Source organism: Myxococcota bacterium, assembly GCA_035498015.1.
Lineage (GTDB): Bacteria > Myxococcota_A > UBA9160 > SZUA-336 > SZUA-336 > VGRW01.
Map to the genome: position 1 here is coordinate 1 of DATKAO010000114.1, position 42,270 is coordinate 42,270.

At 72.2% G+C, this 42,270-nt stretch carries 40 protein-coding genes; 17 read left to right on the forward strand and 23 right to left on the reverse strand.

The annotated features are described in order from the left end of the window. From VMR86_10490 to VMR86_10505, 4 genes are all read right to left on the reverse strand, one after another. Nucleotides 1-387, reverse strand: a 387-nt coding sequence (locus VMR86_10490; protein ID HTO07469.1) for a hypothetical protein, incomplete at its 3' end; no start/stop codon positions are given. Nucleotides 388-430: 43 nt separating this feature from the next. Further along, nucleotides 431-1,615 carry an MFS transporter gene (locus VMR86_10495; GenBank protein HTO07470.1) on the reverse strand — a complete coding sequence of 395 codons (1,185 nt, stop codon included), beginning with the start codon at nucleotides 1,613-1,615 and terminating at the stop codon, nucleotides 431-433. Next, nucleotides 1,616-3,433 carry an MFS transporter gene (locus VMR86_10500; GenBank protein HTO07471.1) on the reverse strand — a complete coding sequence of 606 codons (1,818 nt, stop codon included), beginning with the start codon at nucleotides 3,431-3,433 and terminating at the stop codon, nucleotides 1,616-1,618. Then, on the reverse strand, nucleotides 3,430-4,608 hold the full coding sequence (locus VMR86_10505) for an alpha/beta hydrolase (GenBank protein ID HTO07472.1): 1,179 nt from the start codon (nucleotides 4,606-4,608) through the stop codon (nucleotides 3,430-3,432). Before VMR86_10505 ends, VMR86_10500 begins: the two co-directional genes overlap by 4 nt. 77 nt (nucleotides 4,609-4,685) lie before the next feature. Here VMR86_10505 and VMR86_10510 point away from each other — a divergent pair, with 77 nt between their 5' ends. Then, the gene (locus VMR86_10510; protein ID HTO07473.1) at nucleotides 4,686-5,483 is read left to right on the forward strand and encodes a GNAT family N-acetyltransferase; all 798 of its coding nucleotides are present in this window, start codon (nucleotides 4,686-4,688) and stop codon (nucleotides 5,481-5,483) included. 6 nt (nucleotides 5,484-5,489) lie between these two features. Here the strand turns inward: VMR86_10510 and VMR86_10515 are convergent, their stop codons facing one another. Continuing rightward, entirely contained in the window at nucleotides 5,490-6,548 is a 1,059-nt protein-coding gene (locus tag VMR86_10515; protein ID HTO07474.1) for an LLM class flavin-dependent oxidoreductase, read from the reverse strand. A gap of 50 nt (nucleotides 6,549-6,598) precedes the next feature. After that, a complete protein-coding gene (locus tag VMR86_10520) occupies nucleotides 6,599-7,024 on the reverse strand; it encodes a nitroreductase family deazaflavin-dependent oxidoreductase (protein ID HTO07475.1) in 426 nt (141 codons plus the stop codon). A 60-nt stretch (nucleotides 7,025-7,084) separates the two neighbouring features. On the opposite strand from VMR86_10520, the gene VMR86_10525 reads away from it, so the two are divergent. Beyond that, nucleotides 7,085-8,275 (forward strand): thiolase family protein, encoded by a 1,191-nt coding sequence (locus VMR86_10525; GenBank protein ID HTO07476.1) that lies wholly within the window; start codon nucleotides 7,085-7,087, stop codon nucleotides 8,273-8,275. 271 nt (nucleotides 8,276-8,546) lie between these two features. Here VMR86_10525 and VMR86_10530 read toward each other — a convergent pair whose 3' ends face one another. Next, the gene (locus VMR86_10530; GenBank protein ID HTO07477.1) at nucleotides 8,547-9,776 is read right to left on the reverse strand and encodes an ectonucleotide pyrophosphatase/phosphodiesterase; all 1,230 of its coding nucleotides are present in this window, start codon (nucleotides 9,774-9,776) and stop codon (nucleotides 8,547-8,549) included. A gap of 291 nt (nucleotides 9,777-10,067) precedes the next feature. Between VMR86_10530 and VMR86_10535 the strand changes: the two genes are divergently transcribed. After that, on the forward strand, nucleotides 10,068-11,054 hold the full coding sequence (locus VMR86_10535) for a prepilin-type N-terminal cleavage/methylation domain-containing protein (protein HTO07478.1): 987 nt from the start codon (nucleotides 10,068-10,070) through the stop codon (nucleotides 11,052-11,054). Nucleotides 11,055-11,062: 8 nt separating this feature from the next. On the opposite strand, the gene VMR86_10540 is transcribed toward VMR86_10535, so the two are convergent. Continuing rightward, a complete protein-coding gene (locus tag VMR86_10540) occupies nucleotides 11,063-11,977 on the reverse strand; it encodes a lysophospholipid acyltransferase family protein (GenBank protein HTO07479.1) in 915 nt (304 codons plus the stop codon). A 26-nt stretch (nucleotides 11,978-12,003) separates the two neighbouring features. Between VMR86_10540 and VMR86_10545 the strand changes: the two genes are divergently transcribed. Further along, nucleotides 12,004-12,372 carry a PPOX class F420-dependent oxidoreductase gene (locus tag VMR86_10545; protein HTO07480.1) on the forward strand — a complete coding sequence of 123 codons (369 nt, stop codon included), beginning with the start codon at nucleotides 12,004-12,006 and terminating at the stop codon, nucleotides 12,370-12,372. A gap of 59 nt (nucleotides 12,373-12,431) precedes the next feature. On the opposite strand, the gene VMR86_10550 is transcribed toward VMR86_10545, so the two are convergent. From VMR86_10550 to VMR86_10565, 4 genes are all read right to left on the reverse strand, one after another. Beyond that, nucleotides 12,432-13,202, reverse strand: a complete 771-nt coding sequence (locus VMR86_10550) for an enoyl-CoA hydratase-related protein (protein HTO07481.1) — start codon at nucleotides 13,200-13,202, stop codon at nucleotides 12,432-12,434. 21 nt (nucleotides 13,203-13,223) lie between these two features. Further along, nucleotides 13,224-13,559, reverse strand: a complete 336-nt coding sequence (locus tag VMR86_10555; GenBank protein ID HTO07482.1) for a TerB family tellurite resistance protein — start codon at nucleotides 13,557-13,559, stop codon at nucleotides 13,224-13,226. A gap of 50 nt (nucleotides 13,560-13,609) precedes the next feature. Continuing rightward, complete coding sequence (locus VMR86_10560) at nucleotides 13,610-13,804, reverse strand: hypothetical protein (protein HTO07483.1); 195 nt, start codon at nucleotides 13,802-13,804, stop codon at nucleotides 13,610-13,612. A 182-nt stretch (nucleotides 13,805-13,986) separates the two neighbouring features. Then, nucleotides 13,987-16,323, reverse strand: coding sequence for a hypothetical protein (locus VMR86_10565; GenBank protein ID HTO07484.1), 2,337 nt, complete (start codon nucleotides 16,321-16,323; stop codon nucleotides 13,987-13,989). A gap of 149 nt (nucleotides 16,324-16,472) precedes the next feature. On the opposite strand from VMR86_10565, the gene VMR86_10570 reads away from it, so the two are divergent. Further along, nucleotides 16,473-17,021, forward strand: coding sequence for a gamma-glutamylcyclotransferase (locus VMR86_10570; protein ID HTO07485.1), 549 nt, complete (start codon nucleotides 16,473-16,475; stop codon nucleotides 17,019-17,021). On the opposite strand, the gene arfB is transcribed toward VMR86_10570, so the two are convergent. Further along, nucleotides 17,022-17,441: an alternative ribosome rescue aminoacyl-tRNA hydrolase ArfB gene (gene arfB, locus VMR86_10575; GenBank protein HTO07486.1), complete on the reverse strand. Its 420-nt coding sequence runs from the start codon at nucleotides 17,439-17,441 to the stop codon at nucleotides 17,022-17,024. A 51-nt stretch (nucleotides 17,442-17,492) separates the two neighbouring features. On the opposite strand from arfB, the gene VMR86_10580 reads away from it, so the two are divergent. Further along, the gene (locus VMR86_10580) at nucleotides 17,493-17,930 is read left to right on the forward strand and encodes a thioesterase family protein (GenBank protein HTO07487.1); all 438 of its coding nucleotides are present in this window, start codon (nucleotides 17,493-17,495) and stop codon (nucleotides 17,928-17,930) included. Here the strand turns inward: VMR86_10580 and VMR86_10585 are convergent. Both VMR86_10585 and VMR86_10590 read right to left on the reverse strand, forming a co-directional pair. Then, nucleotides 17,917-19,122 (reverse strand): FAD-dependent oxidoreductase, encoded by a 1,206-nt coding sequence (locus VMR86_10585; GenBank protein ID HTO07488.1) that lies wholly within the window; start codon nucleotides 19,120-19,122, stop codon nucleotides 17,917-17,919. The genes VMR86_10580 and VMR86_10585 overlap by 14 nt on opposite strands. A gap of 9 nt (nucleotides 19,123-19,131) precedes the next feature. Further along, nucleotides 19,132-22,410 carry a beta-galactosidase trimerization domain-containing protein gene (locus VMR86_10590; GenBank protein ID HTO07489.1) on the reverse strand — a complete coding sequence of 1,093 codons (3,279 nt, stop codon included), beginning with the start codon at nucleotides 22,408-22,410 and terminating at the stop codon, nucleotides 19,132-19,134. Nucleotides 22,411-22,509: 99 nt separating this feature from the next. Between VMR86_10590 and VMR86_10595 the strand changes: the two genes are divergently transcribed. Further along, the gene (locus VMR86_10595) at nucleotides 22,510-23,355 is read left to right on the forward strand and encodes an outer membrane lipoprotein-sorting protein (protein HTO07490.1); all 846 of its coding nucleotides are present in this window, start codon (nucleotides 22,510-22,512) and stop codon (nucleotides 23,353-23,355) included. Between the two features lie 22 nt (nucleotides 23,356-23,377). On the opposite strand, the gene VMR86_10600 is transcribed toward VMR86_10595, so the two are convergent. Then, nucleotides 23,378-24,385 carry an LLM class flavin-dependent oxidoreductase gene (locus tag VMR86_10600; protein ID HTO07491.1) on the reverse strand — a complete coding sequence of 336 codons (1,008 nt, stop codon included), beginning with the start codon at nucleotides 24,383-24,385 and terminating at the stop codon, nucleotides 23,378-23,380. A 125-nt stretch (nucleotides 24,386-24,510) separates the two neighbouring features. Between VMR86_10600 and VMR86_10605 the strand changes: the two genes are divergently transcribed. Continuing rightward, a complete protein-coding gene (locus tag VMR86_10605; GenBank protein ID HTO07492.1) occupies nucleotides 24,511-25,419 on the forward strand; it encodes an acyl-CoA desaturase in 909 nt (302 codons plus the stop codon). After that, nucleotides 25,416-25,976 carry a hypothetical protein gene (locus VMR86_10610; GenBank protein HTO07493.1) on the forward strand — a complete coding sequence of 187 codons (561 nt, stop codon included), beginning with the start codon at nucleotides 25,416-25,418 and terminating at the stop codon, nucleotides 25,974-25,976. The genes VMR86_10605 and VMR86_10610 overlap by 4 nt, the downstream gene beginning before the upstream one ends. Here VMR86_10610 and VMR86_10615 read toward each other — a convergent pair. Then, a complete protein-coding gene (locus tag VMR86_10615) occupies nucleotides 25,948-26,616 on the reverse strand; it encodes a peptidylprolyl isomerase (GenBank protein HTO07494.1) in 669 nt (222 codons plus the stop codon). The two genes, VMR86_10610 and VMR86_10615, sit on opposite strands and share 29 nt — an antisense overlap. Before the next feature lie 90 nt (nucleotides 26,617-26,706). Next, complete coding sequence (locus tag VMR86_10620; GenBank protein HTO07495.1) at nucleotides 26,707-27,864, reverse strand: acyl-CoA dehydrogenase family protein; 1,158 nt, start codon at nucleotides 27,862-27,864, stop codon at nucleotides 26,707-26,709. A gap of 129 nt (nucleotides 27,865-27,993) precedes the next feature. Between VMR86_10620 and VMR86_10625 the strand changes: the two genes are divergently transcribed. After that, nucleotides 27,994-28,392 carry a c-type cytochrome gene (locus VMR86_10625; protein ID HTO07496.1) on the forward strand — a complete coding sequence of 133 codons (399 nt, stop codon included), beginning with the start codon at nucleotides 27,994-27,996 and terminating at the stop codon, nucleotides 28,390-28,392. Here the strand turns inward: VMR86_10625 and VMR86_10630 are convergent. Next, nucleotides 28,356-29,312 carry a Rieske 2Fe-2S domain-containing protein gene (locus tag VMR86_10630; protein HTO07497.1) on the reverse strand — a complete coding sequence of 319 codons (957 nt, stop codon included), beginning with the start codon at nucleotides 29,310-29,312 and terminating at the stop codon, nucleotides 28,356-28,358. The two genes, VMR86_10625 and VMR86_10630, sit on opposite strands and share 37 nt — an antisense overlap. An 81-nt stretch (nucleotides 29,313-29,393) precedes the next feature. Between VMR86_10630 and VMR86_10635 the strand changes: the two genes are divergently transcribed. Both VMR86_10635 and VMR86_10640 read left to right on the forward strand, forming a co-directional pair. Beyond that, the gene (locus VMR86_10635; GenBank protein HTO07498.1) at nucleotides 29,394-30,086 is read left to right on the forward strand and encodes an EthD domain-containing protein; all 693 of its coding nucleotides are present in this window, start codon (nucleotides 29,394-29,396) and stop codon (nucleotides 30,084-30,086) included. 8 nt (nucleotides 30,087-30,094) lie between these two features. Then, on the forward strand, nucleotides 30,095-30,874 hold the full coding sequence (locus VMR86_10640; protein HTO07499.1) for an SDR family oxidoreductase: 780 nt from the start codon (nucleotides 30,095-30,097) through the stop codon (nucleotides 30,872-30,874). A gap of 1 nt (nucleotide 30,875) precedes the next feature. Here VMR86_10640 and VMR86_10645 read toward each other — a convergent pair whose 3' ends face one another. Both VMR86_10645 and VMR86_10650 read right to left on the reverse strand, forming a co-directional pair. Continuing rightward, nucleotides 30,876-31,982 (reverse strand): hypothetical protein, encoded by a 1,107-nt coding sequence (locus VMR86_10645; GenBank protein ID HTO07500.1) that lies wholly within the window; start codon nucleotides 31,980-31,982, stop codon nucleotides 30,876-30,878. Between the two features lie 31 nt (nucleotides 31,983-32,013). Continuing rightward, a complete protein-coding gene (locus VMR86_10650) occupies nucleotides 32,014-32,868 on the reverse strand; it encodes a DUF455 family protein (protein ID HTO07501.1) in 855 nt (284 codons plus the stop codon). 98 nt (nucleotides 32,869-32,966) lie between these two features. On the opposite strand from VMR86_10650, the gene VMR86_10655 reads away from it, so the two are divergent. After that, nucleotides 32,967-33,845 (forward strand): diadenylate cyclase, encoded by an 879-nt coding sequence (locus VMR86_10655; GenBank protein ID HTO07502.1) that lies wholly within the window; start codon nucleotides 32,967-32,969, stop codon nucleotides 33,843-33,845. On the opposite strand, the gene VMR86_10660 is transcribed toward VMR86_10655, so the two are convergent. Both VMR86_10660 and VMR86_10665 read right to left on the reverse strand, forming a co-directional pair. Further along, a complete protein-coding gene (locus VMR86_10660) occupies nucleotides 33,826-35,667 on the reverse strand; it encodes a tetratricopeptide repeat protein (GenBank protein ID HTO07503.1) in 1,842 nt (613 codons plus the stop codon). The genes VMR86_10655 and VMR86_10660 overlap by 20 nt on opposite strands. A gap of 1 nt (nucleotide 35,668) precedes the next feature. After that, the gene (locus tag VMR86_10665; protein HTO07504.1) at nucleotides 35,669-36,430 is read right to left on the reverse strand and encodes a glycosyltransferase family 2 protein; all 762 of its coding nucleotides are present in this window, start codon (nucleotides 36,428-36,430) and stop codon (nucleotides 35,669-35,671) included. 45 nt (nucleotides 36,431-36,475) lie between these two features. Between VMR86_10665 and VMR86_10670 the strand changes: the two genes are divergently transcribed. The 4 genes from VMR86_10670 to VMR86_10685 all read left to right on the forward strand — a co-directional run. Further along, nucleotides 36,476-36,805, forward strand: coding sequence for a YhbY family RNA-binding protein (locus VMR86_10670; protein HTO07505.1), 330 nt, complete (start codon nucleotides 36,476-36,478; stop codon nucleotides 36,803-36,805). A gap of 13 nt (nucleotides 36,806-36,818) precedes the next feature. Continuing rightward, a complete protein-coding gene (locus VMR86_10675; protein ID HTO07506.1) occupies nucleotides 36,819-38,609 on the forward strand; it encodes a long-chain-acyl-CoA synthetase in 1,791 nt (596 codons plus the stop codon). Nucleotides 38,610-38,670: 61 nt separating this feature from the next. Continuing rightward, on the forward strand, nucleotides 38,671-40,659 hold the full coding sequence (locus VMR86_10680) for a rhomboid family intramembrane serine protease (protein HTO07507.1): 1,989 nt from the start codon (nucleotides 38,671-38,673) through the stop codon (nucleotides 40,657-40,659). Nucleotides 40,660-40,722: 63 nt separating this feature from the next. After that, the coding region (locus tag VMR86_10685; GenBank protein ID HTO07508.1) for a HAMP domain-containing methyl-accepting chemotaxis protein at nucleotides 40,723-42,270 on the forward strand (1,548 nt) is incomplete at its 3' end.

Below are 42,270 nucleotides of genomic sequence, written 5' to 3' on the forward strand. Positions count from 1 at the left end.
CTCCTCGATCGTGGCGAAGCGCTGCTCGGCGAGCGCGCGCTTGGCTTCGGCGAAGGCCTCGGGCTTGAAGCCGGTGTGTGTGCGCGGCCGCAGCCCGACCACGTGGCCGAGGTTCACGTCGGCCGCCGAGACACCGCCGGACTGCGGCGCGACCGGGACAGGTGCGGGCAGCGCGCGGGGCTGGGTCGGCGGCGGCTTCGGTGCTGCCGGCTTGGGCGGCGCGGCCTTGGGCGCCGGCTTCGGGACGGGCTTCGCAGCCTCGAGCTTCTTCTTCGCGGCGGCAGGCTTCTTCGCCGCCGGCTTCTTCTTCGGGGCCGCCTTCTTCGGCGCAGCCTTCCTCGTGGCAGCGGCCTTCTTCTTGCCGGAAGCCTTCTTCTTCACCGCCATGCCGCGATCGTATCGCAGGATTTTCGCGGGTCGAGACACTTGCCTAGCGCGCGGCGGGTGGTACCGCCCGGAACTGCCACAGGAGCAGGAGGTCGTAGAGGATCTTCACCGAGCCGGCGAGCAGCAGCGGCCAGCCGAAGGCCGAGCGTTCGAGCAGAGCGCCGGCGAGCAGCGGCGAGAGCGCCGAGGCCAGCGCCCGCGGAACGTTGGTGACGCTGGCCGCCGCGGCGCGTTCCTCCGGCGGCACCACCGCCATCACGTAGGACTGCCGGGCCGGCACGTCCATCTGCGAGAGCGCGCCCCGCACGAGCAGACACCCGAGCGCGAGCGGAGCGCTGGGCATGAACACCGCCGCGATCAGGAAGCCGTTCGCGGGCAGGTGCGTGAAGACCATGGTCTCGATCAGGCCGATGCGCGCGGCGAGCCACGCCGAGAGGAACTGCGAGAACGCCGAGAGCGTCGACGCGGCGAAGAAGAAGGTGCCGAGCTCGGTCAGTGAGAGACCGAAGCGCTGGTTGAGCCACAGTGCCACGAGCGGCGGCACCGCGAGGCCGCCCCCGAACGAGTCCAGCGAGAACAGCGCGGTGAGTCGCAGGACGATGCTGCGCGAGCGCGCGAGCGGCGCGCGCGGCTCCTGCTTCGCCACGGGCGCGGACGGCAGCCCGAGATACAGGACCACGAGCGGCAGCGCGACGCACGCGTACAGCACGAACACCCCGCGCAGGGCGTCCTGCAACCCGACACCGAGGTGGGTCACCGCCTGGTCCGGCAGGCCGCCGGCGAGCGCGCCCGCGGCGCCGAGCAGCGCGCCCGCCACGTTGTAGCGCGCGAAGGTCGCCGTGCGCGTGCGCAGGTCGCCCGCGGCGCCGAGCACCGCCTGCTCGGTGGGCAGGAAGATCGACACGTCGCCCGAGGTCGGGTTCAAGGTCCCCACGAACGCCACCAGCAAGAGCGGCCAGAACGCGGTGAGTCCGGCGAAGCCGAGCCCGGTGAGCGCCATCAGCCCGGACGCCCCGAGCAGCACCGTGCGCGCCGCGAAGCGCCCGCTCGCGAGCCCCACCCCGAGCGTGAGCAGCGCGCTTCCCAAAAGCGTCGCGGTGGCCACCGCGCCGACCTGGACCGTGCTGAGTCCCAGCCCGAGCAGATAGGCCGAGAGCACCACGTTCACGGCGCCGTCGACGAAGCCGCGCAAGCCGCGCGCGGCGATCAGCCGCCCGGACTCGCTCACTTAGGCGCGGGTCACGGCCGCCGCGGGCGTCGGCTCGACCAGCGCGCCGTTCTCGCCGTTCACGTGCGCGAGGTGCGCGCGGATCATCTCCTGCGACACCGGCGCCCGGCGCAGCTCGAGCGCCGGAGCGATGCGCGACAGATGGAACACGAAGACGGTGATCGCGAAGCCCGCGACCACGATGCCCATCACGGCCAACGGCCCGGGATTCCCGCCCGTGGCGGCCAGCTGCTGCGCCACCCAGAAGCCCAGGCCGATGGCGATCGCCAGTGACAGCGCCGCGACCCGCAGCACGTCGCCGAGCAGCGCCTGCGACCCGCGCGAGAGCACGCGCCGCAGCTCACCCACCGAGAAGTAGTCGAGGAACCAGCTGGTGCGCTCGTCGACCTCGCGCTCCGCCGGCGGCGGCAGCACCTGCTGCGTGAGCGGGTCGACCGCCAGCTCGCCGCGACTGTGCGCGGAGATCGCCTCGAGGATCGCCCGGTGCACGCGCTCGTCGATCGGGAAGCGCCAGGCGATGAAGAACGCCGCGATCGAGAAGGCCGCGGGAGTCAGCGCGAACACCGCGCGGATGGCGAACACCACGTTGGGCGACTGCGGCAGGTTGGGCTGGTAGCCGAGCCACGCCAGCAGCGCGAGCGGCAGCGAGGCGCTCGGAATCACGATGAACTTCGGCACCAGCCCCCACAGTGCGAGATACTGCGCCTCGCGGCGCTTGCCGGTGTGGAGCTCGTCGTAGTCGATCACGTCGGCCTGGATGGCGGGCGGCAGGAACAGCCCGGCGCCGAAGCTCGAGCCGGCCCAGACGATCACCGCCAGGCAGCCGATGTTCTGGCCCTCGCCCAGGAAGAACAGCATCACTCCGCCCGTGACTCCCATGACGAAGCTGGTCAGCCAGGCGTTGAGCTTGCCGATGCGCTTGGCCAGCGCCAGCCAGAGCGGCAGACACAACAGCCCCGACAGGAAGTACGCCGCCAGGAAGATCGTGAGCCAGCCGTCGGCCTGGGGCTGCGGAATGGGCGGCGGGTTCAGCACGTAGCGGTTGAAGTACGGCATCAACAGGCCCGGAATCGCACCGGGGATGTTGGCGACGGCGTAACACACGAACAGCACCAGGAACGGCCGGTTGCGCAGCGAGCGCCGCACGCCCGGCACGAGCGGGTTGGAGGCGCGCTGCACGAACTCGGGCCGCTCGCGCACGCGCACCACCAAGAGCCAGTACAGGCTGACCATCAACACGCCGTAGCCGAGCGCCATGCCTGCGAAGGCGGAGCGCTGCGAGAAGCCGAAGCCCTGGGTCAGCACGCCGGGCACGATCGCGGCCACCAGCGTGCCCACGAGCGCGAAGCCCTCGCGCACCGAGAACAGGGTCGAACGCTCGTGGTAGTCGAGCGTGAGCTCCGGACCGAGCGCCGCGTGCGGCAGCCCGTAGAGCATGTTCAAGATGAAGAACAGCATGAGACACACGCCGAACCAGACCGCCGCGCCGGAGGTCGTGAGCCAGGCCGGGGGCGTGAACAGCGCCACGAACACGAGCGCCGCGATCGGCGTCGCGACCGCGATCCACGGCCGGCGGCGACCCCAGCGCGTGTGCGTGTGGTCGGAGAGCCAGCCGACGAACGGGTCGATGATCGCGTCGAAGATGCGCGCGAGCGCCGCGGCCAGCGCGACCCACGCCAGGGGTACGAGCACCGTGTCCGAGTAGAACGGATTCACGTGGATCGCGACCGGGATCGCCATCGCCGCGCCCGCGACGCTCGGCGCCCCGTAGATGATCTTCAGCCCGAGCGGCACCTTCTCGCGCGCGGGGCTGCTCATGGAAAGCGTGGCCTGAGCCAGCTCGCGCACAGCTCCATGGCTTCGCGGCGGTGGCCTTCGAGATAGTGCGGTGCGCGCTTCAGCTCGTGGTACTCGACGTCGCTCGCGCCGCAGGCGTCGCGGATCGCGCGCGCCTGACTCAGCCGGATCTCGGTGTCGGCGGTCGCGTGCAGGATCAGGGACGGCACCTTCACGCTCGGCATGGTGTCGGCGAGCTTCGCGTGCGACGACAGGCCGGACCACGTGGAGAGCCAGCCGCGCGCGCTCATCACGCGCGCCAGCCCGAAGCGCCCGTAGTTGCCGTCGAGCGGGTCGGGAAAGGCGAAGAGGGACCCCAGGGGCCGGTCGTCCGGATCGATCGAGAGATCGAGATACGCGGGGTCGGCCAGGGTCCGATAGATCACCAGGTACTTCGCGTGCACGGCGCGCTGGCGCCAGTATCTCCACGCGCGGGGATCGGCCTGCTTGTCGGCGCCCTTCGAGAGCTTCGCGGCGAGCTCGGCCTTCGCGATCGAGTCGCGCGCGATCGCGTCGAGCCGCGCCACGCGCGCGAGCTGCGCCTGGCGGTAGCGCGCGAGCCAGGCGCGGTCGTAGTGACAGGGCTCGGGCCACGGGCGCCAGCCGTTGTCGGGGTCGTACATGTCGAGCTCGGGAATCACGGACTCGGGATCGTTCTCGTCGGCGACCGACGGATCGATCACGCTGTTCATGAAGACACCCTCACCCGGGTGCGCCGCGACCGCGATCCAGCCGTCGCCCACGCCGCGCTCCACGTGCGCCAGCGCCATGAGTGACCCGCCGCCGCTGTTGCCCAGCAGCACGACTGCCTCGGCGCCACGGCGGCGCATCTCGAGCACGGCGGTCTCGACGTCGAGTGCGCAGCTCTCGTGCAGGCAATCGATGTCGTTGTTGATGTAGCGGGTCGCGAAGCCCAAGACGGCGTAGCCCGCCGCAGCCAGCAGCGGGCAGGCGTAGTGGATCGAGAAGTCGCCGCGCGGGTGCGAAAGCACGACCGCGGTCTTCCACGGCTGGCCGACGGGCGGCGTCCACAGGGTTCCGCGCACGAGCGCGCCGTCGGCCGACACCAGCCGGACGTCCTCGCGGCGAAGCACCACCTTCGGGTCGTCTTCGGGCAGGGGCCAGTACGCGAGCCCGAAGGGACGCCGGGCACCCATGGCATGCGGCATTTCAGGCGTTCCCTTTCTCGACGCTTCGCAGCATACCCGAATCCGTGCGCTAGCATGGCGCGCCCATGGCCGACCCCGACGACCTGGTCACGCGCGCGTTCGAGACGATCACCGGCTGGCTCGCCTGCGGACACGAGACACGCATGCAGCCGCTCGCGCAGTTCGTGCGCGACCCGCGCATGCCCGTCTGTTACGACGCGAACTTCATGGCCGAGGTGCGCGCGCGCACGCCGGACGAGATCGAGTCGCTGTTCGTGGCGGCGGACTCCATGTACCGGGGCCTCGGTCACCGCATGTTCCTCTGGGACCCGCAGACCCCGCCCGAATTCGAGGCGCGGCTGCAGCTCGACGGCTACGAGAAGGAGGAGCAGGTCGTGCTCGTGCTCGAGGGCGCGCTCGCGGGCCGTGGGCCCGCGCTCGAGCTGCGCCCGGCGCAGAGCGACGCCGACTGGGAGGCGATCGAGTCACTCTGCCGGCTCGATCACGAGGAAGAGGTCGAGAAGGGCTTCCACGAGCCGTGGGACGAGGCAGTCACGCGCCAGCTCGTAGCCGCCAAGCGCGCCAAGGCGCCCGACGTGCAGTTCTATCTGGCGCGCCAGGACGGCGTGGACTGCGCGTTCTTCTCGGCCTACCCGGGCGCGAACGGCGTGGGCCAGGTGGAAGACCTGTTCACGCGCGCCGAGTTCCGCGGCCGCGGCATCGGCACGGCGCTGATCGCGCGCTGCGTCGACGACGCCCGCGCGCGCGGCGCCGGCCCGATCCTGATCGGGGCGCGCACCAACGACACGCCCAAACACATGTACGCCGCGCTCGGCTTCAGGGCGCTCTGCGTCGAGCGGCGCTACGTGAAGACCGGCTCCTGAACCTGGTCAGACCTCGTAGCGGTTGAGCTCCGGCAGCACCGTCTTCGCGAACAAGCGCATGTTGCGCTCGCTCTCGGCCGGCGACATGCCCGCGTAGCTGAAGACGCCCACGAAGCGGTCACTCCCGATGCGCTTCTGGGTGTCGACGATCGTCTGGTAGCAGCGCTCGGGCGTGCCCCACACCTGCAGGCCCAGGAAGAAGTCGATCATGGCGTCGGCGCCGCCGGGCGCGCTCGCGATCTCCTGCATGCGGGCGTACGACTCGTAGCCCTTGGTCTTGGCCAGGTGGTCACCGCGCAGCTCGTAGTGTTTCAGCACGGTGTGCCAGTAGCCGCCGATGTATTTGCGGGCCAGCTCCTCGGCGCGGCCGGCGTCTTGGTCACAGAACACCCAACCGGCGCAGATCGACGGCGGCGCGGGCACACCGTTCACCTGCTGGTAGACGGTGTTGTAGTTGCGCAGCTCCTCGGTCACGGCCTCCCACGGCTTCTGCGGGATGATCAGCATGCCCAGCCCGAGCTTCGCGATCACCGGGCCCGACTCGGGAGAGACTGCGGCCGCGTAGCTCCGGCCCTTGAACGACTTCCAGGGCTTGGGGCGGATGTCGCGGCGCGCCTGCTTCACGATCTTGCCGTCGTATTCGCAGTAGCCGCGCTCGAGTCCGGTGAGGATCATGTCGGCCGACTCGGTGAAGCGCTCGCGGCTCGTGTCCATCGAGACGCCGAAGCCGTCGAACTCGACGCGGCCCAGCCCGCGGCCCAGCCCGAGCACGAAGCGGCCGTTCGACACGTGGTCGAGCACCGAGATCTGCTCCGCCACGCGCATCGGGTTGTGCCAGGGCAGTACGACCACCATCGAGCCGAGCTGCACGCGCTCGGTCGCGCCGGCCAGGAAGGTCAGGTACTGCAGCACGTCGGGACACATGGTGTAGTCGGTGAAGTGGTGCTCGACTCCCCAGAGTGACTGGAAGCCGAGTGACTCCGCCATGAGTGCGAGCCGCAGGTCCTCGCGCCACACCTCGCGGTCGCTGCGCGCCTGCTCCGGGTTCTGGAAGATCGCTGCCATTCCGACGTGCATGTGAAGTTCTCCCTTCCACCTCCCAGCATAGCGGAGCGTCAGGTCGCGAGCAGAACCACTGGGATCTCGCGCGCCGTGCGCTTCTCGTATGCGGCGTACGCGGGGTTCTCGCGCTTCACGCGCGGCCACAGGCGCGCGCGCTCCTCGGCCGAGGCGATCCGCGCGCGCACGCGCCGGCGTTCGCCCGCGAGCTGCACCAGGGCTTCCGGCTGCGCCTGCAGGTTGCGCCACCAGGCGGGGTCGCGCGCGGCGCCGCCCGCCGACGCGATGATCACGAGCCGCTCGCCGTCCTCGAAGTAGGTCAGCGGCACCGTGCGCGGGCGGCCGCTCGCGCGCCCGGTCGTGGTGAGCAACAGGATGCGCTGCGGGCCCATGCGACCGCCGATGCGCCCGTCGGTGAGCCGGAACAACGCCGTGTGGACCCGCACGAATGCGAACACGAGCAAGCGCTGGAGTGGGTTCATCGATCCTCCATGGCCGCGTGGCTGGCGACTGATATGATGACGAAGACGGGAGGAACCCGAATGTCTCGCGAGGCCGTGATCGTCGACAGCGTGCGCACCGGTTTGGCGAAGGCGCACCGTGGCTCGTTCAACATGACACGCCCGGATGACCAGCTGGCACACTGCATCGCGCAGCTGTTCGCGCGCAACCCCAACGTCGACAAGGCCGAGGTCGGCGACGTGATCGCCGGCTGCGGCATCCCCGAAGGCCCGCAGGGCATGAACGTGGCGCGTATCTCGACCGTGCTGGCGGGGCTGCCCACGTCCGTGGCCGCGACCACCGTGAACCGCTTCTGCTCGTCGGGCTCGCAGGCCATCATGATGGCCGCGCAGCAGATCCTCCACGAGGGCGTCGACATCGCGATCGGCTCGGGCGTCGAGACCATCACGATGCTGCAGGACGGCTCGCAGAACACCAAGCGCCTGCTGAACCCGGTGGCCGCCAAGAAGGCGCCGGGGCTCTACATGGCGATGGGCGCCACGGCCGAGGTCGTGGCCGAGAGATACAAGGTGTCTCGCGAAGACCAGGACCAGTACGCGCTGAAGAGTCAGCAGCGCACCGCGCGTGCCCAGGAGCTGGGCTACTTCGACGACGAGATCGTGCCCATGAAGGTGCGCCGCATCGTGCAGAAGAAGGGCGAGGAGCCGCGCGAGGAGGACTTCGTCGTGGACCGCGACGAGTGCAACCGGCCCGACACCACGATCGAAGGCCTGCGCAAGCTGCCGCCCGCGTTCAAGCCCGAGGGCGGTACGGTCACGGCCGGTAACTCGAGCCAGCTGTCCGACGGCGCGTCGGCCACGCTGGTCATGTCGGCGAGCCGCGCGAACGCGCTGGGGCTCGAGCCCATGGGCATCTACCGCGGCTCGGCCGTCGCCGGCTGCGAGCCCGACGAGATGGGCATCGGCCCGATCTACGCCGTGCCCAAGCTGCTCAAGAGACTCGGCATGTCACTCGACGACATCGACCTGGTCGAGCTGAACGAGGCCTTCGCGTCGCAGGTGCTGCAGGTGCAGCGCGTGCTCGGGATCCCCGACGAGAAGCTGAACCCGAACGGCGGCTCGATCTCGATCGGTCACCCGTTCGGCATGACGGGCTCGCGACTCACGGGTCACATTCTGCGCGAGCTGCGGCGGCGCAAGAAGCGCTACGGGCTCGTGACCATGTGCGTGGGCGGCGGTCAGGGCTTCGCTTCGCTCTTCGAGTCAGTTTGACTACGTTCGCCTGCGGCTCACTGCGCGCGCCTGGCGGCGCTTGCGGCGCCTCGCTCGGGGCGGCCCTTGCGAGGCTCGGACGGAGCTTCGTTCGCCTGCGGCTCACTGCGCGCGCCTGGCGGCGCTTGCGGCGCCTCGCTCGGGGCGGCCCTCGCGAGGCTCGGACGGAGCTTCGTTCGCGGCGGCTCACTGCGCGCGCCTGGCGGCGCTTGCGGCGCCTCGCTCGGGGCGGCCCTCGCTCGGCTCTGACGGAGCTTCGTTCGCCTGCGGCTCACTGCGCGCCTGGCGGCGCTTGCGGCGCCTGAAACAAGGCCCGGCCCTCGGACTGTGCGGGCGGGTCGATGCCGAGCAGCGCGGCGACCGTGGGCGCGACGTCGATCGCGCGCACTTCGCCGAGCTCGGCGCCCGCGGGCACGCCGGCGCCCAGCGCGTAGAAGATCGCGCCCATGTCGGGCTGACTCGGGTCGTAGCCGTGCACGCCGGGAGACTTGCCGCGCCACCAGATCTCGAGCCGCTGCCAGAGACTCTCGCGGCCGACCGCCCACGGCGGGTTCGGCACGAGCGTCAGGTCGCCGCTGCGGCTCGGGTAGAAGCTGCGCATGCGCGCGGGGAGTGACTCGGGGGTGTAGGCGGTGAGTCCCTCGATCCCCGAGAGCGTGCGCAGCGCCGCGGCGGTCTGCGCGGGGTCCTTCAGGTAGAGCTGCCCTTCCCCGCCCGAGCCGTCCAGGCGCGCCGCAATGCCCGCGGCCGAGAGCAAGGCCTCGGCGTCGATCGCGCCGTCCATGCGCGACATGCCGTGGTCACTCGCCACGATCACCGCGGTGTGCGCCCAGGCGCCGCGCGCGTCCAGGCCCGCGAACAGCCGCGCGAGCTCGCGATCCTGCGCCAGCAGCTGAGCGGCGATCTCGGGCGCGTCGGGGCCGAGCTCGTGACCCACGCCGTCGCAGCCGTGCCACCAGCTCATGATCAGCCGCGGCCGCTGGGCAGCGGGCAGGTCCAGCCAGGCGAGGATCTGGTCGACCTTCCTTGCTTCTGGAACGGAGCCGTCGAACGGCGCGCGGCGGTAGGTCGCCCCGCGTCCGTGCCAGTCGGTCTCCGAGCCCGCCCAGAAGAACACCGCGGCGCGCACGCCCTGGCGCTCGGCGGCGGCCCACAGCGGCTCGGCTTCGATGAAGGACGCGTCGTTGCCGTACGAGAAGCGCCGGCCCTGCCGGTCCGTGAAGCTGTTCTCGATGATCCCGTGCCGGTCGGGATACGTGCCGGTCGCGAGCGAGACATGGTTGGGGAACGTGCTCGAGGGAAACACCGGCGTGAGTCGCCGGGCGTGCGCTCCGTCGCGCGCCATGCGTGCGAGCGCCACGGTCGCGGCGCGCGCGGGATAGTCCCAGCGCGTCCCGTCCCAGGACAGGAGCACCACGACCGAAGGCTCGGCCGCACGCGCGTTGGCCGCGAGGCTGCAGAGGAGGAACAGCGCGAGCGCCGCAGCTCGAATGCGGGTCACGCGCGCATCCTAGCGGAACGCCTCGCGAACGCGCGCTCCCCTGCGCGCGCCCGATGTGTGGAGCCCGCTTCCCAGTCGTGTGAACCAGGTCACCACCAAAGAGTGATCCGCTCCACACGCTGCATGCCTGAGATCGGTCCGTGCGCGCGCAGCCGGCCGGCAGCTGAACGCGCAGTCGACGGCGCGAGTGACTGATTCGGCGGAAGCTGCGCATTTCCAGGCACGGAACCTGAATGTCTTCCCGGTCGCTGGCCGGAGGGGCCGGAGCTCCACGGGAGAGGAGATCTGGCTATGAAGCGGAACGACGAGCGCGGATTCACGCTGCTCGAAGTCATGACCGCGGTCGCGGTCATGGGAATTCTCGTCGCAATGGCGACCCCCAGCATGCTGCGCATGCTCGAGCGCCAGGAGACACGGAGCAGCGCCACGGAGATGGCGGGCCTTCTTTCGGACGCACGCGCGCGCGCGGTGGCCGAGGGCACGCCCCACCTGGTGTACTTCAACTCGCCGGCCGTCGACGGCGACGGCAACTGCGGCGTGGCCGCGGTCGAAGTGCGCGACGTCGACCACAGCTACTCGATCACCGACGGCGACGTCACCACGGACTTCAAGCTGTCTGCGGGCGCGTGCCGCAAGGTGAAGCCGTACGACGGCAGCAGCTCGAGCAGCAGCACGGACGCGACGGCGGCGGCGCCGGTGGTGCCGATGCCGCGCGAGGACCTCGCGCTGAAGGCGACGGATGCGGCCGAGGTCGGCGCCGTGGCAGTGCGTGCCTCGACCGCGCTCGGTGACACGGTCGCCGCGGCGGCGGACACCGTGGGCAGCGCGGTGAGTGGCACGGTGGATGCCGCGGGCGCCATCGTGGGCGGTCTCACGGGCGGCAGCGGCAGCTCGGGCTCGAGCGACGACGGCAGCAGCTCGGGCTCGGACGACTCGGGCACCGGCAACGGCGGCACGGGCAAGAGCCTGGCCGTGGGTCAGCAGACCGCGATCGCAGCCGACCCTTCGGCCGACCTGCCGCCGCGCACCACGACCGTGGCCGACACGGTCGTGAACGGCGCGACCTTCCCGGTCGACGCCGTCTCGGGCCGGCCCGTGATCGCCTTCTCGGAGCGGGGCGTGCCCGTCGACCCGCAGAACCCCAACTCGTGGGGCAGCGGCGCGGGCGGGATCTACCTCACCGACTCGAACAACACGGCGATCTTCGCCGCGTTGGTGGAGCCGCTCGGCGACGTGAAGCTGCGGGCCTACGACGCGGCCTCACAGAGCTGGAAGTGAGTGACTGACTAGCGACCGCCGTAAGGATCGCCGGGCAAGTCGGGGCTGTGGCGGAAACGCCGATGGCTCCACATCCACTGCTCCGGGTGCGCCCGAATGATCTCCCCGAGCGCCTCGTTTGCTCGAGCAGTGAGTATCTCGGCGTCCTTGCGGCGGTCGCCCGTATCTGGCGTCTCCAGCGGGGGCCGGATCACCATGCGATGGTGGTCCGGCCCGACGCGCACGGTGTAGCAGGGCACGACCGGCGCTCCAGAGCGCAGCGCGAGCACCGCCAGGCCGAGCGAAGTCGAAGCGCGCACGCCCAGGAACGGCACGAAGACCCCGCGTGAGCGCCGCGCGTACTGGTCGTTCAACACCGCGACCGCGCGGCCCTTCTTCACCGCGCGCAGCATCTTGGGCAGCACGTCGCGGTGCAGGAGCATCTCGGCGCCCGTGCTCTGGCGCTGGCGCAAGAGCTCGGCGGCGAGCAGCCGATTCGCGACGGGACGGCCGATCACGGTGAGCGGAAAGCCGTAGGCCGGCGCCGCGCGCGGCAGGATCTCGAAGCTGCCGAAGTGCAGACCGAGCACCGCGGCGCCTTTGCCCTGCGCCATGACGGCGTTGCCGATCTCCTGCCCTTCGACGTCGACGCGCGCGCGCACGTCGTCGGCCGTCCAATGTCTGCCGCGCGCCACGTCGATCAGCCCGTACGCAAAGCTCACGTAGCTCTCGCGCCCGATCTGCCGCCGCTCTTCTTCCGGAAGGTCGGGAAACGCGATCCGCAGGTTGGTCAGCACGAAGTCCACGCGCTTCCCGCCCCGGTCGAACAGCGCCCGCGCCGCGCGCGCGGCCAGGCGCTGCGCGGTCGGCAGCGGGATCGCCGCCAGCGCGGTGACTGCGGCGCGGAATGCAGCGTACTCGGCCAGCTCGCGCGGTGTGTACACGGCCGCGCGAAGATATACTGCGCCCGATGCTGGAGAGCGAGCGCTATCTCTCACTCGCGACCTTCCGCCGCGACGGGCGCGAGGTCGCGACGCCCATCTGGTTCGCGCACGAGGGCGGAGCGATGGTGGCCTTCAGCGCGGGCGACGCCGGCAAGGTGAAGCGCCTGCGCAACTCGCCGCGCGCCCGGGTGGCGGCCTGTGACATGCGCGGCAACGTCCAGGGCCCGTGGCACGAGGCGCGTGGCGAGATCATGAGCGACGCCGCCGCGATCCAGCGGGCCCTCATCGCCCTGCGCAAGAAGTACGGCGTGATGATGCTGCTCGCCGACTTCTTCTCGCGCCTCTCGGGCCGCTACCAGAAGCGCGCGTACTTGCGGATCGTGCCCACGAGCTGAGTGGGGCCGAGCGATTACCAGCGGCGCAGTGAGCCGAAGGCGAACGCAGCTCAGTCAGTCTATGGCTTGAAGTGCGGTCGGCGCTTCTCGGTGAAGGCGCGGATCGACTCTTGCCCGTCCTCGGCCACGGCGTTCGCGGCCATGACTTCCATCGCGTAGGCGTAGGCCTTGGGCTGATCGAGGTCGATCTGCGCGTAGTAGGCTTGCTTGCCCAGGCCCTTCGAGAAGGCGCTGCCGCGCGTGGCGCGGCGGATCAGCGCGTCGGTCACGGACACGAGCTCGTCGGCGGGCACCACCCGGTTCACGAGGCCCCACTCCGCAGCGGTGCGCGCGTCGATCTTGTCGCCCGTGAACAAGAGCTCGAGCGCGCGCTTGCGGCCGATCGCGCGCGAGACACTCACCATGGGCGTGGTGCAGAACAGCCCGCCGGCGCCGCCGGGTGTCTGGAACTCCGCGTCCTCCGACGCCACCGCCAGGTCACACGCCGCGACCAGCTGGCAGCCCGCGCCGGTGGCGAGCCCCTGCACGCGCGCGACCACTGGCTGCGGGATCGACTGCACGGCGGTCATCAGCTCGGTGCACACCGCGAGCAGCTGGCGCATGCCCGCCAGGTCGCGGTTCACCAGGTCCGCGTAGTCGTGGCCCGCGCAGAACACGGGACCGCTCGACGCGATCACCACGCCGCGCGCCTTGCTCGCGCCGATCGCGCGCAAGGCGTCGCGCAGCTCCAGCATCACCGGCAGTGACAGCGGGTTGCGGCGCTCGGGCCGCGCGAACGCGAGGGTCGCGATCGAATCGCGTTCTTCCAACGAGACGTGCGAGAGCTCCATGTGCGCTCCTTCGCCGCGCGGTCAGTCGCCGGCGGCGAGCAGGTCTTCGAGCAGAGCGAGGCTCGCCTGCTCCTGCTCGTCGACCGAGCCGTCGGCGAGCACGAGCTCGCGCAGCGTGTCGAGGAAGAGTTTGCGGTGCTCGCGCGGAATCTCCACGGGGTCGACGTCGTCGATGTGGGGCGGCACCTGCAGCCACGCGTCGACCTGCGCCACCTCCCGGGGGCTCAGGCCGAGCCGACTCACCATGCGGCGGACGAACGCGCGCTCCTCGGACTGGACCTCGAGATCCGCCCAGGCGACGGAGCAGACGAACTTCATGAGACGGAGGCGCTCTTCGGGCGCGAGCGAGGCGACCATGCGCCCACTCTCGCATTCGCCGTCTCGCGGTGTCTAGTCGGCCAGATCGCTCAGAGGAGCATCACGGCGACGATGGCCAGCGCCCAGACGAAGGCGCCCATCGCCATGGCGATCGCGATCCCGCGCGGTGCACCCAGCGGAGCCGGTCGTTCGTCGAGCTGGATCGGCCTACGCGCGAATCGCTCGCTCGCCGGTTCTGCCGGCCGATCGCGGCCAATCGCCGGCACACCGGCAGCTGCGACCATCGGTGCTCGGCGTACTGGCAGCCTCGACAGGATTCTCATCCTCTCGCCCTCTGGGGGGTGTCGGTTGACTTCGGACGCACTCACGGAAGTTCGAACCGGAACTGCGCCGCCTCCCTTCCCCACGACCCGGCGCAGCATGCGCACATGTTGCTTCCCACTGAACACGTGCACCGTGACCCTGATCACTCTCCTGCGCGTTCGCGCGCACCCTCTACACAGGAAAGCGTCTCCCTCGACGAGCCGATGCGCCGGCCGATCAACGATTCCGGCCGCAAGGTGCGCAGCGCGAGCGGCAGTGCCACCAACACCGCGAGAGTCGACATGAGGTTTCCCGCGCAAGCGAGCGCGCCGAATGCGCGAATCGGCGGCGAGCTCGAGCCGAGCAGCACCAGGAACGAGAGACTCGCCAGCGTCGCTTCGGCGATCGGCCGGCCCACGTCGCGCAGCGCGACCGACACCGCGACGTGTGCATCGGCGCCCGCGCGACCGAGCTCGCGCACGCGCGACAGATAGAGCAGCGCGGGTGCGGCGCTCGCGGCGGCGATCCACGCGGGCAGCAGGGCCGACGCGGGGTCGAGCGCGAGGCCGAGCGGCGCCATTGCGCCGAGCACGAGCCAGGTCGCGAGCGCCGCCGGCAGCGCAGCCAGCGCGCCGAGCCCTGCGGAATCGAGCGCGAGCGCGGCGACGACCGCCAGCGACAGCAGCGACAGCGCCGCCACCGCGGGGGTGCGCCGCAACAGGCGCTCGCCCTCCTCGGCAAGAGCCAGGTCCGGGCCCGCGATCCGCGCGGCGCCGGGCCTGCCGAACGCCGCGGCCGCCTGCAGCGACACGCCGCGCGCGATGCGGGCGATGGCCCCCGGATCGCGCGCATCGGCGAGTAACTCGACCGCGAGGTAGCGGCGCGAGGCGTCGAGCCCGGCCGCAGCCAGCGCGGGCGCCTCGCGGTCCAGGAGCTCGTAGACCTCCTCGACCTCGGCGCGCGTCGGCGGAACCACCGCGAAACCGGGATCGTCGTCGTGCTGCGCGCGCATCGCGGGCAGCAGCGCCGTGTCGACGAGTGACTCGGCGAAGACCACCCCCTGGAGCTCGGCGGCCGTGCGCTCGAAGCCGAGCGCCTGCTCGAGGAAGCGCGGTTCGGCTGCGCCGCCCGGCGCGCCCGAGTCGAGCACCACGCGCAGCGGCGCCGCGCCGCCGAAGCTGCGCGAGAGACTTTCGAGCCCTTCGCGCTCGGGCGTGCGCTCCGGCCACGGGCCCACCGAGCCGGCGTCCCCCGTGAGGCCGCGCAGGCCGAGGCCGGCCGCCGCGAGCAGGGCCGCGACCGCGAGCACCCGGCGCACTCGCGCGGCACCGCGCGCGCGCAGCGCCCCGTCGAGGCGCGCGAGCGCGGCCTCGACCGGCGCGGCGAGCGGGCCCGCGCGCAGCAGCGACCCGCCGCGCGGTCCGAACGCCAGAAGACCGGCGGGCACACCGATCCCGACGCAGAGCGCACTCGCCGCCAGCGCACCGCCGGCCGCCAGCGCGAGCGATCCGGTCTCGCCGCCCACGACTGCGGCGAGTGACCCGAAAGCGAGCGCGCCGGCGACGACTGCCGCCGAGAGCGGCGCGCCGAGCGCAGCGAGCGCTCGCGCCGCGGCGCGCGCCGCGCTTGCCCCGCCGCGCTGCTCGCTGCGCACGCGGTGCGCGAGCGCGGCCGCGGCGCACGCGCTGCTGGTGAAGACCAAGAGCGGCAGCGCCGCAGCCGCTGCGCCGAGCGAGGCGTGCGCGAGGCCGAGCGCGCCGGCACACCACGCCAGCGCCATGGCCGCGAGCGCTGCCAGCCACAGCCCCAGGCGCGCGCTCGCGAAGCACGCGGCGCCCAAGAGCGCCAGCGCGACGAGCGCCGCGGGAGTCACTCGCGCCAGGTCGCCGCGCGCCGCCGCCTCGCGCTCGTGGGCGCCGTGCGCGGCCGAGACCGCGCCCAGCACGACCGCCGGCGGGCGATCGAGGCGCGCGCGCAGTGACTCGATCAGCGCGTAGGCGTCGCGCGGCGTGGTTCCCGGCACGAGCTGCGCCCGCACCAGCGCCGCGCGCTCGTTGGCGGAGACCAGACCGACCAACGCGGCGCGCTCCTCGCCGGCACGCGCGCGCAAGCGCCGCAGGCCCATGGCGTCGGCGGGCAGCTCGCCGAGCCACGGCCGCGCTGCCAGCCGGCCGGCGTCGCGCACCAGCCGCGGGCGCGCGCTGAGTGAGTCGACGTTCGCCACCAGCGCCGTGCGCTCCGCCAGGAGCCGCGTCAGCGTGTCTACGGCCGTCAGGCAGTCGCGCGACCAGGCGCCGGCGTCGCACTCGAGCTCGAAGAGCGCCGTCTCACCCGCGGCGAGCGGGGCGGCGCTCTCCGGGGGCCGCGGCGCGCGCAGGTCGACGCGAATCACTCCCGGCGACAGCAGCGCCGTGAGCGCCACGAGCAGCGCGACGAAAGCGCGCGGCCCCGCCGCCAGCCGCCGGCCCAGCCTCTCCCAGAGGGAGGCGTCGAACCACACCGCGAGCACCTCCGCCGGGGGGGCTCAAGCCGCTCGGGTCCGCCGTCCGAAAGCGTCCCAGAGTCTCTTCGGGACGTTCCTGGGGTCGCTTGAACGCGTACGCGCGCGTTCCTACCTTCGGCGCCCGCAGGATTGGAGCTCGGGCGCGGATGCGCGACGCAGTCTGGATCTTCGGGTACGGGTCGCTGTTGTGGCGGCCGGCCTTCCCCTTCGCCGAACGGCGCGGCGCCTGGATCACCGGCTTCGAGCGCCGCTTCTGGCAAGGCTCGACCGACCACCGCGGCGTGCCTGGCGCGCCCGGGCGCGTGGTGACTCTCGAGCACGCCGCCGGCGCGCGCTGCTGCGGCGCGGCCTACCGCATCGCCGACAGCGAGCGCGACGCGGTGCTCGCCGCCTTGGACCACCGCGAGCGCGGCGGCTACGAGCGGCTCGAGCTGGCGCTGTCGTTCAGCGGCGGCGACGGCGCGGGCGGCCTGGTGTACATCGCCACGCCGCGCAACCCCAACTATCTCGGACCGGCGCCGCTCGAGGCGATCGCCGCGCAGGTCTCTCGCGCGCGCGGCCCCAGCGGCCCGAACGCCGAGTACGTGCTGCGCCTGGCCGACGCGCTGCGCGAGCTGGGCTTCGACGACGCGCACGTGTTCGAGCTCGAGAGACTCGTGCGCGGCAACGGCCCGGCGCTGGCCGCCGCCAGCTAGTCAGTCGCCGTCTCTGGCGCGCCGCTCGCGTTTGGCGCGGGCGTGGTGGCGCTTCTCCGACAGACGCCGCTCCACCGCGCCCCGGCCCGGCCGGGTCGGCTTGCGCGCGCGCCGCGGCCGAGCGACCGCGCGCAGCATCTCGCCGAGCTTCGCCACACACTCGGCGGCGTTGCGCGCCTGGTCGCGGTGGCGCTGAGCGTGGATCACGACCACGCCCTCGCGAGTGATTCTCGAGGCCCAGGCGCGCAGGAAGCGCTCGCGCACGTCCTCCGGCAGGAAACGGCTGCCGCGCGCATCCCAGTGCAGGGTCGCCTTGGTCGCGGTCTTGTTCACGTTCTGCCCGCCGGGCCCGGAGCTGCGCGAGTACCGGAGCTCGAGCTCACTCTCGGGGATCCCGAACGGCAGGCGGGGCGCCGGCATGCGCGCGAGTCTAGCCTTGACCGCAGCGCGCCGTCCCGGGACCCTGTGCGCGTGCCCCGACTGCCCAGCGCCCCGCCCCCCGGAGTTGCGACCTCGACCATCTCGTACCGGGTTCCGTTCTACGACACCGACGCGATGCAGATCGTCCACCACGCGCGCTACGTGCACTATCTCGAGCTGGCGCGCATCGTGTTCCTCGACGAGCACGACCGGCCCTACCGCGAGTACGTGGCCGAGGGCCTGCACTACGCGGTGACCGGGCTGCAGCTCGAGTATCAGATGGCGGCGCGCTTCGACGACCGGCTCCAGGTCACCTGCTGGCTCGACTGGCTGAAGCGCGTGTCGCTGCAGATCGGCTACGTGATCCGGCGCGGCGACGACCTGATCGCGGCCGCGACCACCGAGCACGCCATGGTCTCGAACGAAGGCAAGCTCACGCCGATCCCGGCCGCGCGGCGCGAGCGCCTGGGCTCGCTCATCCGGCGCTAGCCGCCGCGACGGCGTCTGCGAAGCCGGCGCGCTCGGCGATCAGCCGCCGGTACCTGGCGAGGTCGCGCGGGCGACTCATCGCCAAGACGCCGGTGAGTCGCCCGGCGCGCCCGTAGAGCGCCGTGAACTTGCGCTGCGCGAGCGAGCCCGCGACCACGCGCAGCTCGTCGTCGCCGCGCATGCGACCCGCGAACTGGATCTTCGCGTCGTACTGATCGGACCAGAAGAACGGCACGGGCGCGAACGGCTGCGCGCCCAGGTCGCTGCCCGCCAGGCGCTCGGCCACGTAGGTGCCCTGCTCGACGGCGTTGCTCCAGTGCTCGATGCGCATGACCTCGTCGAACAGCGGGTTGTGCCAACGGGCCACGTCGCCCGCAGCGAAGATGCCCGGCGCCGCCGCGCAGTACGAGTCACAGATCACGCCGTCGCCCAGCGCGAGACCCGAGCCCTCGAGCCAGCCCGTCTCGGGCGCGGCGCCGATGCCGACCACGACCAGGTCCACCTCGACCCGCGCGCCGTCGGACAGGACGACTCTCTCGACCCGCCCCGCGCCCTCGATCGCAGTCACACCGACGCCGCAGCGCAGGTCCACCCCGTGGTCGAGGTGGAGCTGCGCCCACACGCTGCCCATCTCGGTGCCCAGGGCGCGGGCGAGCGGAGCGGGCAGCGGCTCGACCAGGGTGACTGACAGGCCGCGCGCGCGGCACGAAGCCGCGACCTCGGCGCCGATGAAGCCCGCGCCGATCACCGCCACGCGCGGCTTGCGCTCGAGCGCTGCGCGCAGCGCGAGTGAGTCGTCCAGGCTGCGCAGGAGGTGCACGCCTTCGAGCGCGGGCTGACCCGGCAGGCGCCGCGGCGCTGCGCCGCTCGCGATCACGAGCGCGTCGAAGCGCTCGCGCGTGCCGTCGTCGAGCGCGAGCTCGCGCGCGGCCACGTCGAGCCGTGTGGCGCGCGTGCCGAGCCGCAGGTCGAGCGCGAGCTCCTGGTACGGCCGTTTGCGCAGCGCCAGCCGGTCCACGTCCCAGCGGCCCTGCAGGATCTCCTTGGAGAGCGGCGGGCGGTCGTAGGGCAGGTGCTTCTCGGCGCCCACCAGGAGCAGCCGGCCCTGGTAGCCCAGGCGGCGCAGTGACTCGGCCGCGCGCAGGCCGGCGAGCGAGGCCCCTACGATCGCGACCTTCTGCAGCGTGACCACGCGCGCAGCTTAGAGGACGCTCGCGAAGAAGAGCCAGCGGCGCTCCCAGAAGCGCTCGAGCCGCACTTCGAGCCGGTTCGCGCCTGCGCGCAGCGCCACGCGCGCCCTGCCCTCGTCGGCCTCGACGCCCTTCACGTTCGCGAGGTCGAGCACGAGCGCGCCGTTGAGATAGACGCGCGCCGCGCTGCTCGCGCCCACGCGCAGCTCGGCGCTGCCCGGGCCGGCGCGCTGGATCTCCGCGCGCGCCACCACGACGTCGCCGATCTCGGCCTGCGCCAGCGTGCCCAGGTCGACCAGCGGGATGCCCTCGGGCGCGGCGAGCGCTTCGCTGGCGGGCTCGGCCTCGGGCAGCTCGAGCCGGTCGAGCGGGAGCCAGTCGGGGTTGGGGTGTCTGGGCGAGAGCTGCCAGCGGCGCACGCCGCCCGCGGCGAGTGGCTCCGGGTCGGAGTGACTCGCTTTCTCGACCTGGAGCGCCGCGATGCCGAAGCCCGTCGGGCCGCCCAGCCGGAGCTCGAGCGCACCGCCGGCGACGTGCGACGTGAAGCTGCGCCGCAGCAGAGCCCCGCGGTCGAGCGGCGTGTCCAGCAGAACCGGCCGGCCGTTCGCAGTCACGAGGCCCGACACCAGGAGGTTCATGCGCGGCCAGCCGCCGTTCGCCGCCACCAGATTCACCCGGTAGTCGCCGTCGGGCAGGTCGAGGCGGAACGTGCGCGCGGGTCCGGACACCAGGGCGGACGACACGGGCGCGGGCAGCGCCGAAGGAAGATAAGGCCAGTAGAGCGAGGCCATGGGCACGGACGTGAGTGCGTCGGGATCCTGGCCGATCGCGCCCGCGTAGTCGCGCTCCTCGGGCGACGCGCTGGAGTCGTCGTCGCGCGGCAGCCAGCCGAAGCCGAGCGCGCGCTCGTAGGCGCTGTCGGCGCGGACCGCGCGCCAGGGTCCGAGGTCGGCCCGTTGGCCGAACGCGAACAGGGCGACCGGGTCACCGGCGTCGCCCAGGCGCGCGATGCCGTCGAGATACGCGCGTTCGCGCTCGTCGGACAATGCGCGCAGGAGCGCGCCCGCGGCCGAGTCGTAGGCAGCCGGGTCACCGCGCCGCAGCGCCGCGACGCGGCCGAGGCGCGCGTCGAGATCGGAGGCGCCTGCGCCGGCCCGGCGCGCGCGCGCGAGCCGCTGGTCACCGCGCGCCAGCGCGCTGGCACGCGCCTCGGCCCCCGCCGGCCCCAGCACCAGCACGCCGTACACGCGCAGCGCGGGCAGACTCACTTCGGCGGCGCCACCGGCGAGCCGTACCGAGAGCTCGCGCTCGGGCTCACCGGGCACCAGCCACTGCGCGCGCTCCGGACGCACGTCGCCGGGCAGGCGCAGGCGCACCGTGACCGGCGGCGCGGGGCGGGCCGCGCCGGTCGCGTAGTCGAGCGCGTAGCTCACGAAGTGAGCCGACGCGAAGCCCCCGGCGTGGTGCCAGAGCTTCAGCCAGGTGGTCTGCGGCAAGTCACCCGACACGCGCGCGCCGGGCAGGAGCGGCGCGAGCTCGGCGACGAGCTGCGCGCCCAGCGCCCGGCCCTTCGTGTTGGGCGAGCTGCGGGTCTCGGGGAACGACGCCCCGCCGAGCAGGAGCTTCACCTTTCCCGCGGCGCGCAGCGCCGCGAGCGCGTCGGCCCCCCGCGCGCGGTTGCGCTCGTCGCGCACGCCGAGCTTGCCCAGCACGGCCAGCGTGCCGCCGCCCTTCAGGAAGCGTGTGAGTCGCGCGAGGTCGGCGTCGGCCAGACTCTCGAGCGAGGGCGCGAGCACGAGCTTGTAGCGCGAGAGGTCGGGCTCGCGCGCGCCGGGCGCCAGATCGGGGTGGCGCAGCACGACCACGTCGTAGGGCACATGGCCGTCCTCGAGCGCGCGCGCGGCGCTGCCGAAGTCGTTCTGCGGCGGTGAGTCGCTGCTGCTGGCGTTCGGCACGCACTGATCGAACAGCGCCGTCGCGACCGAGTACAAGAGCGCCACGTCCGCGATCCGCACACGCCCGCGCGCCTGGTACACCGCGCGGTGTCGGTCGCGCAGCTCGAGCAGCGACGCCAGCGCGGCCAGGGCCTCGGGCGCGCTCTGCGCGAGCAGGTCCGGATTGGCCAGCGGCACGCCGCCTCCCGCCGAGATCTCGCCGAGCTCGTGCAGCATCAGGTCCGCCGTCTTCTTCTGCGGGTTGGCCAGGAAGAGCGCCGGCCGGTCCGGCGCGCCTGCGCCGAGCGCGAACTCCATGCGCAGCGCGCCGTTGGCGTTCCACCAGCCGTGCTGGAACTGGTCGTACTCCGCCAGGCCCGAGCTCTCGAACCAGGGCAGGTCGACCAGGGGCGCGAGCGAGAGCGGATAGGGATCGGGGCCGAGCAGGGAGCCGCTCAGGTTGCCGTGCGCGTCGAAGTCGCGGCCGGCGCGCGCGGCGATGCTACGCAGATCGGTGTAGAGCCGCTTCCAGACGGCCAGATTGGCCGCCTGGCGGTAGAGCTGGAAGTCCGCGAACACCGGATCGGCGCACAGCGCGCGCGCCGCGGAAGAGGCGCGCCGTGCGTCGGCCGGCGCCGGCCGGAGATAGGGGGAGAGCGCCGCGATCGAAGGCGTGAAGTGCTCGCGCAGGTAGCTCCGGATCGGGGCCACCGGCGGCTCGCCGCGCGCCGCGCGCCAGGCGGCGAAGCCGCGCGCCGCGGCGTCGGAGTAACTCCCGAGCGCGCTCGGCCCCATGCTCCAGGTCGAGACGCCCAGGTTGTCCTGCGAGATCGCGTCGCCCAGGAGCGGGCTCGCGGCCATGTCGTAGGCGAGCAGCGCCGACCAGCGCGGCTCGATCGGGTCGGCGATGTACGAGCGCCCGGTCTCGGTGCGCAGCGGATCGATCACCAGCTCGCCCATCGGCCCGCGCGCGAGGCCGCGCTCGCCGAACAGCGCCAGCGCGGCCTCGGGCCGCAGATGCAGCGTCTCCTGGTACTCGTTGAAGCCGTAGTGCTCCGCCGCGGTGCCGCGCCGCGCGAGCCAGCCGTGAGTCGCGTAGTTGTACGCGCGATCGACGTAGTCGACCAGCGCCCAGCGCTCCGGTGCCGCGAGAAAGCCCGAGCGCCGCTCGACCTGGCCCGGGCTGCCCTCGCCCAGCACGGCGTTCACCACCTCGCCGCTCCAGGCCGGCGGCGCGGGCACGAAGCCGCGCAGCTCCGCCGCCGCGTCGGTCACGCGCGGCTCGACGGGCGCGCCCTGCGGAAGGGTCGCGGCAGCGGCGAGTGCGCTCGCGGCGAGCGCCGCACGGAGAGGCATGCGCACGCAAACCTAGCAGAGGAGCCGCGCCGGAATCCGTGCCAGCCGACGACGCGTAGACTATTTTGGGTACCGGGCTGGCGAAGTCGTAGGGGCAGCATGACTCCGTTCGTGCGACTCATCGGCGCCTCCCTCTTCGGCTGCGTTTTCGCCGCCGCGGCCCCTCACACGGCGCGCGCCGAGGAGCCTCCGCCCGCCGCGATCGCGCCCGATGCGCTGCCGCTGCCGCCCGAGAAGTTCGACCCGGCCGCGCTCGCGGAGTCGTACTTCGACGAGAGCGAGCGCTTCGACGCGTTCCTCACCTACGAGGTGAAGCGCGGGCCGGCCGGCGCGCTGTTCACGATCGCGCGGCGCTGGCGCGACGGGCTGGCCGAGCTCCTGTTCGACATCCGCGAGCCGGCCTCGTTCGACAAGTGGGCGATGCTCATGCACCAGAACCGCGGCGCGTCGGACGACCTGTTCCTGTACGCGGGCTACGCCACCGACTTGAAGGTGCGCCGGCTCGCCGCCTCACAGATCGAGAGACAGGCGCTGTTCGAGCTGATCGCGCTCGGCGACTACCGTCCGACCGTGCGCGGCGAGCTCAGCTACGAGGCTGCGCCCGACGAGACCGTCGATGCCGTTCCGTGTCACGTGGTGATCGCGCGCACGCCCGCCTCGTATCTCGGCTTCGACCGGCTCGAGCTCGTGTTCGCCGCCGAGCAGAAGCTGCTCCTGATGCAGCGCTTCTTCCGCGGCAGCAAGGAGGTGCGGCGGCTGTCGACGACGCTCGCCGACTACCAGGACATCGGCGGGCGCCGGCTGGCCATGCGCTGGACCGCGCGCCGCTGGGCCGACGGCGGCCAGACCGAGATCGTGCTGAAGCGCGTGGTCGAGACGCCGGACCTGCCCGACCGGCTCTTCAGTCACCTGAATCTCAAGGAGCAGCGCTTCCCGGAATTCTAGAGGCACCGAGCGCTCGTCGGCTTCAGCCGACGAGCTTGGCCAGGATCTTGGCCGCCTCCCTCGGGTCTTCCTCGAGCACCGTGGCGCTGTGCAGGGTCGCGCCCGCGGCCTCCTCTTCCTCTAGCCTCTCGACGCAGGCCTCGGTCGGGCCGGAGAAGCCGAGCCGGTTCATCATCGCGGGCGGGACCGCGGCGGCGGCCTTCTCGGGCCCGCCTTCGGCCCAGGCAGCGCGCACGCGGTCGGCTTCGGCCTGGAAGCCCTGGCGCGAGAGCTGCTTGTAGTAGAACTCGCCCATGCGCGCGCAGTAGAACGCGAGCGTGCCGGCGGAGCGCCGGCGCGCGAGCTCGAGCTGCGCGGGCGTATTCGCCACGGTGACTCCCCCGGGCGCGCGCACCGTGAACTTCTTCGGGTCGCGGCCCGCCTCGCGCACCCACTGGTTCACGCGAGTCACTTCGGCGCCGAGCTGGTCGATCGGAATCATGACCGGCATCCAGCCGTCGGCGATCTGCGCGGTCATCTGCACGCTCTTCGGGTTCAGCGTGGCCAGGTAGATCGGCACCTCTTTGCGCACCGGGTCGAAGCGCAGGGTGAAGCCGCGCTCGAGCTTGAAGATCTGGCCCGAGTATTTCACCGGCTCGTGCTTGAAGAACAGCCGCAGGATCTCGACCGTCTCGCGCATGCGGCGCAGGGCGGGCTGGAACGGCACGCCGTGGAAGTGCTCGATCACGTTCGGGCCGCTGTTGCCCAGGCCAATGATGACGCGCCCGCCAGACAGCTCGTCCAGGGTGGCGAAGTGTTGCGCCAACGCCGCAGGCGTCCGCGAGTAGATGTTGACGATCCCCGTGCCGAGCTGGATGCGGGTCGTTCGCTCCGCCACCTGAGTCAGCAACGAGAAAGCGTCCCGTCCCCAGGCTTCTGCGGCCCAGAGTGAATCAATCCCTGCATCTTCCGCGAGCTTGGCCCGCGCGAATGCCTTCTCCCGATCCAGATTCCCCTGCCAGTCGAAGCCGATACCGATGCGCCTGGCCACGTTCGCCTCCTCGCGTTCCCGGGGCTGCAGTTTGACAGAACTTTCACCGCTGATGCGCGGCCTCCGGCCGATCCTGTTCGTAGCCTGTGTCGAGACCCGGATTGGGTTTCGGAGGAATCTCCCGAATGAGCGCTCCCGCCGACTCGCTGCCCGCCAACCTCGAAGACCCGGGGCGCGGGCGTCCCGCCGACGGCGTTCTCGCCCGCAAGCAGCTGCTGCCCACCTTGATCTACTGGGGCCTGCACGCGCTCGCGCTGCTGGTGGTGGTGACCCCGCCCAGCGCGGGGGTGCTGGCACTCACGGCAGTCACTTTCTGGGTGCGCCTGCTCGCGATCACCGGCGGCTACCACCGCTACTTCGCGCACCGCGCCTACCGCACGAGCCGCGCGTTCCAGTTCATCCTGGCGCTGATCGGCACCAGCGCCACGCAGAAGGGCCCGCTGTGGTGGGCCGGCGGTCACCGCCGCCACCACCGCTACTCGGACCAGCCGGGCGACATGCACTCGCCGCGCGAGGGCTTCTGGTACTCGCACCAGGGCTGGATCCTCGACACGAAGTGGGAGCGCACCGAGCTCGAGAACATCCGCGACTTCGCGCGCTTCCCCGAGCTCGTGTGGCTGAACCGCTGGCACTTCGTGCCGCCGATCGCGCTCGCCATCCTGTGCACGCTGATCGGCGGCTTCCCGGGCGTGCTCTGGGGCTACGTGTTCTCGACGGTCGTCCTCTGGCACACGACCTACACGATCAACTCACTCGCGCACCGCTGGGGCAGCGTGCGCTACCAGACCGGCGACGACAGCCGCAACAACTGGTTCCTGGCGCTGCTCACCTTGGGTGAGGGCTGGCACAACAACCACCACTGGTTCATGAGCTCCGCGCGCAACGGCTTCTTCTGGTGGGAGGTCGACGTGACCTACTACCTGCTGCGCGCGCTGGCCGCCGTCGGGATCGTGTGGGACCTGAAGGAGGTTCCCGAGAACTTCCTGCACCCGACGCCCGAGATGGCAGAGGCGGTGCCCGCCGCGGAGACGTGAGCGCGGGGCTCGTCCGCACGTTCCTGTTCCTCGCCGTCGCGGCGGCCCTGGTCGCGAGCGCCCGTTCGCGCAACGGCTGTAGCACGTGGACGGGAAGCGACCTGCCCCACGGGCTGTGTCTGATCTCGGTGTCGTCGAGCCCTTGGGTCGCGGACGCGGAGGGCTGGGGAGTGATCACGCCGGGTATGGGCGTGACTCTGCCCGACGGCTCGAAGCACGAGGTCCATCGCATCGAGAGCTTTTCGCTGGATCGCGGGCTGCTCGTCGAAGTCAGCCTGGTCGACCACGATCCCTATCAGCCGAAGACGCCGCTGATCCTGCCGCAGCACGCGTTCATCGCGCTCGATCCGGCGAACCGGTCTGCGGGATCCCTGCTTGCCGTCGCGCTCGACGACTCCGAACGCGCGCACCGCAGCTGGACGACCCCCGCGCAGCGTGCGCGCGTGTTCTCACTGCGGCTCTGCGGCGTGCTGACGGCGGGCGCTCTGGCGCTCTACAGCGCGCGACGCGCCCGCGCCGCCGCTCGAGTCACTGGACCCGGATCGTCGCCTTCTTGATCTCGAGCTTCTCCTTCGTCCGGCCCGAGGGCGAGCCCGCGGCTTCGAGCGCCTTCAGCGCGTCCTGACCCTTGGTGACCTCGCCGAACACCGTGTGCTTGCCGTTGAGATAGTCGGTCGGCACGAAGGTGAGGAAGAACTGGCTGCCGTCGGTGCCCGGGCCGGCGTTCGCCATGGACAGGATGCCCGGCTTGTCGTGCTTGGCGTTGGGTGAGAACTCGCCGTTGTACTGGTAGCCCGGGCCCCCCATGCCGGTGCCGGTCGGGTCACCGCCCTGCGCCATGAAGCCCGGGATCACGCGGTGGAACACCACGCCGTCGTAGAAGCCGAGCTTGGTCAGGTAGATCGTGCTGGTCACGTGCATGGGCGCGACGTCGGGCCGCAGCTTGATCTCGATCGTGCCCTTGTTCGTCTCCATGACCCAGGTGTAGGTCTTCTTGGCGTCGAAGCTCACCGCTTCGGGCTTGGGCACGTGCGACTTCCAGTCGCTCTTCGACTTGTCGACCTTGTTCTTCGCGATCTGGGCGTCGATCGCGCCGATCGCCGCATCGGAGTCCGCCATCTTCTTCTCCTCCGCGGCGAACGCCGCGCTCTGAAACGCCAGGAAAGCCGCGAGCACCGCGCCGAAAGCCCGAGTCATGGTCCCTCCCCCACCGGGCCACGCGCCCGGATGGCGCGCAATGATGCCCCGAGATTGCGCGCGCGCCAGGGAGGCCGCGCGCGGAGTGACTCAGCCGCAGTCCAGCCCGAGGTTGCGGGCGATGATGCGCTTCATGATCTCGTTCGTACCGGCGTAGATCGACTGCACGGCTGCGTCGGCGAAGTCGGTCGAGATCGGGTACTCACGCATGAAGCCGTAGCCGCCGTGGAGCTGCAGACACTCGGCGGTGAGCCGCTTCTGCAGGTCGGTGGTCCACCACTTCGCCATCGAGACCTCGGTCACGATCGACTCCTTGCGCACGTGCGCGGCGAGCAGCTTGTCGGTGAAGGCCTGGCCGACCTCGACCTCGGTCGCGAGCTCCGCCAGCCGGAACTGGGTGTTCTGGAAGGCCGCGATCGGCTGGCCGAAGGCGCGGCGCGACTTCACGTACTCGAGCGTGTCCTCGAGCGCGCGCCGGCACGAGGCCATCGACGCCACCGCGATCGACAGCCGCTCCTGCTGCAGGTTCTGCATGAGCTGCTTGAAGCCGCGGCCCTCGGCGCCGCCGAGCAGCGCGTCGGCGGGCACGCGGCAGTCCTGGAAGAACAGCTCGCTCGTGTCCTGCCCGCGCAGGCCGAGCTTGTCGAGCTTGCGCCCGCGCACGAAGCCGGGCGCCGTGGCCTCGACCAGGAGCAGGCTGATCCCGCGGTGCGGCGGGTCGGCGCTCGGGTCGGTCTTCGCGACCACGATGAACAGGTCGCCGATCTGGCCGTTCGAGATGAAGGTCTTCGAGCCGTTCAGCACGTAGTGATTGCCGTCGCGGATCGCCGTGGTCTGCACGTTCGCGAGATCGGAGCCGGTGCCGGGCTCGGTCATGGCGATGCCGAGCAGCACGTCGCCCGAGATCGCGCCGGGCAGATACTTCTCCTTCTGTGACTCGCTGCCGAACTCGGTCAGGTACGGCATGCAGATGTCGGAGTGCAGCGACATCATCAGGCCGTGGGCGCGCAGGTAGGCGATCTCCTCCATGACGATCGCGTCGTACAGGAAGTCGGCGCCCGCACCGCCGTACTTCTCGGGCGCGTTGGCGCCGAGGAAGCCCTCCTCGCCCATGCGCTTCCAGGTGGCGCGGTCGCTCATGCCCTTCTCGTTCCAGCCCGCGATCTTGGGCTCGATCTCGGCGGCCGCGAAGCGCTTGAATTGCGCCCGGAACAGCTCGTGCTCGTCGCTGAAGATGTCGCGCTTCATGGGGGGCCTCCTCGCTCGAGCGCATTCTGTTGACTCGCGCGCCGGACCGCCAGTGCCCCTGGCGCAAAGCCTGCGCGAATTGGCGCCCGGGCCGCTCGTCGCCGCGGCCGGGACCTGCGAAACCCAGGCATGCGCAGGCGAACGGCAAGCTGGCTCGTGCTCGGGAGCCTTGGGCTCCTCGCCGCCCCGGGCTGCTACCACGTGCGCAAATGGTTCGCGCCGCGCGCCGCCGAGTCACTGGCGCCGCGCGTCTACTCGGAGCGCTGCAGCACCTGCCACGGCGCGACCGGCCGCGGCGACGGGCCCGCGGGCCAGTCACTCGCGCCGCGGGCGCGTGACTTCACCGACGCGCGCTGGCAGCGCGCGACCTCCGACGACCAGATCCGCGCCACGATCCAGGGCGGCGGCGCGGCGCGCGGCCTGTCGCCGCTCATGCCCGCGCAGCCGGACCTGGGCGAGCGCGAGCTCGAAGAGCTCCTGACTTACATCCGTCAGGTCGGCACGCGCTCGGCGGGCGGGTCGCTGTAGAACTGCCGGTACCAGCGGCGGAAGCGGCCGAAGTCCTTCTCGGGCTCCGCGAGCAGCGGCCGTTCGCGGTAGATCTTGTTGGACCAGATGGGAATGTCGAGGTTGTAGTCGTTGACGTAGAACTCGAAGAAGCCCTTCACGATCGCCGGGTCACAGCGCTTGTGCGCGTAGTAGCGGTGCATGATGTGCAGGTGCTCGGGGCCGACCGGCGTGAGCGCGTTCACCGCGATGCCGTCCATCTGGCCCTTGAAGCGCGTGTACAGGAAGCCCGGCCCCGAGTTGAACGAGTCGACGTCGGTCGTGACCGAAGCCGTCTTGGCCTGATCGTCGGCCTCGGTGTCGACGTCGATCTTCAGCCGGTAATACGGGCCGTCGGGCTCCCAGTGAATCGCCTTGCACTTCCAGCCGTGCAGCGTGGCGAAGTGAGCGAAGTCGACCCCGTTCTCCATGATCTCCTGCGGGTGACTCTGGATGGTCCACTCGTGAGTCCGGTGGAGCTCGTAGTTCGGGTCGAGGATCTCGGGCACGACCTCGGGCTGCCACTCGGGCTCCTTGCCCTCGAGGTGGTGCCAGACGAGGATCATGCCGTTGCACTCGATCGCCGGGTAGGTCTCGAGGCGCGCCTGCGCAGGGATGCGCTTGGCGTAGGGGATCTCGACGCAGCGTCCCTCGCCCTCGAAGCGCCAGCCGTGGAACGGACACCGAAGAGTGTTGCCCTCGACCTTGCCGCCCTTGCCCAGGTGCGCGCCCAGGTGCGGGCAGTAGGCATCGGCCGCGCGCACGCGGCCGTCCTCGCCGCGGAAGATCACCAGGTCGCGGCCGAGGTAGTGCACGGCCTTCACCTGCCCGCGCGCGAGCGAGTCGGAGTGCGCGACGGCGAACCAGCCGTTGGGGTACGGAGGAAGCGGGATCCGGGCCATGAAGGGACCTCCCGTGGGCGCGACCGGCAAAACTATAACACGTTGCATTTTCGTGCGGCCGAGAATCAGAATGGCGCCGCGATGGAGAAGCTGGTCTACCTGTTGTGGCGCGATCCGGCCCTGGGCGAGGCCGCCTTCGCGGAGCGGCTCGAGAAGGGCGTCGGCCCGAAGCTGTGCGACGCCGGCGCGAAGTCGGTCGCCACGAGCTTCGCGCGGGCCAACGCCGACCTCGGCGGCAGCGTGCCGATCCGCGAGACGGGCACGGAGTTCCACGGCCTGGTCTCGTTCTGGCTGCCCTGCGTCGACGACCGCCCGGCCTATGAGGCGATCCTGCGCGACGCGGCGCCGCGCAGCGCGGGCTATCTGGTGACCGAGTCCGTGCCGCGCGACTTCGACCGCCGCACCTGGCCCAACGGCGTGCGCAGCCCCGGCTACAAGATGATCACGGTGTTCGAGCAGCCGGCGCGAGTCACACGCGAGGAGTTCATCGAGCGCTGGCACGGCTCGCACACGCCGCTGTCGCTCGAGATCCACCCCATGTGGCGCTACGTGCGCAACGTGGTGGCGCGGCCACTCACTCCCGGCGCGCCGAACTACGCGGGCATCGTGGAGGAGCACTTCCGCGAGCTCGAGGACCTGACCGACCCCGCGCGCTTCTACGGCGGCAAGGAGAAGCTCGCGGTGAACATCCGCCGCGTGCTCGACGACGTGCGCACGTTCCTCGATCTGGAGCGCGTGGTCTCGGTGGTCGCGACCGAGACCATCCTCTCCTAGGAGCCTCGATGCTGCTCGAGAACAAGGTCGCGGTCGTCTCGGGCATCGGCCCGGGCCTGGGGCGCGACATCGCGCTGGCCTTCGCGCGCGAGGGCGCGCAGCTCGCGTTGGGCGCGCGCAGCTCCGACTACCTGGAGTCAGTGGCGAAGGAGGTGCGCGCGCTGGGCGTGCGCGCGATCGCGCTGCCGACCGACATCACGAACCTGGCGGACTGCGCCCGGCTGGTCGGCCAGGCCGAGGAGGAGCTCGGCGGCGTCGACGTGCTGGTGAACAACGCCTACCACCCGGGCACGTACCAGCTGTTCGAGTCGGCCGACCTCGAGCTGTGGCGCGCGCCCATCGAGGTGAACCTGCTCGGCTCGCTGCGACTCACTCAAGAGGCGGTGCCGCGGCTCAAGAAGCGCGGCGGCGGCTCGATCGTGTTCGTGAACTCGATGATCGTGCGCGAGGTGCTGCCCACCATGGCGAGCTACGCGGCGTCGAAAGGGGCCTTGCTGGCGGCGGCGCAGGGCCTGGCGCGCGAGCTCGGCCCGCACAAGATCCGCGTGAATTCGGTGCTGCCGGGCTACATCTGGGGCGCCACGCTCGAAGGCTACTTCAAGGCGCAGGCCGCCGCGCGCGGAGTGACTCCCGAGGCCGTGTACCGCGAGGTCGCGTCCAAGATCGCGCTCGGGAAGATCCCCAGCTCGGAGGAGATCGTGGGCGCGGTGGTGTTCTTCGCCAGCGACCTGTCGCGCGCGGTCACCGGCCAGACGCTCGACGTGAACGGCGGCCAGGTGATGGCCTGAGTCAGGGCCGGGCGGCCAGCCAGAGCGCGAGCTCCGGGTCGGCCGGGAACAGCTCGAGCCGGCGCGCCGCGAAGTCCGGCCGCGCGACGCCCAGCGCGAACGCCCCTGCCCCGTCGAGCCAGCCGGCCCGGCGCGCCCGGGCGAGCAGACCCAGGGCGCTCGTCCCGGCCGTGAAGCGCGCGTTCCACTCGACCACCGCACGCAGGCGCTCGCGCCCGTCTGCGGCCCGGTAGGTGAAGGCGTCGAGGCCACACGGTCCGGTGTAGCCCCGAGCGGCGGCGGCGCGCGCGAGCACGGCCGCGGCGGCGCGCAGCTCGGCGTCCCAGGGGCTGCCGGAGTGGATCGAGCCGTCGGCTCGGATCACGCCGCAGTGACCCAGCGGCACGCCCGCCGGAGTCAGGACCTGGCCCAGGGTCCCGAGCACCCGTTGGTCGCCGGGACCGTTGATCCAGAGCTGCGCCGACAGGTCCGCAGTGCGCTCGAGCCACGGCTCCACCACGCAGCCGGCGCGCTCGCGGAAGCGCGGCAGGTTGCCGCGCAGCGACTCGGGGTCGAGCCGGCCGTCGCGGCCGGTGAGCCGCCCGCGGCCGCTCGTGCCCAGGCGCGGCTTCAGCACGAACTCCTCGCGCAGCTCGGCGGGCCAGCGTTCGACCTCGGCCTCGATCCGACACCGGACGGTGTCGGCGGCGCCGAGCTCCTCGGGCCCGAGCGCGAACGCGGTCTCGCCGATCTCGGCGGGCAGCAGGCCCGCGGCGCGCGCGACCTCGAGCGCGAAGGCCTTGTCGTGCACCGCCGCCACCACCCCGGGCGGCGCGGCCGCGAGGGGCACGCGCGCGTGCCGGGCCGCCGCCTCGGCCTCGGGCGTGGAGAGCCAGGGCACGAGACCGGGCGACTCACACGTCTCCAGGGCCGCCCGCTGCGCATCGCGCTCGAGCGCACTCGCGAGCTCGGCACGCGCGGCCAGGCCATCGGCGCGCGGCGCGTCGGCCGGGAACAGCGCGGCCCACAGCCAGGCGGCCGCGCGCACGCGCGGGTGCGCGGCCATGCGCCGCCAGCCGTCGCCCTCCTCGGCTCCGAGGTTGGCGAACAAGAGCGGCGAGTCACTCATGATGCAGCTCCGACGAGCACCGCGGGCACCCCTACCGACGGCTCTGCCTGCGCGGCCGGCTCTCTTGAGTCGCGCGCGCGTCGCGCACGTGGGCGATCATGGCCTCGGAGAGTCCCGCCTCGCGCCGCGCTGCGGCATCGAAGCGCCGGCCCTTGGCGCGCGACGCCTCGAGCGGAAACGGCACCGACGCGCTGTAGGCCTGCACGTCGCTCTCGCCCGCGGGCGCGAGCCGGGCGAGCCAGCGTACGGCGAGCGCCACGTGGCGGCACTCGTCGCGGTGCACGGCCTCCGACACGGCCGCGCTCGCCTCGTCGCCCGCGCGCCGGAAGCCCTCGGCGTAGAGCGCGGTGAAGTCGAGGTTCGCCTGCTCCAAGGTGAGTCCCATGGCGGCCAGGAAGGCGGCCGGGCCGCGCGCGTGGGCGTGGATCGCCGGGGCGTGCTTCCAGAAGTAGTCCGAGAGCGGCTCGTCGGCGAGACCTTCTCCGTACGCGTAGAGGCGCTCGAGATACATGCGGCAGTGTCTCTGCTCGTCCGCGAGCGCGGCCGCCCAGCCGCGCCGCAGGTCCGGGGGCGCGTCGGGCCAGCGCAGCAGCGCCCAGGCGAAGAGCTCCACGGCCATGAGCTCGTGGTGGGCGAAGCGCCGGAGACAGGCCGCTCGGGCCCGCGGGTCGCCGAGCTCGGCCGGGCGCGGCAGGCGGGCGGCGCCGCCGCGCATCTCGAGCTCGGGCGCGCGCGCCGGCCGGGGCACGTACAGCGGCTCGCCGGGCGTGGCGTCGGGCAGCGCCGAGCCGTCGGGCGCGAGCGGCGGCGCGAGCTTCCGCGCGAGGTCCCCTGCCTGGAGGATCTCGAGGCAATGGTTGCGCAGCTCACGGGCCGGGGCAGTCATTCGGGTCGAGACTACAGCTCGCGCCCACGATTCGGTAACGTCGCCCTACCCCTCGAGCTTCATTTCATCCGCTCTCGTTTCACCTGGCGGGAGGTTCGATGGGCGCCGCGCTGCGCAGCTTCGGTCCCGGAGATGCGCTCGACATCGCGATCGTGGCGCTCCTGCTCTACGCGGGAATGAGCTGGCTGCGCCGCTCGCACGCGGCGCTCGCGGCGCTGGGTCTCTCGCTCTTGGGCACGGTGTATCTCGCGGCGCGCGCGCTCGGGCTGGGGCTCACGACCTGGCTGTTCCAGGGCTTCTTCGCGGTGCTCGCGCTCGCGCTGGTGGTGATCTTCCAGGAGGAGCTGCGGCGCGGCTTCGAAGCGCTGGCGGCGTTCGCGCTCGCGCCGCGCAGCGAGCGCCGGCCCCGGCTCGACACGCCGGACCTCTTGGCGCGGGCGCTCGCCGACCTGGCCGCCGCGCGCATCGGGGCGCTCGTGGTCGTGGCCGGCACGCACCCGCTCGAGCGCCACCTGCAGGGCGGTCACGAGCTCGGCGGGCGCCTCTCGACCGCGCTGCTCGCGAGCCTGTTCGATCCGCACTCACCGGGTCACGACGGCGCCGTGGTGGTCGAGGACCGCGACGTGAGCCGCTTCGGCTGCCACCTGCCGCTCACGCGCGGCCCGTCGGCGCTGCGCGGGCTGGGCACGAGGCACAGCGCAGCGCTGGGTCTCTCGGAGCGCACCGACGCGCTCTGTCTCGTGGTCTCCGAGGAGCGCGGCTCGGTCTCGGCGGCGCGCGACGGCGAGCTGCGCCAGATCGGCTCGGAGGACGAGCTGGCCAAGCTCGTGAGCGCCTTCTATCGCGAGCGCCGGGCGCTGGGCCGTGCGCGCCCGCGCCTGGGCGAGCTGGTGCGCGGGAGACACTGGGAGAAGGTCGCGGCGCTGGCGTTGGCGGTCGGGCTGTGGCTGCTGCGGCTCAGCGTGCGCGTCCACTGAGTCGCAGCCGGAGCGGCTGGCCCGACTGGTAGCTCACGATGCGCGCGCCGAGCTTGAGCGCGAGCTGGGCGTCGCCGCGCGCTCGCGCGGCCGCGGCGGCCTGGCGCGCGGTCGCCACCGCTTCGTCCTGCCGGCCGGCCTCCATGAGCGCCATCGCGCGGATGTCGAGCACCTCGGGGGAGTCACAGGGCGTGGCGCGGCACACCTCCTCGCACAGCGCCACGGCCTGCGCGCCATCGCGCAGCGCGGGATCGGGCGCGACCGACAAGAGCCGCGCCAGGCGCAGCCGGGCCTCGCTGGCGGTGGTCGGGTCGTCGAAGGCCCGGCGGTAGGCGGCCTCGGCCTCCGCGAGCCGCTCCGCGTGCTCGAACGCGACCGCGAGGCCGAGCCTCCCGCCGGTGATGTCGGGCTGGATCGCCAGCGCGTGCTCGAGGTTCGCGATGCCCGCCTCGGTTTCTCCCAGCTCGGCCTGTACGCTGCCCAGGTTCGCGAGCGCCCGCGGATACGCGGGCTGGATGCGCACCGCGGCCTCCAGCGAGTCACGCGCGGCCTCGTACTCGCCTTGCCCCGCCTGCGCGATCCCGAGCTCGGTGTGCGCGTACCAGTTCGAGCGGGTCACTTCGAGCGCATGGCTGAACAGCGAGACCATGTCGTGCCAGGTCGCGACTTGCACGCGGGTGAGAGCCACGAAGCTCAGCAGAACCGCGGCTGCCACTGCGCCGACCGCGACGCGCGCGCGCGGCGCGCGTGCGACCGCCTCCCCGGCCGCGAAGGCCAGCGCCAGCGAGAGACCCAGCGACGGCAGATACGTGTAGCGGTCGGCCGAGGCCTGCACGCCCACGCGCACGATCCCGATCGTGGGCACGAGCGTGCCCACGAACCAGAGCCAGCCCACGATCAGCCACGGCCGGCGGCGCGCCTGTGCCAGCGCGAAAGCCGTGACTGCGAGCAACAAGAGCGCGCACGCGACCCAGACACGCGTCTCGGGCGCGCTCCGGAAGGGATACATCGCGGCCAGGTCCACCGGGACCAGGAAGCGCCGCAGATAGTCCACGTAGGCGATGTCCGCGTTCTCCAGCCGCAGCGCGAGCGACGGGCGCCGCACCAGCGCCTGTTGCGCGAACAGCGTGACCACGCTGGAAGCCAGGGCGAGCGCGAAGAATGGCGCCTTCTCGCGCGCGAGCGGCCCGAGCGCGCGCGCCGAGTGCCAGCGGCGCAGCGGCCAGAAGTCGAGCAGGAGCAGCAGGAACGGGAAGGTCACCGCGGTGGGCTTGGCGAGCAGCGAGGCTCCGCACAGCGCCACCGTGCCCCAGTAGCTCGCACGCCGCCCGCCCCGCGCCCAAGCGGCCCAGACCCAGAGCGCCGCCAGCGCGAAGCCCATGGACAGCACGTCCTTCCGCTCGGCGATCCAGGCCACCGACTCCACGCGCAACGGGTGGATCGCGAACAGCGCGGCGGCCAGCGCCGCACGCCAGGTCGTGCCGGTGAGCTCCGCCAGCGCCAGGAACGCGAGCACGGCGTTCAGCGCATGGATCGCCGCATTCACCACGTGCGGGCCCTCGGGAGTCAGTCCGAAGAGCGACACGTCGACCATGTGCGAGATCCAGGTCAGCGGATGCCAGTTGCCGGCGTGGAAGGTGGTGAAGGCCTGGAGCACCGCGCTGGCGCGGAGTCCCCCGTTCACCAGCGGGTTCAGGGTGAAATACTCGTCGTCGTCGTAGTTCAAGAGCTCGAGCTGAGTCACGCCCGAGTAGCCCGCGACCACCAGAAGACACAGCCCCGCGGCGATCGCCGCGCGCCGGACTGGGGGTCGCGCGGGCACTCTAGCCGCGCTCCGGAATCCTTGGGAAGCGCGGCGACGCGCGCAGCCCCCAGCGCGCGAGGCGGAACTCGAGTCCCGTGCCCAGACACCCGAAGCCGTAGCGCACGCTGCGCTGGAAGTTGATCGACGACGCCTCGTCGAAGTAGGCCGTCGGGCAGGTCACCTCCGCGATCTCGTGCCCGGCCCAGAGGATCTGCGCGAGCATCTGGTTGTCGAACACGAAGTCGTCCGAGTTCGCCTCGAGCGGCAGCTCGCGCAACAGGCTGGCCTTGAACGCGCGGTAGCCCGTGTGGAACTCCGAGAGCTTCGAGCCGAGCAGCCAGTTCTCGACCAGCGTGAGTCCGCGGTTGGCGAAGTACTTCCAGATCGGCATGCCGCCGCGCAGCGCACCGCCACCCAGGACGCGCGAGCCCAGCACGCACGGGTACACGTCGCCGCCGACCAGCGCGACCATCGCCGGCAGCAGCCGCGGCGTGTACTGATAGTCGGGGTGGACCATGACCACCACGTCGGCGCCCAGCTCGAGCGCGGCGCGGTAGCAGGTCTTCTGGTTGCCGCCGTAGCCCCGGTTGCGCTCGTGCACGCGCACGACCGTGTTCGGGAGACTCGCGGCGATCTGCACGGTCTCGTCGGTGCTGGCGTCGTCGACCACGATCAGCTCGTCGACGATGCCCTGGGCCATCACTTCGTCGTAAGTGCGCTTCAGTGTCTTGGCCGCGTTGTACGCGGGCATGACCACGACGACCTTGCGGTCCCGATACATGCGCGCATGATACGTTCTGCGCGGCGGCGCGCCCGCGGGAGATGCATGGACGAGCTCGAAGGCTTCCAACGGCGACACCTGCGCGCGCTGGCTCACCCGCTGCGGCCGACCGTGATGGTGGGCAAGGAGGGCCTGTCGGATGCCGTGGTGCAGAAGACCGAGGCGGAGCTCGCTGCGCACGAGCTGATCAAGATCCGCTTCCTCGGCTGGAAGGACACCAAGCGCGCGCTGCTGGCCGAGCTGGCCGAGCGGACGCGGGCCGAGCTGGTGGGCGTGGTGGGTCACGTGGGCATCCTGTTCCGCCAGAACCGCGAGCCCGAGAAGCGCAGGATCCGCGTGCCCAACCGGCCCCGGGGCGCCGCGCGCAACGCGTGATAGTCTGCCGCGCATGTTCGAACGGGCCGCTCAGCTCTGGCGCTTCGCGAAGTTCGGTCTGCCGGTCGCGCGCCTGCGCCCCGACGCGCCGCGCACGCTGGGCGACGTCATCGAGGAGCAGGCGATCGCGCGCGCGGGCCGGCCCTTCATCCTGTTCGAAGACCGCAAGGTCACCTACGACGAGCTGAACCGCGAAGCCAACCGCGTGGCCCACTGGGCGCGCGCGCACGGGCTCGGGCGCGGTCACCGCGTGGCGCTGCTCATGCAGAATCGGCCCGAGTTCCTGGAGATCTGGGCGGGGCTCGCGAAGGCCGGAGTCACCACCGCGCTCATCAACACCAATCTCAGCGGCCGTGCGCTCGAGCACGCGCTCGCCACGGCCGACGCGAAGCACTGGATCGTGGGCGCCGAGTGTCTCGGCCTGTGCGACGGAATCGACACGGGCCGCTGGCAGCTGTGGGTCGCCACCGAGCCCGGGGCGCCGGTGCCGAAGCTGCCCGCGGGCGCGCTCGAGCTCGGCAGCGAGCTGGCCACGCGGCCGTCGGCGAACCTGCCGCCCGGCTCGCGCGACGAGTCACGCGCCGGCGACGACCTGTTCTACATCTACACCTCGGGCACCACCGGGCTGCCCAAGGCGGCGCGCTTCAGTCACCTGCGATTCATGACCGCCGGCACCGCGGCGCGGCTGGCCGGCTTCGGGCCCGAGTCGACCATGTACTGCGCGCTGCCGCTGTACCACACGGCGGGCGGCTGCATGGCGGTCGGCGCGGCGCTGCTCTCGGGCGGCGCGGTGGCGCTGCGGCGGCGCTTCAGCGCGCGCGAGTTCTGGCCCGACGTGCGCCGCTACCAGGCGACCTCGTTCCAGTACATCGGCGAGTTCTGCCGCTATCTCCTGAACCAGCCCGACGACGCGGCCGATGGCCAGCACGCGCTCGAGTTCTGCATCGGCAACGGCCTGCGGCCCGACATCTGGGAGTCATTCCGCGACCGCTTCCGCATCCCGCGCATCGTCGAGTTCTACGGCGCGACCGAGGGCAACGTGTCGCTGCTCAACCTCGACAACAAGAGCGGCTCGGTCGGCCGGATCCCCACGCGGCTGCTCATGGATGCGCGGCTCGTGCGCTACGACGTGGAGCGCGACGAGCACCCGCGCGACGCGCAGGGTCACCTGATCGAGTGCGGCGCAGACGAGGTCGGCGAGCTGATCGGCGCGCTGCCCAAGAGCAAGACCAGCACGCGCGGCCGCTTCGAGGGCTACACCTCGTCGGAGGCGACCGAGCGCAAGATCCTGCGCAACGCGTTTGCCCCCGGTGACTCGTTCTTCCGCACCGGCGATCTCTTGCGGCAAGACACGCAGGGCTACTTCTACTTCGTCGACCGGATCGGAGACACCTTCCGCTGGAAGGGCGAGAACGTGTCGACGCAGGAGGTCGCCGAGGCGCTGGCGAGCTTCCCGGGGCTCGACATGGTGAACGTGTACGGCGTGGCGGTGCCGGGCGCCGACGGCCGCGCGGGCATGGCGGCCCTGATCGTCTCGGGCAAGGAAGACTTCGACCCGCGCGCCTTCTACGCGCACGCGGTGACTGCCCTGCCCGCCTACGCCGTGCCGGTGTTCGTGCGCCTGCAGCGCGAGGCGGAGGTGACCGGCACGTTCAAGCTGCGCAAGGTCGACTTGCAGCAGGAAGGCTACGACCCGGCCCGCGTGAGCGATCCGCTGTTCGTGCGCGACGACGGCGCGCGCACCTACGCGCCGCTCGACGCCGACGCCTTCGCGCGCATCAGCGCCGGCGAGATCCGGGTGTAACTCCGCTCCCCGTCTGCCGATACTCCGTGGGCCGCGCTCGCGCGGCGACCGGAGTGAGCCGATGCTGGAGCCCAAGAGCGACGAAGCCGCGCGCGGCGAGCGCCTGCCCTGGGTCACGGCCGCGCTGGCGGCGCTCCTGCTCGCCGGCTTCGTGGGCGCGCGCGGCTGGGTCGGACTGACCGGGGACTCCACGCCCGTCGAGCTCGACAGCGCGTTCGAGCTGTGGCTCAACCACCCGTATCTCGCGCTCGACCCGCAGCTGCTCGCCGAGCTGAAGCGCCGGCCCGACGGCGACTCTTACGCCGAGCGCATGGCGCGCGCGCGGGCCGAGGCCGGCTCCGCGCCCGAGGCCGCCCGTGCCGAGTCACAGGCCGAGCTCGACCTGGTGACCGCGCTCGCGCTGCGCGGCACCGACGCCGCGCCCGGGCCGAACCACCCCTTCCGCCGCCTGGGCTGGGTCCCGGCGTCTCCGCAGCTCTTCGCGCTCGGGACCTACTGGACCCTGCACGCCGGCAGCGCGCACCTGCTCGGCGTGCTGCTGCTCCTTTGGCTGGCAGGCCCGGCGCTCGAGCGCGCCTTCGGGCGCGGCGGGTTCGCGGCGCTGTGCCTCCTGGGCGTGCTCGCCGCGGCCCTGGCGTATCTCGTCTCGAGCGGCGGCGCGCGCGCACCGCTGGTCGGCGCCGCGGGCATCGCGGCGGCGCTGGCCGGCGCGTGCGGCGTGCGCAACGGCCGCGACACGGTGCGCATCGCCGGGCTCGGCGTCGGCGTGCCGGGCTGGGCCGCGCCCGCGCTCTGGGTCGCAGTCAGCGGGCTCTTCCACTTCGCGCTCGCGGGCGACGCGGTCGCGCTGGGCGAGTCACTCGTGCCGAGCCTCGCCTCGTTGGCCGCCGGTGCGGGCTTCGCCGCCGCCGCGCGCTCGCTTCGGCTCGAGGAGCGCCGGGCAGCGCGGCGCGCCGAGGCGCGGGCAGCCGCCCAGCTCGACCCGCGCACACGGCGCGCCCAGGCCGCGCTGGACCGCGGCTCCCACGACCAGGCCATCTCACTCGCCACGGAGCTGCTGCGCGAGCGCCCCGACGACGCCGGCGCTCTCGCCGTGGTGTGGTCCGCGCACCAGGCCTCGGGCCGCGAGACACAGGGGCTGCCTGCGGCCAAGCGCCTGCTCGAGATCTACGCGCGCCACGGTGCGCTCGCGCCCGCGGCGCGCGTCTGGGACGAGCTGGTGCGCGCCGCGCCCGAGGCACGTGCCGAGACGACGGTGCTCTTGCGCATCGTGCCCGAGCTCGTGGTGCAGGCGCGGCGCGAGGCCGCGATCGCCGCGCTGCGCTGCGTGGTGACTCCCGACGGCCGCGCTCCATTGTCGGTCGGTCAGGCGGTACGCGCCGCGGAGCTCGCCGCCGAGCTCGACACCGCGTCGGCCCTGGCCGCCGCGCGCGTGGCGCTGGCCAGCACGGAGCTCGCCGACGAGAAGCGCGAGCGGCTCGCGAAGCTCGTGCAAGAGTTCGAGCGCAAGCTCGAGACCGCGCCACCGGCAGAGCCCCCCCCGCCGCCCGAGCCGGTGCGCGTGGAGCTCGCCCTGGACGACAACCAGCGCACCGTCGTGTACACGCCTCCGCCCGAGAACACCGGCCCCAGCGCCGTGAAGGTGACTCTCGCCGTGCCGCTCGAGCTCGATCCCGACGGCGTGCGCATGCGCGTGGACGGCGCCGAGCCATCGCTGCTCACCTGGGAGCGCATCCAGGCCGTGGGCGTCGGGCTCGTGTCCGGCCTGGGCGCCAAGCCGGTGGTCGTGATCGACCTGGCGCTGAACTGGGCCGACTGCCGCGGCGGCGCGCTCGAGGTGCTGCGCCTGCGGAGTGACTCGTTCCGCGCGCGCGCGCTGATCGGCGGCGACGGCAGCGCGCTCGAGGCGCTGCGCGCGCTGCTCGCCCAGCTCCTGGCGCGCAGCGGCGCCGTGCCGCTGCCCGACGCGGGCGCGGCGCGTGGCCTGCCCTTCCGCGAGTTTCCCGATCCGTCGTGTTACGAGCGCGACGTGCTGCTCCACGCGGGCTAGCAAGCGTCAAGTCCAAGTCCGCGCCCGCCGATCGGTCGAGGGCTCGCACACAGGGGGGCAACGGTGCAGCGACTCACGCTTCGCGGAAGGCTCTTGCTCGGCTTCGTAGCCGTGCTCATGCTGCCCATCGGCTCGGCAGTCTGGGCGTTCCGCGGCGCCCTCGAGGTGCGGACTTACACGCGCTCGCTGGCCCAGAACCACTATCCCGTGCTCGACGCCGCCAGCCGCACCGCCTCGCGCCTCACCACCTTCCAGTCGACCGCCGACCGCGCCTGCAACAGCTTCGACTCCGCCGCGCTCGAGCACGCGCGCTCCATGGCGGACGAGCTCGACGGCGAGATCGTCAAGCTCGACACGCTGGCCCCGGGCGCGCAGGTCGAAGAGCTGCGCGGCGCGGTGCGCAGATACACGGCGGACGCGCTCGCGCACTGCACCGCCATGCTGGGCGGTCACGTCACCGACCGGCTGCGCGACGAGGTCGAGCGCGACGGGCACGTCGCCGCGCGACTCTCGCGCATGATCGACGACTTCCGCGCCGCGCGCGCCGCCGCGATCTCCGACGACCTCGACGCGATCGCCGCCTACACGCGTCGCAACGCGATCATCCTCGCGCTCACGCTGATCGCCGCGCTCGCCGCGGGCCTCGCGACCTCGGCGCGCCTGTCGCGCCAGATCGTGGCCGACGTGGTCGAGACCACGACCGAGCTCGCGCTGGCGGTCGCCGACGGCGACCTGACCCGCCGGGTCGAGATCCGGCGCGACGACGAGCTGGGCAGTGTCTCGCGCGCCCTGCGCGGCATGATCGACGGCCTGCGTACGCTGGTCGGCCAGGTGAAGGGCTCGGTCGAAGTGCTGGCCCAGACGGTCGAAGAGCTGACTCCCGCCGCGGAGCAGATCGAGAAGGGCGCCGAGTCACTGGGCGTGAGCTCGGTGCAGGTCGACGACGCGACCCAGTCGGCGGGCGAGAACCTGGGCGCGGTCGCCGCCGCCGCGGGTCAGTCGAGCCGCAGCGCGATCGAGCTGGCCGAGGGCGCCGCGGTGGTCATGAACAGCATGGACACCGCCCGCGAGCAGGTCGAGTCGATCAGCGCTTCGATCCGCTCGGTGTCGACCGCGGTCGAGGAGCTGTCGGCGTCGCTCGGCGAGGTGGCGAAGAGCTCGAATCACTCGGCCGACATCGCGGGCAAGGCCGCGAACACGGCGCGCGAGACCAACAAGGTGTTCGAGAAGCTCGGCGTGGCGGCGCAGGAGATCGGAAACGTGGTCGGAGTCATCAACGACATCGCCGACCAGACCAACCTGCTGGCGCTGAACGCCACGATCGAGGCCGCGAGCGCCGGCGAGGCGGGCAAGGGCTTCGCGGTCGTGGCCAACGAGGTCAAGGAGCTCGCCAAGCAGACTGCGCTGGCGACCCAGGAGATCGAGGAGCGCATCCGCTCGATCCAGTCCTCGACCCGCTCCGCGGTCGACGCGATCGAGACCATCGGCCGCATCATCGACGAGATGCACGAGAACACGCGCACGATCGTGATCGCGGTCGAGCAGCAGACCAGCACCAGCGCCCAGATCGCCGCGAGCGTGGCCGACTCGGTCGAGCGCACCGAGGAGATC

Excerpts from the sequence above, each read along its gene's own strand:
- VMR86_10500 (HTO07471.1), bottom strand. The coding sequence starts at position 3,433 with ATGAGCAGCCCCGCGCGCGAGAAGGTGCCGCTCGGGCTGAAGATCATC.
- VMR86_10505 (HTO07472.1), bottom strand. The coding sequence starts at position 4,608 with ATGGGTGCCCGGCGTCCCTTCGGGCTCGCGTACTGGCCCCTGCCCGAA.
- VMR86_10510 (HTO07473.1), top strand. The coding sequence starts at position 4,686 with ATGGCCGACCCCGACGACCTGGTCACGCGCGCGTTCGAGACGATCACC.
- VMR86_10515 (HTO07474.1), bottom strand. The coding sequence starts at position 6,548 with ATGGCAGCGATCTTCCAGAACCCGGAGCAGGCGCGCAGCGACCGCGAG.
- VMR86_10520 (HTO07475.1), bottom strand. The coding sequence starts at position 7,024 with ATGAACCCACTCCAGCGCTTGCTCGTGTTCGCATTCGTGCGGGTCCAC.
- VMR86_10525 (HTO07476.1), top strand. The coding sequence starts at position 7,085 with ATGTCTCGCGAGGCCGTGATCGTCGACAGCGTGCGCACCGGTTTGGCG.
- VMR86_10535 (HTO07478.1), top strand. The coding sequence starts at position 10,068 with ATGAAGCGGAACGACGAGCGCGGATTCACGCTGCTCGAAGTCATGACC.
- VMR86_10545 (HTO07480.1), top strand. The coding sequence starts at position 12,004 with ATGCTGGAGAGCGAGCGCTATCTCTCACTCGCGACCTTCCGCCGCGAC.
- VMR86_10550 (HTO07481.1), bottom strand. The coding sequence starts at position 13,202 with ATGGAGCTCTCGCACGTCTCGTTGGAAGAACGCGATTCGATCGCGACC.
- VMR86_10555 (HTO07482.1), bottom strand. The coding sequence starts at position 13,559 with ATGGTCGCCTCGCTCGCGCCCGAAGAGCGCCTCCGTCTCATGAAGTTC.
- VMR86_10560 (HTO07483.1), bottom strand. The coding sequence starts at position 13,804 with ATGGTCGCAGCTGCCGGTGTGCCGGCGATTGGCCGCGATCGGCCGGCA.
- VMR86_10570 (HTO07485.1), top strand. The coding sequence starts at position 16,473 with ATGCGCGACGCAGTCTGGATCTTCGGGTACGGGTCGCTGTTGTGGCGG.
- arfB (HTO07486.1), bottom strand. The coding sequence starts at position 17,441 with ATGCCGGCGCCCCGCCTGCCGTTCGGGATCCCCGAGAGTGAGCTCGAG.
- VMR86_10590 (HTO07489.1), bottom strand. The coding sequence starts at position 22,410 with ATGCCTCTCCGTGCGGCGCTCGCCGCGAGCGCACTCGCCGCTGCCGCG.
- VMR86_10595 (HTO07490.1), top strand. The coding sequence starts at position 22,510 with ATGACTCCGTTCGTGCGACTCATCGGCGCCTCCCTCTTCGGCTGCGTT.
- VMR86_10605 (HTO07492.1), top strand. The coding sequence starts at position 24,511 with ATGAGCGCTCCCGCCGACTCGCTGCCCGCCAACCTCGAAGACCCGGGG.
- VMR86_10615 (HTO07494.1), bottom strand. The coding sequence starts at position 26,616 with ATGACTCGGGCTTTCGGCGCGGTGCTCGCGGCTTTCCTGGCGTTTCAG.
- VMR86_10620 (HTO07495.1), bottom strand. The coding sequence starts at position 27,864 with ATGAAGCGCGACATCTTCAGCGACGAGCACGAGCTGTTCCGGGCGCAA.
- VMR86_10625 (HTO07496.1), top strand. The coding sequence starts at position 27,994 with ATGCGCAGGCGAACGGCAAGCTGGCTCGTGCTCGGGAGCCTTGGGCTC.
- VMR86_10630 (HTO07497.1), bottom strand. The coding sequence starts at position 29,312 with ATGGCCCGGATCCCGCTTCCTCCGTACCCCAACGGCTGGTTCGCCGTC.
- VMR86_10635 (HTO07498.1), top strand. The coding sequence starts at position 29,394 with ATGGAGAAGCTGGTCTACCTGTTGTGGCGCGATCCGGCCCTGGGCGAG.
- VMR86_10640 (HTO07499.1), top strand. The coding sequence starts at position 30,095 with ATGCTGCTCGAGAACAAGGTCGCGGTCGTCTCGGGCATCGGCCCGGGC.
- VMR86_10645 (HTO07500.1), bottom strand. The coding sequence starts at position 31,982 with ATGAGTGACTCGCCGCTCTTGTTCGCCAACCTCGGAGCCGAGGAGGGC.
- VMR86_10650 (HTO07501.1), bottom strand. The coding sequence starts at position 32,868 with ATGACTGCCCCGGCCCGTGAGCTGCGCAACCATTGCCTCGAGATCCTC.
- VMR86_10655 (HTO07502.1), top strand. The coding sequence starts at position 32,967 with ATGGGCGCCGCGCTGCGCAGCTTCGGTCCCGGAGATGCGCTCGACATC.
- VMR86_10665 (HTO07504.1), bottom strand. The coding sequence starts at position 36,430 with ATGTATCGGGACCGCAAGGTCGTCGTGGTCATGCCCGCGTACAACGCG.
- VMR86_10670 (HTO07505.1), top strand. The coding sequence starts at position 36,476 with ATGGACGAGCTCGAAGGCTTCCAACGGCGACACCTGCGCGCGCTGGCT.
- VMR86_10675 (HTO07506.1), top strand. The coding sequence starts at position 36,819 with ATGTTCGAACGGGCCGCTCAGCTCTGGCGCTTCGCGAAGTTCGGTCTG.
- VMR86_10680 (HTO07507.1), top strand. The coding sequence starts at position 38,671 with ATGCTGGAGCCCAAGAGCGACGAAGCCGCGCGCGGCGAGCGCCTGCCC.